Here is a 56,655-nt window from a genome sequence, read left to right as displayed (position 1 = left end):
CCCCGCCCGCACACCGCCGCGCCCACGCCGGCCGGCGCGGGTCAGGCGGGGCAGCCGGCGGCGGCGAGCGCGGCGGTCTCCGGCCCCAGCCCGAGCCGGGCCGCCGCGGCCAGGTCGTCGGCGGTGTCCACGTCGCGGCGCAGGCTCGGCCAGTCCCCGGTCAGGGCCAACGCCCCGCTTGTGGCGTGCGCGGCGGCCGAGCCGACCCCGAACCGGGGATCCAGGGGCACGCCCGGCGGCGCGGCCAGCAGCACGGTGCCGTCGCCGGGGGCGTCGGGCACGAACCGGCGTACGCCCGCCGGGCCGGCCTGCGCCGCGTGCAGCGCCGCCGCCAGCTCGGCCGGGCGCAGCGCGGGCAGGTCGGCGGTGAGCCCGGCCACCCAGCCGCCGCCGGCGGCCGACGCGCCGTGCCGGAACGCGGCGTTCAGGCCGGCGTCCGGGGCGTCCGGCAGCGCGCGGGCGCCCGCCCGGCGGGCCGCCGCGGCCACCCGGGCGTCGTCGGTGACCACCAGCACCCCGGCCACCGCGGGGCAGGCCCGCACCGCGGCGACCGTGTCGGCCGCCAGGGCCAGCGCCAGCGCCTCGTGCGGTACGGCCGGCAGCGCCCCCCGCAGCCGGCTCTTCGCGGCGGCGAGGCGCTTCACCGGCACCACGACGGTCCACCTCGGCTGACTCACACCCGCCATCCTGCCAGCCGGACGGCGGTACCCTCTCTGGCCGGACCCGGGGCGAGCAGGCATGATTTCCGCTGCGGGCGTCACCGGGTGCGGACCGGTGCGGGTCGGGGCGGCACGAGGAGGCGCAGTGACACGGCGGAGGCTGGGATTCTGGCAATGGTTCGCCGTGGTGCTGGTCAAGCCGGTCATGACGGTCTGGACCCGGCGCACCTGGCGCGGCATGGAGCACCTCCGCCGCGACGGTGGCGTGATCATCGTGCCGAACCACATCTCGCACGCCGACCCCCTGGTCGCGGCGCACTTCGTCTACGATTCCGGCCGCTGGCCGCGCTTCCTCGGCAAGGCCAGCGTGTTCCGGGTCCCGGTGGTCGGCTGGATCCTGCACCGGTGCCGGCAGATCCCGGTCGAGCGGGGCACCGTGGACGCGGTGAAGTCGCTGGACGCCCTGGTCGCCGCGCTCGACGAGGGCGGCGCCGTGGTGATCTACCCGGAGGGCACCACCACCCGCGAACCCGACCTGTGGCCGATGAAGGGCAAGACCGGCGCGGCCCGGCTCGCGCTCGCCACCGGCGCGCCGGTGATCCCGGTCGCCATGTGGGGCCCGGAGCGGATCTTCGACCCGCGCAGGGCCCGGCTCAACCCGCGGCCCCGGATCCCGGTGACCGTGGTCGCCGGCCCGCCGGTCGACCTGAGCCGGTGGAGCGAAGCCACCCCGACGAAGGCTGTCCTCGAGGAGATGACCGACACCATCATGCTGCGGCTGCGTGACATGCTCGCGGAGGTTCGGGGCGGCACGCCGCCGCCCCTGTGGGAACGACCGGGCCGCCCCGGTGGCGAGCGTCGGCCGGGAGCGGCGGCATGAGCGAGCGGAGCGAGCGAACCATCAGGCCCAGCAGCGTGGCGCCTCGCGCCGCCGCCGAGCGGAGCGAGGTGGCGGCGTGAGCGGGCACGTCGCGGTGCTGGGGGCCGGCTCGTGGGGGACGGCCTTCGCCAAGATCCTCGCCGACGCCGGCCGGGACGTCACCATCTGGGCGCGCCGCCGGCCGGTCGCCGACACGATCCGCGCCGAGCGGCGCAACCCGGAGTACCTGCCGGACGTGCTCCTGCCGTCCCGGGTCACGGCGACCGGGGACGCCGCCGAGGCGATCACCGGGGCCGAGCTGGTGGTGCTGGCCGTGCCGTCGCAGACGCTGCGCGGCAACCTCGCCGAGTGGAGCGGGCACCTGCACCCGGACGCCACCCTGGTCTCGCTGATGAAGGGCATCGAGCTCGGCACCACCAGGCGGATGAGCGAGGTGATCGTGGAGACCGCCGGGGTGGCGGCGGACCGGGTGGTGGTGGTCTCCGGGCCCAACCTGGCCCCCGAGATCGCCGCCGAGCAGCCGGCCGCCACCGTGGTCGCCTGCACCGACCCGGACCGGGCCACGCTGGTGCAGCGGTCGATCACCACCTCCTACTTCCGCCCGTACACGAACGACGACGTGATCGGCTGTGAGCTGGGCGGCGCGGTGAAGAACGTGATCGCGCTGGCGTACGGCATCGCCGTCGCGATGGGCTTCGGCGACAACACCCGGGCCATGCTGGTCACCCGGGGGCTGGCCGAGACCGCCCGGCTCGGGGTGGCCCTGGGCGCCGACCCGCTCACCTTCGCCGGCCTGGCCGGGATGGGTGACCTGGTCGCCTCCTGCTCCTCGCCGATGGCCCGCAACCGCACGTTCGGCGAGCACCTGGGCCGGGGCGCGACCCTGGAGGAGGCCCGCGTCGCCACCCGGCAGACCGCCGAGGGGGTCAAGAGCGCCCTCGCCATCCGCGACCTGGCCCGGGCGCACGCCGTGGAGATGCCGATCACCGAGCAGGTGGAGCTGGTCTGCCACGAGGGTGTCGACCCGCGCCTCGCCGTCGACGCCCTGATGAGCCGGACGACGAAACCGGAGTGAGCCCTTGACCGCACCGCACGACGGCACCCGATGCGTCCGCGCCGGCCTGCCCGAGCCGGCCCCCGGCCAGCCGTTCCTGCCGGGGCCGGTCTTCGCCGCGCCGTACCACCTGGACCCGTGGGCGGGGCCGGCGGCGGCGCCGAACGGCTACGGCCGGCCGGACAACCCCACCCGCCGGCTGCTGGAGGCGGCCATCGGGGAGCTGGAGGGGGGCGACTGCCGGGTCTTCGCCAGCGGGCAGGCCGCGATCACCGGGCTGCTGCTGACGGTGCTGAGGCCGGGGGACACCGTGGTGCTCCCGTCGGACGGCTACTTCGCCGTCCGGGCCTTCGCCCGGGACACGCTGGAGGGGATCGGGGTGCGGGTGCTCCTCACCCCGACCGCCGGCCCCCACCCGGACTTCGACGGCGTACGCCTGGTGCTGCTGGAGACGCCGGCGAACCCCGGCCTGGACGTCGCCGACGTGCCGGCGCTGGCCGCCCGCGCGCACGCGGCCGGCGCCCTGGTCGCGGTCGACAACACCACCGCCACGCCGCTCGGGCAGCGTCCGCTCGACCTGGGCGCCGACCTCGTGGTGGCCTCCGGCACCAAGGCGCTCACCGGGCACTCGGACCTGCTGCTCGGCTACGTCGCGACCCGCTCGACCGAACTGCTGGACGCGGTGACCTCCTGGCGGAACGTCACCGGTGCGGTGCCCGGCGCGTTCGACGCCTGGCTCGCGCACCGGTCGCTGGCCACCCTCGACCTGCGGCTGGCCCGCCAGACCGCGAACGCCGAGGCGCTCGCCGGGCTGCTCGTCGGGCGGTCGGACGTGACCGGGCTGCGCTGGCCCGGGCTGCCCGGCGACCCGGCCCACCCGGTGGCGTCGGTCCAGCTGCGACGGATCCCCGGCGTGCTCGCCTTCGACCTCGGCGACGCCGCGCGGGTGGCGCGGTTCCTCGACGCGGCCCGGCTGGTCGCCGCGGCGACCTCCTTCGGCGGCCTGCACACCACCGCCGACCGGCGGGCCCAGTGGGGCGACGACACCCCGCCCGGCTTCGTCCGGCTCTCCTGCGGCGTGGAGGACGCCGTCGACCTGGTCGCCGACGTGGCCGCCGCGCTCGACGCCAGCCGTTGAGCGCCCGGGGCACCGGCCGTTGAGCGCTCGGCGCGGGCCGTTGAGCGCCCGGTGCGTTGTGTGCCGGCCGTTGGGCTATCGTGACCGTGGCCCCGAGCGGGGCCGTCCGCGGCCCGCGCCGGGCCCGACCGGAGGAGGTGAGTCCGATCCACCCGACAGGCAGGACCGACGCTCCCCTCCGACGCCACGCCGGCTGACCCGGCGGCCGGGAGCGTCGACGAGCGCTCCCGGAGGTCCACCATGACCGTTTCCTTCCGCCCCGACCGACCCGCCCTCGTGCACCGGCTGCGCGCCGCCGGCTGCGTCTACGCCGAGGACGAGGCGGACCTGCTGATCGCCGCCGCCGACTCGCCGCAGGCGCTGTCCGACCTGGCCGACCGCCGGGTGGCCGGGCTCCCGCTGGAGCACCTGCTCGGCTGGGCCGAGTTCTGCGGCGAGCGGATCGCCGTCGACCCCGGCGTGTTCGTGCCGCGCGCGCGTACCGCCCTGCTGGTCGACGCCGCCGTCGCGGTGACCGGCCCGGCCGCGGCCGTGGTGGACCTGTGCTGCGGCTCCGGCGCCACCACCGTCGCGCTGGCCCGCCGGCTCGCGCCGCGCTGGCTGGCCGCCGCCGACGTCGACCCCGCCGCCGTGGCCTGCGCCCGGCGCAACCTGGCGCCGCTGGGGGTGCCGGTCTTCCACGGCGACCTGTACGAGCCGCTGCCGGCTCGTTGGCGGGGGAGCCTGGACCTGGTCGTGGCCAACGCCCCGTACGTGCCGACGGCGGCGGTGGCGCTGATGCCGCCGGAGGCCCGGCTGCACGAGGCGCCGGTGGCCCTGGACGGCGGGTCGGACGGGCTGGCGGTGCTGCGCCGGGTCGGCGTGGGCGCGGCGCGTTGGCTGGCCCCGGGCGGGCACCTGGTGGTGGAGACGAGCGAGGCGCAGGCGGACGCGCTCTGCGCGGCGCTGACCGCCGCCGGCCTGCACCCCACGGTGACCCGCGACGACGACCGGGACGCCACCGCCGTCACCGCCCGCCGCCCCGCCTGACCGGGGCTGCGCGTCTCGGCGCGGGCCGCCCGCTCGCGCCGCGCGACAGGTGGCGGCGCCGCGCGGCAGCCCCCGCCGTGACCCGCCCGTCGACGGCCCCACCGCCTCCCAACGGCGGGACCGTCGACGGCGCGGGGGCGCCGGCGTCGCGTGCGGGCAAGCGACGCCCCGGCGCCGAGGGTGGGGTCAGCGGCGCGGCGGCGCCCCGGCGAAGGCGGCCCAGGCGGCGGGCGGGAAGAGCAGCGCCGGGCCGGACGGGTCCTTGGAGTCGCGGACGGCGACGGTTTCCGGGAGCACCGCCATCTCCACGCACGCCCCCTCGTCGCCGCTGTGGCTGCTCTTGCGCCACCGGGCCGCGGCGAGCGTCGCGCTGGTCGTCGGTGTCATGGTCCTACCGTCCCTTCAGGAGTTGGCGGAGCTGGTCTCGGCTGGCCGACGGGCTGAGCGCGACCGTCCGCAGGTGCTCCATGATCTTGGTGCAGGTACGCAGGTCGCCCGGCCGGTCCAGGACCATCTGCCCGGCCACGGTCTCCACCGAGGCGATGATCGGGTCCTCCGGGTCGGCGAACTCCAGGATGTGCAGCGAGCCCCGGGTGCCCCGGTGGTAGCCGGCGGCGAGGGGGATCACCTGCACCGTGATGTTGGGCAGTTCGCCCATCCGCAGCAGGTGGTGCAGTTGGCTCTCCATCACCGACCGGTCGCCGACCGGCCGCAGCAGCGCGCCCTCGTCGATGATGGCGTCCAGGATCGGGGGCTTGTCGCCGGTGAGCCGCTGCTGCCGGTCGAGCCGGACCTGGACCCGCTGCTCGACCTCGTCGTCGCCGAGGGTGTGTGGGCCACCCCGCATGACGCCCCGGATGTAGTCGGCGGTCTGCAACAGCCCCGGCACCACGGACGGCTCGAAGTTGGCGATCCCGGTCGCCTCGGCCTCCAGCGCGATGAAGTCGATGGTGCGCCGGTCCAGCAGGTACGAGTACGACACCCACCAGCCGGGCTTGCGCGCGTCCTTGGCCAGCTGGACGGCCGCCGCCACCTCGTCCGCGCCGACCCCGTAGAGGGTGAGCAGGGCGCGTACGGTGGCCGGGCTGACCAGCGTCTGCGCGTTCTCGTAGCGGGACAGGGTGCTGCGGGTGCTGCTGATCTCGTCCGCCGCCGCCTCCAGCGTGAGGCCGGCGGCTTCCCGGTGGGTGCGCAGCGCGATGCCCAGGCGTCGGGCGCGGGCGGTCTTGGGAGCCATGCATCGATCGTCGCACATCTTTCCGGGAAGGTGTAGATGAGAGAACGTCGATGAGAGTTGCATTCATGGCTGTAGAGGTGTCAATCTGTCATCGCGTCCTCACCGCCGGTTGTCGTGGCGACGGTGGTGGTGAGTGACCGGAGGGGATGGGGCGCGCGGCGATCGGGTTTCTCCCCCGAGCCCGATCGCCGCGTGCCACGCCCCGTGGCCCCGCCAGTCGGAAGGGATTCGACGTGCGTACTGGTCAGCAGGCCCGCGCCGACCGCGCCGGCGGCCTCCGATGACACGGTTCCTCGTGGTGCTCACCGACGTCCGCCCCGTCGACGGCGCCGGCCGCGACGAGCGGACCTGCCCCGAGCGGCGCCGCCAGGTGGTCGGCGCGACCAGCCGCGAGGCGGCCGACCGGATCGCCGGCGCGTTCATGGCGCTGGGCATGGTGCGGGCCGGCCGGCAGCGCGTCAAGGTGATCGCCATCGGCCGGCGGCACGCGCGCGGCTGACGCCGCCACGGGCGGCGCGGTCGGGAGGCGGCCCCGCCGGGCGGACGGCCCGCCCGGCCGGCGGCCCGGCCCGGCGGAGAGGCGCGGCCCGGCGCCCCGCCGGGCCGTCCGGCGTCACAGCATCCGGCGCCGCTTCAGGTACGCCACCAGGTCGTCGTAGACGCCCCCCTCGTTGGCGAACATCGCCACGTTGCGGGCGGTGGCCATCCACGGCTTCGTCGAGGGCCGGACCTCCTTCGCCGCCCGCTCCAGGTCCCGCTGCTCGATCATCCGCACCTCGCCGGTGCGCACGGAGTCGGCCATCGCGTACTCGGCGGCGGTCTCGCAGAGGTGGGCCAGGTCGGCGCCGGAGTAGTCCTCGGTGGCCGCCACGATCCTCCGCAGGTCGATCCCGGCGATCGGCCGCTCCCGCAGGTGGTACTCCAGGATGGACGCGCGCGCCTCCGCGTCCGGCGGCAGCACCAGCACCACCCGGTCGAGCCGGCCCGGGCGGCGCAGCGCCGGGTCGACGTCCCACGGGGTGTTGGTGGCGGCCAGCACGAAGACGCCCTCGTTGCTGCCCTCCATCCCGTCCAGCTCGGCCAGCAGCTGGTTGCCCAGCGTCCGCATGGAGCTGGAGCCGACCTGCGAGCGCTTGTGCCCGAGGGCGTCGACCTCGTCGAGGAAGAGCACGCAGGGGGCGTTGCGGCGGGCCGCCTGGAACAGCTCGTGCAGGTTGCGTTCCGAGTTGCCCATCCACATGTCCAGCACGTCCACGATCGACAGCGAGATGAACTTGGCGCCCATCTCCCCGGCGACCGCGCGGGCCAGGAAGGTCTTGCCGCAGCCGGGCGGGCCGTAGAGCATCAGGCCGCCGCGCAGGCTCTTGCCGTACATCTTGCGCAGTTGCGGGTTGCGCAGCGGGCCGAGGAAGGCCAGCTCCAGCCGCTCCTTGACCGCCGACATGCCGCCCACGTCGGCCAGCCGGATGCCGGAGGTCTCCACGTCGTACACCCGGTCGGAGTCGCCGGTCACCGGCTCCGGCTCGTCGCCCGCGCGGGCGAAGCGCGGCGGCACGACGTCGGCCAGCTCCTGCTCGTAGGCCGCCAGCGGGTCGTGGCCGGCGGTCGCGGCGGGGCCGCCGGGCCCGGCCGGCGCCGGGCGCTGTGCCGGCGGTCGCGGGGCCGCCGGGGCCGGCGCCGACGGCGGGGGTACGGAGCCGCCGCCCAGCGCGCGCTGCATCAGGGCCTGTGCCTGGTCGTTGCCCGGATCCCGGGCGAGCGCCTGACCGACCTGCGCGATCGCCTCCCCGGCCCGGCCGGCGTCCAGCAGCAGCGAGGCGAGGTGGAGTCGCAGCGGCAGGTCGTCGGGGCGGGCGTCCAGGGCCGCCGTCAGGGACTCGATGAGGGGATCAGCGCTCATAGGACGAGCAGCGTAGTGGGCGTCCGGTGCCGTCACCGCCCCGGATCTCCGCCCGGGCGATTACGCAACGTATATCCTTTGTTGACCGATTGCCGTGTCCCGTCGCCCGTCCCCCGGGTATCGGCAGCCGAGGCCCGCCACGCACAGTAAGGTCAACCGGGTGAGCGCCACCACCGGCGCAGCAGTCGCGTACGAAGAGGTGACCGGAGTGACCACCCCAGGCAGGACCCGCGTGGCGATCGTCTTCGGCGGCCGCAGCCCGGAACACGGCATCTCCTGCGTCAGCGCCGGCAGCGTGCTCGGCGCCCTCGACCCGGACGAGTTCGACGTGGTGCCGGTGGGCATCACCCGGGCCGGTCAGTGGGTGCTGACCAGCGGCGACCCGGCCCAGTTGGCGATCAACGCGCGCCGGCTGCCGGAGATCACCGCCGAGTCCGGCGCCGACATCGTGCTGCGCGCCGACCCGACCGGCAACGGTCTGATGGTGCTCGACCCGACCGAGGGTCCCCGGGCGCTCGCCGACGTCGACGTGGTCTTTCCGGTGCTGCACGGCGCGTACGGGGAGGACGGCACCATCCAGGGCATGCTGGAGATGGCCGGCATCCCGTACGTCGGGGCGAACGTGTTCGCCTCCGCCGCCGCCATGGACAAGGAGTTCACCAAGAAGCTCTGCGCCGCCGAGGGCATCCCGGTGGGCCCGTACGCGGTGCTGCGCAACGGGATGACACTGAGCGAGGCGGACAAGGAGCGGCTCGGCCTGCCCGTGTTCGTCAAGCCCTCCCGGGCCGGTTCGTCGTTCGGCATCACCAAGGTCACCGACTGGGCGGACCTGGACGCCGCCGTCGCCACCGCCCGTCAGATCGATCCGAAGGTGCTGGTCGAGGGGGCGGTCGTCGGCCGCGAGATCGAGTGCGGCGTGCTGGAGGGCGAGGCCGGCGGCGCGCCGGAGGCGTCGGTGCTCGCCGAGGTGCGGGTGGTCGGCGAGTACGACTTCTACGACTTCGAGGCGAAGTACATCGACTCCGAGGAGGCCTGCGAGTACGACATCCCCGCCGGCCTGCCCGAGCGGGTGACCCGGCAGGTCCAGGAGTACGCCGTCCGCGCCTTCACCGCGTTGGACTGCGCCGGCCTGGCCCGGGTCGACTTCTTCGTCACCCCGGAGCTGGACGTCTACCTCAACGAGATCAACACGATGCCGGGCTTCACCTCGACGTCGATGTTCCCGCGGATGTGGGCGGCGTCCGGGCTGGAGTACCCGAAGCTGGTCAACCGCCTTATCCGCACCGCCCTGCACCGGGGCGTCGGCCTGCACTGAGCCGCGGTCCGCCCGTACGTGAAAGAGTGGCCTCCCGATGGGGAGGCCACTCTTTTCGGCTCGGTGGTGGGCCGTCAGCCCCGGCAGCCCCGCGGCATGTCGCCGCCGGAGGGCACGGAGGCCACGATCGTCTCCGAGATGGGGGAGACCCACTGCAACGCCTGCCCGTACGACCGCGGCACGCGGACCGTCACGGCGGTCTCCCGGTCCAGCGTGGTGAGCACGGTGGCGTCCGTCTCCTCCTGGGCGTACCAGCAGACCTTGTTGACCGTCCACACGTCGTCCGTGTCGCCGACGGTCGGCTCGGCGCCGCCGCAGGCCAGCGTGAGCGCCGGGTCGCCGTACGCGGCGTTCTGCTCCGGGCCGGCGGTGACCGGACGCTGGGCGAGGTCGTTGACCGTCGGCGGCAACTGGGAGAGCAGCGCCCGGCAGACCGTGGCGGGCCGTTCGGCCAGCGCCGGGGCGGCCATCTCGATCGGAGCGGTGGACTGGGCGCGGGGAGCACTCGCCGTCGGGCTCGGCGCGGCGGCCGGCTCGGCCGGCTCGTCCGGGGACAGCTGGACGAAGGCGAGCACACCGACCAGCGCGGTGATCGGCAGCGCGACCAGCGTGGCGATCAGCGCGGCGCTCCGGGTCGTCCGGTCCCGGGTCGGGCGGTCGGCGGCGGCCTCGTCCGCCTGGGCGGAATCGGTCACGGGAGAGTCAGTGATCTTGTCCACTTACAGGCGCACCACCGAACACGTGAGGGTGCGGGTGATGCCGGGCACCATCTGCACCTTGCTGACGATGAGTTTGCCGAGCTCGTCGACGGTGTTCGCCTCGGTGAGCACGACCACGTCGTACGGCCCGGTGACGGCGTCGACCCGCACCACGCCGGCGAGGTCCGCGATGAGACCGGCCACGTCGCGCGCGCGACCGACCTCGGTCTGGATGAGGATGTACGCCTGTACCACGACTCGACCTCCGTCCGTCGCCGCCTGCGGGGCGGCCCGAAGGGAGAAAGTACCTTACGGACCAGGTCTGATCCCTATCGGTGGTCAAGGAGAAGCGGTGAGCGAGCACGGCGGAGGGCCGGCATGAGTGTCGCGGGGGTCGGCGAGTTCGGCCTGATCGACCGGGTGACCGCCCGGTTGTCGTACGGATCGACCGTTCTGCTCGGTCCCGGGGACGACGCGGCGGTGGTGGCCGCGCCGGACGCCCGGGTCGCGGCCTCGACCGACGTGCTGGTGGAGGGGCGGCACTTCCGGCGGGACTGGTCCGCCGCGCGTGACGTCGGCCACCGGGCGGCGGCGGCCAACCTGGCCGACATCGCGGCGATGGGGGCGGAGCCGACCGCGCTGCTGGTCGCGCTCTGCATGCCGCCGGAGCTGGAGACCGGGTGGGCCGAGGAACTCGCCGACGGGCTCGGCGCCGAGGCGGCGAAGGTCGGCGCGAGCGTGGTGGGCGGGGACATGTCCGCCAGCCCCACGCTGACGATCGCGGTCACCGCCCTCGGTGACCTCGGCGGCCGGCGGCCGGTGACGCGCTCCGGGGCGCGGCCCGGGGACGTGCTGGCCCTGGCCGGCCGGACCGGGTACGCGGCGGCCGGGCTGACGGTGCTCTCCCGGGGCTTCCGCACCCCGCGGCTGCTGGTGGAGGCGTACCGGCGGCCGGAGGTGCCGTACGGGGCCGGACCGCACGCGGCCCGGCTCGGCGCCACCTCGATGATCGACGTGTCGGACGGGCTGCTCGCCGACCTCGGGCACGTGGCCAAGGCCAGCGGGGTGGCCCTCGACGTGCGTCGGGACGCCTTCGAGGTGCCCCGGCAGATGCGCGACGCCGCCCAGGCCCTGGGCGTCGACCCGTACTCCTGGCTCCTCACCGGGGGCGACGACCACGCGCTGGCCGCGACCTTCCCGCCGGCGGTGGCGCTGCCGCCCGACTGGCGCCCGATCGGGCGGGTGACGGCGGGCACCGGTGTCACGGTCGACGGTGCCCCGTACGACGGACCCGCCGGCTGGGACCACTTCCGGTAAGGGCCAGCGCTGGTCGTACCCTTTACGCCGTGAGTGAGATCGAGATCCGCGCCGAGCGCTTCGACTCGCCGGTCGCGCAGCGGCTGATCCGCGCCGCGCTGGCCGACCTCGGCGCCCGGTACGGCGGCAGCGGCGACGACACCCCGGTGGACCCGGGCGAGTTCGTGCCGCCGGCCGGCGCCTTCCTCGTCGCCCACCTCGGCGGCGAGCCGGTCGGCTGCGGCGGCTGGCGCAGCCACGGCGACGACGGCGACACGGCCGAGCTGAAGCGGATGTACACCGACCCGGCGGCCCGGGGCCGGGGCGTGGCCCGGGCGGTCCTGGCCGCCGTGGAGCGCTCGGCCCGCGAGCACGGGCGCAAGCGGATCGTCCTGGAGTGCGGCGACAAGCAGCCCGAGGCCATCGCCATGTACACCGCGGCCGGCTACGAGCGGATCCCGAACTTCGGCTTCTACAAGGACGCCCCGGGCTGCCTCTCGTTCGGCCGCACCCTCTGAGCCACCGGCCCGAGGGCTCCCGGCCCGGCCGGGGAACCCGCCGGGCCGGCTACGGCACGATCAGGCGGTGGTGAACTGGATCTGCTCGGCGGCCTTGCCGGCCGCGTCGGTCGCCTCGGCCGGGTCGGCGCCCCAGGCCAGCAGGTGACCGCTGCGCCGCAGCGAGGACGTCACCTCCGTCACGGTGTCGCCGACCGCCACGTCGAGCTGCACCTCCAGCACGCCGGGCACCCGGCGGGCCGCGCGCAGCCCGTCGACGGCGGTGACGGTGCCGGGCGCGGCCAGCAGGAACTCGACCGCCGCCGCGCCGGTCGGCCGCGCCGGCAGGGCCGGCCGCTCCCCGCACAGCGTCCGCAGGTACGCCTCGATGAACCCGCACTCGTACGCGATCGACACCAGTGCGGTGATCATGTCGCCGGGCAGCCGGGCGGCGCACTCGACCAGCGTCGGTACCCCGTCGGCGACGATCCACTCGCTGTGCAGCGTGCCGGTGCGGAAGCCGGCGGCGGCGGCCAGCCGGGTCGCCACCTCGACCAGCTCCCGGCGGGTGGGGTCGGGCAGCGCGGTCGGCACCGTGTGGCCGGTCTCCACCGGGGAGCGACCCGGGAGCACCCGCTTGTCCGTGACGTTGGCGAAGATCACCTCGCCGTCGGCGACGAGCAGCTCGACGCTGTGCTCGCGCCCGTCGACGACCTGCTCGACGAGCACGCCCGTGGGCAGCCCCCGGCCGGTCGCCTCCGGCGGGTCCTCGGGCGAGGCGGTGCCCGCCCACGCCCCGGCGACCTCCGCCGGGTCGGCGATGATCTGCACGCCCAGGCTGCCCGAGCGTCGGGTGGGCTTCAGCACGCACCGGCCGCCGTGCCGTCGGGCGAACTCGGTCGCCCCGGCGGCGGAGTCGACCAGCGCGAAGGCCGGGTTGGCCAGGCCGGCCTCGGCGGCGAGCAGCCGCATGCGGTGCTTGTCGGAGAAGACGTCGGCTGCCGCCGGACCGGCGCCGGGCAGGCCGAGCGCCTCGGCGAGCCGGGCGGTGGCCCCGACGGCGTACTCGAGGCCGGGCATGACCAGCCGGGCGGCGGCCAGCCCCGGTTCCCGGGCGACCAGCGCGGCGGCGTCGAAGCCGATCTGGTACTCGGCGGGCACCACGCGGGAGATGAAGGGCATCTCGCGGGCGAACCGCTCCAGCCCCCGGCGCTCGATGACGTCGGGTTCCTCGACGAGGACGACGCTGTCCGCGGGCAGTTCCTCGCTGAACCAGCGCAGCATCCCGAGGGAGGCACCGACGATGACCATCTCGTCCCGGCCTAGATCAAGCTGCACCAGTCGTCCCTCCGCGCTCCGTTGCTCCCCGCGTCGGCCCGATCCGGACTCGCGGCGCACGCAGACCCTAACCGGGCCCGCGCCGCGGGTCGAAGGGCGGTCGCGTACCCGTCAGCCGACCCGCCCGGAACCGACACGAACCGGGCCGGGGTCGCCGGGACCCGGCACGAGGCGGGGGTGCCGGGACGAGGCGGGGTGCCGGGACCGGCACGAGGCCGGCGATCCCGGACACGACAGAGCCGGCGGGCCCACGAGGGCCCGCCGGCAATGACGAGTGTGAAGCTGGGGACTACCGCGTCAGGCGCGGGTGACCTTGCCAGCCTTGATGCACGAGGTGCAGACCTGCATCTTCTTGGTGTTCCCGCCACCGGCCGGGGTACGCACCGACTGGATGTTCGGGTTCCAGCGGCGGTTGGTCCGCCGGTGCGAGTGGGACACGTTGTGGCCGAAGCCCGGTCCCTTGCCACAGACGTCGCACACGCTAGCCACGGGATACTCCTGGGTTTGAAACGTTCATGAGGTCGCCGCCAGGCGCTGCCCGGGCAACCTGGCCAGGTTACCCGATGACCCGCGCACCCGACCAACCGGCCCCGGGGCGGGGCCGGCACGGCGCGACGCGGTCGCCCGGTCGGCGCCGTCCCTTCCGGCAGCCACCGTACGAAGGGACGCGACCACGAGGGTAGTTCCGGCCGGGACCACCGGAGCCGGCGGCCCCCGACCGACGGGCCGGGGTCGCGCCGGCTCGCCGGGGTGCCGACGTGACGGGCGGCCGGGGAGCGCCGGGCCGGACACGCCGCCGGACGACCGACGACCCCGGCGCGCCGTCGGTGCCCGCCAGTAGGCTTCTCGCCGTGCTGGACACCCTCGACGCCGCCGCGGTCCGCCGCTGGTGCGCGGGCGGGCTGGCCGCGCTCAGGCGGCACCAGGGCGAGATCGACGACCTGAACGTCTACCCGGTGCCCGACGGCGACACCGGCACCAACCTCGTGCTCACCCTCACCTCCGCGCAGCAGGCGCTGGCGATGGACCTCGGCACCCTCCCGGAGGACGGGCCCACCCCGCACGGGCACGCGCTGCGGCTGATGGCCCGGGGCGCGCTGCTCGGCGCCCGGGGCAACTCCGGGGTGATCCTGTCGCAGATCCTGCGCGGCTTCGCCGACGCGGTCGCCGCTGTGCCCGCGGTGCGCGGGCGGGAGCTGGCCGCCGCGTTGCGCGACGCGACCACGGCCGCCTACGCCGCGGTCGCCCGCCCCGTCGAGGGCACGCTGCTCACCGTCGTCGCCGCCGCGGCCCGCGCCGCCGAGCGGGCGGACAGCGACGACCTGCGGGCGGTCGCCCGGGCGGCGGCGGGCGAGGCGGCGCGGGCGCTGGCGCGCACGCCGGAGCAGCTCCCCGCGCTGGCCCGGGCCGGCGTGGTCGACGCCGGCGGCCGGGGCCTCTGCCTGCTGCTCGACGCCCTGGTCGAGGTCGTCACGGGGGAGAGCCCGGAGCATCCCGTGCCCGCGCCGCGTGCGGCCCGCCCGCCGGCCACCGCCGTCCGCGAGACCGGTTCCGAGGAGTACGCCTACGAGGTGCAGTTCCTGCTCGACGCCGCGCCCGAGGCGGTGGGCCGGCTGCGCGCCGAGCTGGCCGCACTGGGCGACTCGCTCGTGGTCGTCGGCGACGGGAGCGCCGGTACGGGCACCTGGAACGTGCACGTGCACGTCAACGACGTGGGCGCGGCGATCGAGGCGGGCGTGGTAGCCGGCCGGCCGCACCGCATCTCGGTGACCCGCTTCGCCGACCAGGCGGCTCTCGCCCCGCCGATGGCGCGCGACGGCCGCGCGGCGGTGGTGGTGGCCGCCGGCGCGGGCATCGCCGAGCTCGTCGCCGGCGAGGGCGCCACGGTGGTGCCCGGCAACCCGTCCACGGGCGAGCTGCTGGACGCGATCCGCGCGACCGGCGCCGCCCGGGTGGTGGTGCTGCCCAACGACCCCAACACGCAGGCGGTGGCGAGCGCCGCCGCCAAGGAGGCGCACCGGCTGGGCATCAAGGTCAGCGTGGTGCCCACCCGGTCCCCGGTGCAGGCGCTGGCCGCCCTCGCGGTGCGCGACCCGGCCCGCCGCTTCGAGGACGACGTGATCGCGATGGCGGAGGCGGCCGGCGCCTGCCGCTACGCCGAGGTCTGCTACGCCAGCCGCGAGGCGCTGACCGTCGCCGGCCCCTGCCGCCCCGGCGACGTGCTGGCGCTGGTCGAGGGCGAGGTGCACCTGATCGGGGCGGACCTGGCCGACACCTGCGCCGCCGTGGTCGACCGGATGCTGGGCGGCGGCGGCGAGCTGGTCACCCTGCTCTCCGGGGCGGACGCCCCGGCCGGGCTGGCCGAGGCGGTCCGCGAGCACGTCGCCCGGCGCTGGCCGTTCGTCGAGGTGCAGGCGTACCCGGGCGGGCAGCCGTACTATCCGCTCCTGGTGGGGGTCGAATGACGTCCGAGCCGTGCACGGTGGACACGCCGCTGAAGAAGCTGGTCGGGGAGAAGACCGCGAAGGCCCTCGCGAGCCACCTCGACCTGCACACCGCGGGTGACCTGGTCTACCACTTCCCGCGCCGCTACGACGAGCGCGGCGAGCACACCGACATCCGGTCGCTCGACGTCGGCGAGCAGGTCACCGTGCTGGCCCAGGTGCAGCGCACCGCCGTACGCCCGATGCGCCAGCGCCGGGGCAACCTGCTGGAGGTGACGGTCGGCGACGGCTCGGGCGGCACCCTGACCCTCACCTTCTTCGGCAACCAGGCGTGGCGGGAGCGGGAGCTGCGCCCCGGCCGGTGGGGGCTGTTCGCCGGCAAGGTCACCGAGTTCCGGGGCAAGCGGCAGCTCAACGGCCCGGAGTACGTCCTGCTCGGCGAGGGCGGCGACGGCGAGGCGGCGGCCAGCGAGGAGATCGAGGAGTTCGCCGGCGCGCTGATCCCGGTCTATCCGGCCGCTGCGGCGGTGCCCACCTGGGTGATCGCGCGCTGCGTCCGGGTGGTGCTGGACACCTTCACCCCGCCGGAGGACCCGCTGCCCACCGCCGTGCGGGCGAGCCGCAAGCTGGCCGGCATCGACGTCGCGCTGCGCGAGATCCACCGGCCGTCCAGCAAGGAGGCGCTCTACCGGGCCCGCCGACGGCTCAAGTGGGACGAGGCGTTCGCCGTGCAGCTCACCCTGGTGCAGCGCAAGCACCGGGCCGCCGCGTGGCCGGCCCGGCCCCGTCCGGCGAAGCCCGGTGGCCTGCTCGACGCGTTCGACGCCCGGCTGCCGTACGAGCTGACCCCCGGCCAGCGGGACGTGGGGGTGGAGATCGCCGCGGACCTGGCCACCGCCCACCCGATGCACCGGCTGCTCCAGGGCGAGGTCGGCTCCGGCAAGACGGTGGTCGCGCTGCGCGCGATGCTCCAGGTGGTCGACGCCGGCGGGCAGGCCGCGCTGCTGGCCCCGACCGAGGTGCTCGCCGCGCAGCACCACCGGGGCATCCTCGACCTGCTCGGGCCGCTCGGCCGGGCCGGCGAGCTGGGCGCGGCCGACGACGCCACCCGGGTCGAGCTGGTCACCGGCTCGCTGGGCGCGGCGGCCCGCCGGCGCGCCCTGGCCGAGGTGGCCAGCGGGGCGGCCGGCATCGTGCTCGGCACCCACGCCCTGCTCTACGAGGGCGTCGACTTCGCCGACCTGGGCCTGGTGGTGGTGGACGAGCAGCACCGGTTCGGCGTCGAGCAGCGCGACGCCCTGCGCGCCAAGGCCGACCAGCCGCCGCACGTGCTGGTGATGACGGCCACCCCGATCCCGCGCACGGTGGCGATGACGGTCTACGGCGACCTGGAGACCTCGACTCTCTCCCAGTTGCCGCAGGGCCGCTCGCCGATCGCCTCGCACGTCGTCCCGGCCGCCGAGAAGCCGGCCTTCCTGGACCGGGCCTGGCGGCGGCTGCGCGAGGAGGTGGCCGCCGGCCACCAGGCGTACGTGGTCTGCCCGCGCATCGGGGAGGGCCCGGCCAGTGAGGAGGAGCCGCCGCCGGTCGACGACAACGGGCGGCGGCCGCCGATGGCGGTCACCGAGGTGGCGCCGCTGCTCGCCGAGGGGCCGCTGCACGGCCTGCGGATCGGCGTGCTGCACGGCCGGCTGCCGGCCGACGAGAAGGACGCGGTGATGCGCTCCTTCGCCGCCGGCGACGTCGACGTGCTGGTCGCCACGACCGTGGTCGAGGTGGGCGTCAACGTGCCGAACGCCACCGTGATGATCGTGCTCGACGCCGACCGGTTCGGCGTCTCCCAGCTGCACCAGCTTCGCGGCCGGGTCGGCCGGGGCTCGGCGCCCGGGCTCTGCCTGCTGGTCACCGAGGCGCTGGAGGGCGCGTCCGCGCGGGAGCGACTCGACGCGGTCGCCTCCACGACGGACGGGTTCAAGCTCGCCGAGCTGGATCTGGAGCAGCGGCGCGAGGGCGACGTGCTGGGGGCCACCCAGTCGGGGCGGCGGTCGCACCTGCGGCTGCTGTCGCTGCTGCGCGACGCCGACCTGATCCGGGACGCCCGGGCCGAGGCGATCGCCCTGGTCGAGGAGGATCCGGAGCTGGCGCGGCACCCGGCGCTGGCCGCGTCGGTGGCGGCGCTGGTCGACGAGGAACGCGCGGAATACCTGGAGAAGGGCTGACCCCCTGCCGCGCCGGCGCCGGCAGGCGCAGGCCGCGGCCGATGGCGTGCCCGGGCGGGCGTCGGCCGACGGCGCGTCGCGTAGCGTCGTGCGCATGAGCAGGAGGAGACCGTGACCCGGATCGTGGCCGGGACGCTCGGCGGGCGCCGGATCGCCGCCCCGCCCGGGGCGGGCACCCGGCCCACCTCGGACCGGGTCCGCGAGGCGCTGTTCAGCGCGGTCCAGGCCGAGGTGGACCTGGCGGGCGCCCGCTTCGCCGACCTCTACGCGGGGTCCGGCGCGGTCGGCCTGGAGGCACTCTCCCGGGGCGCCGCGCACGTGCTGCTGGTGGAGGCCGACCCGCGCGCGGCCCGGGTGATCCGGGAGAACGTCGCGGCGCTGCGCGCCGCCCCGGCCGCCCGGCTGGTCACCGGCAAGGTGGCCACGGTGCTGGCGGCCGGCCCGGACGGCGACCCGTACGACGTGGTCTTCGCCGACCCGCCCTACGCGGTGTCGGACGTGGAGGTCACCGCGATGCTCGCCGCGCTGGTCGACGGTGGCTGGCTGGCCCCCGACGCCCTGGTCGTGGTGGAGCGGTCCAGCCGCACCGGGCCGGTCGGGTGGGTGGAGGGTGTCACCGGGGAGCGCAGCCGCCGGTACGGCGAGACCACCCTTTGGTACGGTCGCCGATCATGAGACGTGCGGTGTGTCCCGGCTCGTTCGATCCGGTCACCAACGGACACCTCGACATCATCGGTCGGGCGAGTCGCCTGTTCGACGAGGTGATCGTGGGCGTGCTGGTGAACCAGTCGAAGAGCGGCCTGTTCACCGTCGAGGAGCGCATCGACATGCTCCGCGAGGTGACCGCCTCCTACGACAACGTCCGGGTCGAGTCGTTCCGTGGCCTGTTGGTCGACTTCTGCCGGGCGCAGCAGGCGAGCGTGCTGATCAAGGGCCTGCGGGCGGTCAGCGACTTCGACTACGAGCTGCAGATGGCGCAGATGAACATCGGCCTGGCCGGCGTCGAGACGTTGTTCATGCCGACCAACCCGCTCTACTCGTTCCTCTCCTCCAGCCTGATCAAGGACGTGGCGAAGTGGGGCGGCGACATCTCCGCCCACGTGCCCGACCGGGTCCGGGAGGAGTTGCGGGCCCGCCTCGCGCCGCCGGCCCGCGACTGACCTCCGCCGCGCCACCGGCGGTCGGGCGCACGGCCCCGACCGTCCGCCGGCTCCTGCCCACCGCCCGCCCCGCCGGGGCCGGCGGGACGGGCGGCGCGACGCGCCGGGCCGGGGTGAGAGGCGCGCTGTGGCCGTGGCGCGACATGATGTGTGGAGCGGGAACCCGGCCGCAGCCCGCATCATGTAGGTCGGCCCGACGAACGACAGGAGTGAGCTACCGGTGGACTCGCTCGATCGCATCGACGAACTGATCGCCATGGTGGAGCAGGCGCGTTCTGTCCCGATGTCGCGTAACAACTGCATGGTCGACCGGGGCGAGTTCATCGCGGCCCTCGACGAGCTGCGCGCCGAACTCCCGGTGGAGGTGCGCAAGGCCGTCGCGCTGCTGGAGGAGCGGGACAAGATCATGGAGGCCGGCAAGCGGGAGGCCGACCGGATCATCAGCGAGGGTGAGGCGGAACACGCCCGCCTGGTCTCGGTGAACGAGATCACCGTCTCCGCCGAGCACGAGGGCGCCCGGATCATCGCCGAGGCGCGGGCCGAGGCGCAGCGCCTGCGCGAGGAGGTCGACGACTACGTCGACACCGCGTTGGCCAACTTCGAGCAGTTCCTCACCCGGGCGCTGGCCTCGATAGAGCGCGGCCGGGACAAGATGCACGCGCTGCGGGAGATCGGCACCTTCGCTGGGGACGAGGCGGAACGCCCGCTACCCTTCTGAGCGGCACCTCACCAGCCGACGGACGGGGCGGGCGTCGCCCCCGGTTCGACGGTGCGGCGGTCGCCAGGTAACCTTTTTTGTCGGCCTCTCACCGGCCGGAGTCTGACTATGCCCAAGCACACGCCTTCACCACTCAACCCCAGGTCGCCGCTGGTCCTCGACACGAGGGAGCTGCCGCGCCGACCTGGTGCGTTGCGTACGGTCGAGCGGGTGGCGCCGGCACCGGCGGACCTCGGCGTGGAGTTGATCGGCGTGCCGGAGGGCGCTGACCTCGACCTCGACCTGAGGCTGGAGTCGGTGTCCGAGGGCGTGCTCGTCTCGGGGACCGTCACCGGTCCCGTGCGGGGCGAGTGCGGCCGCTGCCTGCGCGAGATCAACGACTCGGTGGCCGTGCGGATCCAGGAGCTGTACGCGTACGAGAACAGCACCACGGACTCCACGACCGACGAGGACGAGGTGGGCCGGATGCAGGGAGACCTGATCGACCTGGAGCCGGCGCTGCGGGATGCGGTGGTGCTCGCACTGCCGACCAACCCGCTCTGCCGGGAGGACTGCCCAGGCCTGTGCCCCGACTGCGGGGTGCACTGGGACGATCTGCCGGCCGACCACAGTCACCAGCAGATCGACCCGCGATGGGCGGGCCTGTCGCAACTGACCCGTAAAGAGGAGTAGGAACCGTGGCCGTCCCCAAGCGCAAGATGTCGCGCAGCAACACCCGCGCCCGCCGGGCGAACTGGAAGGCTGCCGTGGTCGCGACCGTGGCCTGCCCGCAGTGCAAGTCCGCCAAGCTGCCGCACGCCGCCTGCTCCGTCTGCGGCACCTACAACGGCCGCCAGGTCCTCGAGGTCTGACCTGGACGCCGAGTGACGCCCCCGACCGCAGGTCGGGCGGCGCGCGCACCCTGGCGAACGCCCGGTGCTCCGGCTCCCACCGACGCCGGCCGGCCTGGTCCGGCCGGCGTCGCGGCGGAGCCGGGCACCGCGCGGATCGCCGTTGACCTCCTCGGCGGGGACGACGCTCCCGACGTCGTGGTTGACGGCGCTCTGCGGGCCGTGCGCGCCGATCCCCACCTGCACCTGCTGCTCGTCGGCCCGGCCGAGGCCGCCGGCGAGGTGGTCCACGCCCTCGACCCGGCGCAGCGCGCGCGGGTCGCCGTCCGGCCGGTCCGCACCGCCGTGAGCATGGCCGACCACCCCGTGGCCGCCCGCTCCGACAGCACCGTCCGCGCCACCGTGCATGCCGTGCGCGACGGCGCCGCGGACGCCCTCGTCTCCGCCGGCTCGACCGGCGCCACCGTCACCGCCGTCGCCCTCGGCCTCGGCCGCTGGCCGGACGTACGCCGTCCCGCGCTGGTCGCCACCCTGCCGGCCGTCTCCGGCCCGGTGGTCCTGCTCGACGTCGGCGGCTCGCTCGAGCCGAGCCCGGCCACCCTCGCCCGGCACGCCGTCCTCGGCGCGGCCTACGCCGCGGTGGCGCACGCCGTCGCGACCCCGCGCGTCGGGCTGCTCTCGGTCGGCGCCGAGGCCGGCAAGGGTGACCGTGCCCGCCGGCTCGCCGATCCCGTCCTCGCCGCCGCGTCGCTGCCCTGCGGTGGTCGCTACGTCGGCCTCGTCGAGGGGTACGACGTCTCCCTCGGCGCGCGCGCGGATGTGGTGGTGACCGACGGCTTCACCGGTAACGTGCTGCTCAAGGCGATCGAGGGCGCGTACGCGATGGCCGGCGGGCCCCCGCCCGGCGGTGGCGCCCCCCGGGCGGCCGCCCTGCTCGGGGTGGCCGGCACGGTGGTCGTCTGCCACGGCGCGGCCCGCCCCGAGGACGTCGCCTCCGGCATCGCCCTGGCCGCCCATCTCTGGCGGCGGCGCGCCGCCGACCAGGTCCGCGCGCTGCTCGACGGCGCCGAGGCGGGCGACCGCGAGGAATGCACCGACCGCACCACCGACACCGAGGTACCCACATCATGAGCAACGACAAGCGGCGGCGGGCGTCCGTCGGTCACCTGGAAGCCGCGTTCGGCGTCAGCCTGGATCCGGAACTGCTGGAGCGCGCGCTGACCCACCGCTCGTACGCGTACGAGAACGGCGGCCTGCCCACCAACGAGCGGCTGGAGTTCCTCGGCGACTCGGTGCTCGGCGTGGTGATCACCACCGCGCTGTTCCACAACCACCCCGACCTGCCCGAGGGGCAGCTGGCCAAACTCCGGGCCAGCGTGGTCAACATGCGCGCCCTCGCCGACGTGGCGCGCGGCCTGGGCCCGGACGGCCTCGGCGCCTACCTGCTGCTCGGCAAGGGGGAGGAGACCACCGGCGGCCGGGACAAGGCGAGCATCCTCGCCGACACCCTGGAGGCGCTGCTCGGCGCGATCTACCTCCAGTACGGGCTGGACACCGCGGCGATCGTCATCCACCGGCTGTTCGACCCGCTGATGGCCGAGTCGGCCGGGCGGGGCGCCGCCCTGGACTGGAAGACCAGCCTCCAGGAGCTGACCGCGGCGCTGGGGCTCGGTGTGCCCGAGTACCGCATCGAGGGCACCGGGCCGGACCACCTCAAGACCTTCACCGCCTGGGTGGTGGTCGCCGGCAACCGCTACGGCGGGGCCGACGGGCGGAGCAAGAAGGAGGCCGAGCAGCGGGCCGCCGAGGCGGCCTGGCGCACGCTCACCGAGCAGGCCGAGCAGGCCGAGCAGGCCGAGCGGGCCGAACGGGAGCGGGCCGAGGCGGCCGGCGGGGCGGCGGGCGCCGAGGTTGAGGCGGGCCTGGGCCGTGCCTGAGCTGCCGGAGGTCGAGACGGTCCGGCAGGGGCTGGCCCGGTGGGTCACCGGCCGACGGATCGCCACCGTCGAGGTGCACCACCCCCGCGCGGTGCGCCGGCACGCGCCCGGCGGCGGGCACTTCGCCGACGTGCTGGCCGGCCGGACGGTGCGCGACGTGCGCCGGCGGGGCAAGTACCTGTGGCTGCCGCTGGACAGCGGGGACGCCGTCGTCGGACACCTGGGCATGTCGGGCCAGCTGCTGGTGCAGCCGGCCGACGCGCCCGACGAGACGCACCTGCGCGTCCGGTTCCGCTTCGCCGACGACGGGCCGGAGCTGCGCTTCGTCGACCAGCGCACGTTCGGCGGGCTGTCGGTCTCCGCGGGCGGCGCGGAGCTGCCGGCGGAGATCGCGCACATCGCCCGCGACCCGATGGACCCGGAGTTCTCCGACGCGGCGTTCGCCGCCGCGCTGCGTCGGCGGCGTACGGAGGTCAAGCGCGCCCTGCTGGACCAGACGCTGATCTCCGGGGTGGGCAACATCTACGCCGACGAGGCGCTGTGGCGGGCGAGGCTGCACGGCGCCCGCCCCACCGACGCGCTGACCGGCCCGGCCGCGCTGCGGCTGCTGGGCCATGTCCGGGACGTCCTGGCCGAGGCGATCAAGTCCGGCGGCACCAGCTTCGACGCCCTCTACGTCAACGTCAACGGGGAGAGCGGCTACTTCGACCGGTCGCTGAACGTCTACGGCCGGGAGGGCCTGCCGTGCCACCGCTGCGGCGCGCCCGTGCGTCGGGAGGCGTTCATGAACCGTTCGTCGTACAGTTGCCCGCGCTGTCAGCCCCGCCCCCGGGGCGCCCTTCGGGGATGACCCCGAGGCGTTTTCCGGGTCGCCGTCGGCGCGTCGACCCCGGCCGGTCGGGGATCACCCTCCCGACGCGCCGGTTTCGGCCCGGCTCGCCCGGCCGGACCGCCGTTCAGGCCGCGTACAGGTTCCGGGGAAGGGCCGGGGCCGTTCCCTGATGTCCCGGGCCCCGTTCCGTCCATAGCGTCGACCCGTTGACAGGGGTGACGTGACAGGGGGACCCGGAATGGGGGCAAGACCGGTGACGGTGCGGCTGGCGCGGTGGAGCGCGGAGCATCCGTGGCGGGCCATCGCGCTGTGGGTCGTGTTCGTGGCGGTGTGCTTCGTCGGCGGGAACGCCGTGGGACTCAAGGAGGCGACCGGCGCCGACCAGGCCGTCGGCGAGTCGGGCCGGGCGGGGCTGATCGTGGACGCCGGCGACTTCGCCGACCCGGCGGTGGAGAACGTCCTGATCACGGCGCGCGGCGGCACCCTGGACGCCGTCGCCGCGAAGGCCGCCGCCGCCGACGCGGCGACCGAGCTGCGCTCGGTGACCGGAGTCGCCTCGGTGGGGGAGCCGGTGATGGCGCGGGACGGCTCCGCGCTGCTGGTGCCGATCACGATGTCGGGTGACGCGGAGACCGCGTCCGACCGGGTGCAGCCGCTGCGGGACGCCACCGCCCGGGTGCAGGAGGGGCATCCGCAGCTGCGTGTCGAGCAGGTCGGCGGCCCGTCGATCAGCAAGGCGCTGAACGACACGCTCGGCGAGGACTTCAAGCGGGCCGAACTGCTGAGCCTGCCGGTGACCCTGGCCATCCTGATCATCGCGTTCGGGGCACTGATCGCCGCCGGCGTGCCGGTGCTGCTGGCGCTCTCCTCGGTCGCCGCGGCGATGGGGCTCTCCACCCTCGCCTCGCACCTGGTGCCGGCGACCGACACGACGGCCAGCGTCATCCTGCTGATCGGCATGGCGGTCGGGGTCGACTACTCGCTGTTCTACGTGCGGCGCGAGCGGGAGGAGCGGGCCAAGGGGCGCTCCGGCCTCGACGCGGTGGAGATCGCCGCGGAGACCTCCGGTCACGCCGTCGTGGTCTCCGGCTTCGCCGTGATGATCTCGATGGGCGGGCTGCTGCTCGCCAACGACGCCATCTTCTCCTCCCTCGCGGTGGGCTCGATGCTGGTGGTCGCGGTCGCGGTGATCGGCTCGCTGACCGTGCTGCCGGCCCTGCTGGCCAAGCTCGGCCGCTGGGTCGACCGGCCCCGGGTGCCGCTGCTGTGGCGGCTCACCGCCCCGCGTACCGGGCGGCACGGCGAGGCGAAGCCGAGGTTCTGGCCGGCCGTGCTGAAGCCCGCGCTGCGGGCGCCGGTGGCCACCCTGGTGATCTCGGTCGGGCTGCTGCTCGCCCTGGCCACGCCCGCGCTGGGGATGAAGATGAAGTTCCCCGGCATGGAGGACCTGCCGCGCAGCACGCCGGCCATGCAGGCGTACGACCGGCTCACCGCGGCGTTCCCGAGCAACGGCACCAGCCACACGGTCGCGGTGCGGGCGCCGGCGGCCGAGGCGGACCGGGTCGCGGCGGCGCTGACCGCGCTGGCCGGCGCGGCGTCGGCCGACCCGCTCTTCGCGCCGACCGAGGCGGACGGCCCGAAGATCGAGGTGTCGGCGGACCGGCGGGTGTCGGTGCTGGAGGTCGCCACCCCGCACGCCAGCCGCACCGACGAGGCGGCCCGCTCCCTGGAGCGGCTGCGCGCCGACCTCGTCCCGGCCGCGCTCGGCGGGGTGCCCGGCGTGGAGTACGCGGTCGGCGGGGACATCGCCGACAGCGAGGACTACTCGCAGCACATCCGCGACAAGCTGCCGGTCGTCATCGGCTTCGTGCTGGTGCTGACCTTCGTGGTGATGGTGCTGACGTTCCGCTCGGTGGTGATCGCGCTCAGCTCGATCCTGCTCAACCTGCTCTCCGCCGGCGCCGCGTACGGGCTGCTGGTGCTGGTCTTCCAGGGCGACTGGGCCGAGGGCCTGCTCGGCTTCACCTCGATGGGCGCGATCGTCACCTGGCTGCCGCTGTTCCTCTTCGTGGTGCTGTTCGGGCTCTCGATGGACTACCACGTCTTCGTGGTCAGCCGGATCCGCGAGGGCGTCCGGGCCGGCATGTCGAACCGGGACGCGGTGGCGTACGGCATCACCTCGTCGGCCGGCGTGGTGACCAGCGCGGCGATCGTGATGGTCGGGGTCTTCTCGATCTTCGCCACGCTGAGCACGATCGACATGAAGCAGCTCGGCATCGGCCTGGCGGCGGCGATCCTGCTGGACGCCACGATCATCCGCGCGGTGGTGCTGCCGGCGCTGATGACCATGCTCGGCGACGCGAACTGGTGGGCCCCGAAGTTCCTGCGGGAACGCCCCGCGAACGCCCCCACGGACCCGCCGGCCCCGACCCCGGAACTGGTCGGCGCCCGCTGACCCACGCCGCACCAGGGGCCGGACCGCACCCGCGGTCCGGCCCCTGCCGTCCGTCCGTCGGTACGCGCGGTGGGTCCTGCCGTCGGGCCGGCTTCCACGCGGGGCGGCCTGCCCGGCACGTGGTGTGCGGGGCGGCGGCATGGCCCGGGTGGGTGACGGTCGGCGTCAGAACACCGGGCAGGAGGCCCGCCAGGCGCCCAACTCCCGGTCCTTGCGGATCGACGAGAAGCCGTAGCCCACCGTGGTGACGCAGAAGTCCGTGGTCGAGCCGGTGTACTCGGCGTGGAACACCGGCTTGCCCGCCTCGACGAACGGCAGCAGCTTGGCGCACAGGCCCAGCCGCACGCACTCCTCGTTGACGGCGAAGTCGAAGTCCGGCGCCAGGGCGGCCACCTGGGGCACGTCGTTGACCAGGCCGGGGGAGAGGTCCAGGGACCGGGCCAGCTCGGCCAGCCGGCGGTTGAACAGCAACTGGTCGTCGAAGTCGAGCGGGAAGCCGGCGCGGTGGGCGTACCCGTCGGCGTCGGCGAGCGCGACCGCGCCGAAGCCCTTGCCCCGGCAGAGCCGGAGCCGGTCCGCCAGCACCGGCCGCAGCGCGTCCCACTGCCGTACGTCGAGCCAGCGGCTCTGCGGGCGACGGGACGCGGCGCCCCACACGACGGCCGGGAAGCGGCTCGCGTCCGGATCCGTCGGCAGGACCGACCCGACGTGCACCTGGCAGACCAGCCGACGGTCGCGGGACCGCAGCTCGGCGGTCTGCGCGGCGGTGGTGGCGACCGGGTCGAGCAGGAAGACGTCGGCGTCGACGGTCGGGTCGAGCACGCCGCTGAGCTGCCACTGCCACCGCCACCGGCCGGCCGACTCCGTCGGCCAGGTGGTCGGGGCGCCGGGCGGGGTGAGCGCGACCCGGCAACCGCCGACCGCGGCCAGCAGCGCGAGGACGACGCAGGCGGACAGGACGCGGCGCGGGCCCCGCCCGACGGCGCGCGTACGCGGCCGGATCCGCATCGGCAAGCTCCCGGGTACCGGGGCGGCGGGAGTGCCGCCCGGAGCGGGTACGCCGGTGCGGCGTACCTCACCCGGTCAAACGAGCGCGGACCCGGCCACGACTCGCGTTCAGCGCGGCGCGGCGAAGACCTGCGTCCAGTATGGCCCGTTGCTGCTCGCCACGCCGACGCCGATCTCCGTGAAGGCGCAGTTCAGGATGTTGGCCCGGTGACCGGAGCTGTTCATCCAGGCGTCCATCACCGCGGCCGGCGTCTTCTGGTTCCAGGCGACGTTCTCGCCGTACGTGCGCCAGGCGTAGCCGACCCGGTCCAGCCGGTCGCCGGCGTCGCTGCCGTCGCTGCCGGTGTGCGACATGTCCCGGTGGTCCGCCTGGTCCTGGCTGTGCCGCTGGGCAGCGGTCATCAGCTTGTCGTCGATGCTCAGCGCCCCGCAGCCGGCCTTGGCGCGCTCGGCGTTGACCAGGTTCACCACCTCGCGGGCCTGGGCGCTGACCCCGCTGCTCACGGGGGCCTTCGTACCGCCGCCGGACGGCGCGCTGCTCCGCTCGGTGCGCCGCGAGGGCGCGGTGGAGCGCGAGGGCGCCGGCGTGGGCCTGGTGGCCTTCGTGGGCGACGGGGCGGGCTTGGTGGTGGTCGGCGCGGTGCTGGGGGTGGGGGCGGCCAGCGCGTCACCGGGCGTGACCGGCAGCGCCGGGGCGGCGGCGATCGTGTCGTCGGCGGCGGTCGGGTCGGTCTCCGGGCCGTCGCCGCCCAGCGCGACCGCGCCGACGCCGAGGCTCACCACCAGCGTGGCGGCTGCGGCGGCGCCACCGATCAGCACGGGGCGGGGGAAGCGGCGGTGGCGGCGGTGCCGACCCTCGGCGGGTGTCGTCCCGGCGTCGGTGTCCTGGTGCGTCCCGAGGTCGATCGGGGCGGTCGGGGCGTCGACCGGCCAGCCGCCGGCCGCCCGCCCGTCGGCCGGGGACGCGTCCGTCCCGTACGGCCCGCCGTCCCGCAGGTCGGCGTCGGCGTGCCAGCGGACGCCCGGCTCGGCGTGCCAGGTGGCAACCGGCTCGGCCTGCCAGGTGGCGGCCGGCGCGGCGGACCCGGCCGGCCAGGTCCCGGTCGGCTCGTCCCGCCAGCGCTCGGTGGGCTCGGCGTCGTCGGCGGGTCCAGCCTGCCAGCGCGCGGCGGGCTCGGCCTGCCGGTGTGCGGCCGGCTCGGTGGGCTCGGCCTGCCGGTGTGCGGCCGGCTCGGCGGGCTCGGCCTGCCAGCGGGCGGTCGGCTGGTCGCGGTGCCATTCGTCGGCGGGTCGGTCCGGGTCGTCCCCGAACAGGTAGGCCGACCTCGGCTCCGGACGGTCGGTCAGCCAGGCCGGCTCCTCGCTGCGCGGCTGCTCGGGGTGCCGGGCGCCGCCGTCCGGGTCGTTCGGGTCGGTCCAGCGGTACACGCCTCTGCCTCCAGGGAGTCGGGTGCGGGCGGAGTGACGCTACGTGGGGGGCCTGAACAGCGGCAACGTGGCTAAGGAAGAGTTAAGGGGAAGTCGGACGGCCGGGTAGGGACTTCCCGGGATCCGGGGCGTAGAGTCAGGGTGTCCGGACAGAGAGTGTCCGCGCCTTGTGGCAGCCCCCCGACAAGTGGACAGGTCGACGTGGAAATGATCTACGGCCTGCGAGAACTTGACGAAGGAGGGGGTATCGGCTCAATATATAGGTGTCGCCAGTCGCGCCCGGTCATGCCCAGAATCGCCTGGAATGACAGCCGCGTGCACATTGGGCGCGCGTTGGCCGGCCTTTCCGGCAGCGCATATCAAGGAGTCATCATGGCGAAGGCCCTGTACGGCCACGTAGGTGCGGCGCCCGATCGGCGTCTGCTCGACGAGGTCACCCGACTGCGTGCCACGGTTCGGGCACTGGAGTTCGAGATCACGCGGTTGCGTGCCGAGAACGATCGGCTCGCGGCGGCTGCGGCGGAGGCGGACGATCTGCTCCGTCTGGCCGAGCCCGCGCTGACCTGAGCTCCGGGATCGAAAAACTGAATCGCACCACGCAAAAAAGCGCGCCGACACTTCTGTGCCGGCGCGCAGTTCTGTCCGCGCCTCTTTTCGCCGGCACACCAATTCGCGATCTTGCGCGGATCTGTCGGGGACCGGCGGAAATGGTCCTCCCGACGTCGCCCGGCGTACCCCGGTGGGCCCGCCGCGCGGCGCGGCCGGGCGCCCCGGCAGGCGGGTCGCGTGCCGGGCGGCCGTCGGTCCCGGGTTAGTCTGCGGGTTCACCCAGGTCCGCGCAGCCGGCGACGGTACGGCGGCCACCGGACGAGGATCGAGAAGGTGTATCTCAAGAGCCTGACGGTGAAGGGCTTCAAGTCCTTCGCCTCCGCGACGACGCTGAAGCTGGAGCCCGGGATCACCTGTGTGGTCGGCCCGAACGGCTCCGGCAAGTCCAACGTCGTCGACGCCATCGCCTGGGTGCTCGGCGAGCAGGGCGCCAAGGCGCTGCGCGGCGGCAAGATGGAGGACGTCATCTTCGCCGGCACCGCCGGCCGGGCCCCGCTGGGCCGGGCCGAGGTGACCCTGACGATCGACAACACCGACGGCGCGCTGCCGATCGAGTACACCGAGGTGTCGATCACCCGCCGGATGTTCCGCTCCGGCGAGAGCGAGTACGAGATCAACGGCGACTCCTGCCGGCTGCTCGACATCCAGGAACTGCTGTCGGATTCCGGCATCGGCCGGGAGATGCACATCATCGTCGGGCAGGGCCGGCTCGACGGCATGCTGCACGCCAAGCCGGAGGACCGGCGGGCGTTCATCGAGGAGGCGGCCGGCGTCCTCAAGCACCGCAAGCGCAAGGAGAAGGCGCTGCGGAAGCTCGACGCGATGCAGACCAACCTCAACCGGCTCACCGACCTCACCGCCGAGCTGCGCCGCCAGCTCAAGCCGCTGGGCCGGCAGGCCGAGGTGGCCCGGCGCGCCGCCGCCATCCAGGCCAACCTGCGCGACGCCCGGCTGCGGCTGCTCGCCGACGACCTGGCCACCCTGCGCGCCACCCTCGACCGGGAGATCGCCGACGAGACGGCGGTGCGCGAGCGGCGCGAGCAGGTCGAGGCCGAGCACACCGAGGTGCAGTCCCGCCTCGCCGAGCTGGAGGCCGCCCTCGCCGAGGACGCGCCGCTGCTGGCCGCCGCGCAGGACACCTGGTACAAGCTCTCCGCCCTCTCCGAGCGGTTCCGCTCCATCGAGCAGCTCGCCCGGGAGCGGCTGCGGCACCTCAGCGCCACCCCGGACGACGAGCGCCCCGGCCGCGACCCGGACCAGTTGGAGGCCGAGGCCGAGCGGGTCCGCGAGCAGGAGGAGGAGCTGCGCGCCGCGCTCACCGACGACCAGATCCGGCTCGCCGAGGCGGTGGAGCACCGCCAGGAGTTGGAACGGCAGCTCGCCGCCGCCGAACGCGAGCTGGTCGCCGCCGCGAAGGCGATCGCCGACCGGCGGGAGGGGCTGGCCCGGCTGACCGGTCAGGTCAACTCCGCTAGGGCCCGGACCACCAGCGCGGGCGAGGAGATCGAACGGCTCGCCGCCGCGCACGCCGACGCGCTCGCCCGCGCGGAGCAGGCGCAGGCCGAGCTCGACGCGGTGGCCGAACAGTCCACCGAGGCGGACCGGGACAACGCCGACCTCGACGCCCGGCACGCCGAGGCCGCCGCCGCCCTCGAGCGGGCGCAGGCCACCGTGCGGTCGCTGACCGACGCCGAGCGGTCGGCGGAGAAGGACGCCGCCACCTGGAAGGCCCGGGAGGAGGCGCTCGCCCTAGGCCTGCGTCGCAAGGACGGGGCGGGGGCGCTGCTGGCCCGCGCCGACGAGGTCCCGGGCCTGCTGGGCAGCCTGGCCGGGCTGCTCACCGTCGCCCCCGGGCAGGAGGCCGCGCTCGCCGCCGCGCTCGGCGGGCTCGCCGACGCGGTCGCGGTCAGCGGCGTCGACGAGGCCGTCGAGGCGATGCGGCTGCTGAAGATCTCCGACGCCGGCCGGGCCGGCCTGCTGGTCGGCAGCCCCGCCGGCCCGGGCATGGACGCCCACCCCGACGCGCTGCGGCCGAAGCTGCCCGACGGCGCCCGCTGGGCGCCCGACCTGGTGGAGTGCGCCCCGCAGCTTCGACCGGCGGTGCACCGGGCGCTGCGCGACGTGGTGCTGGTCGACGACCTCGCCGCCGCGGCCGAGGTGGTCGCCGGTAATCCCGAGTTGCGCGCGGTCACCCCCGACGGCGACGTGGTGGGCGCGTACGCGGCGGCCGGCGGGTCGGCCAAGGCGCCCAGCTTCATCGAGGTGCAGGCGGCGGTCGAGGAGGCCCGGTCGAACCGGCTCGCGGCCGAGCGGACCGGCGCGGAGCTGCGCGAACAGCTCGTCGACGCCCGCGCCGAGGTGGCCGCCGCGAAGGAGACCGTGCAGCACGCCGCCGCCGCCAAGCGGGAGGCGGAGAGCCACCGCAACGCCGCCGCCCGGCGGCTGGCGGAGCTGGGCGCGGCCGCCCGCTCCGCGAGGGCCGAGAGCGACCGGCTCGGCGAGTCCCGGGCCCGTGCCGAAGCGGCCCGGGAACGGGACCTGCTCACCCTGGCCGAGCTGGAGGAACGGCTGCGGCTGGCAGAGGAGACCCCGGTCGACGCGGAACCCTCCACCGAGGAACGCGACCAGCTCGCCGCGATGGTGCCGCAGGCGCGACAGAACGAGATGGAGGTCCGGCTGGCGGTGCGTACGGCCGAGGAGCGGGTCTCCTCGATCGCCGGTCGCGCCGACTCGCTGCGCCGGCAGGCCACCGCCGAGCGGGCCGCGCGGGAACGCGCGGCGGCGCGGCGGGCGGCGCGCACCCGCGGCGCGGGGATCGCCCGGGCCGTGGCGGGCGGCGCCCGCGAGGCCCTCACCCGGCTGACCACCTCCATCGCCGCGGCCGAGGAGCACCGCGACGCCGTGGCGCGCGAGCGCGCCTCCCGCGAGGCCGAGCTGCAGGAGGTACGCGGCGCGGCCAAGCGGCTCGCCGCCGAGCTGGAGCGGCTGACCAGCCAGGTGCACCGGGACGAGGTGGCCCGCGCCGAGCAGCGGCTGCGCATCGAGCAGCTGGAGGCGAAGGCCGCGGAGGACTTCGGGCTGGACGTGGAGACCCTGGTCGCCGAGTACGGTCCGCACCAGCCCGTCCCGCCCACCCAGGCCGACGTGGCGGCGGCCGAGCGGGACGGCCTGCCGGTGCCCGAGCCGGTGCGCTACGAGCGGCCGGTGCAGGAGAAGCGGGCCGCCAAGGCGGAACGGGAACTGACCCTGCTCGGCAAGGTCAACCCGCTCGCGCTGGAGGAGTTCGCCGCGCTGGAGGAGCGCTACAAGTTCCTCTCGGAGCAACTGGAGGACCTCAAGGCCACCCGCCGCGACCTGCTCACCGTGGTCAAGGACGTCGACGACCGGATCCTGGAGGTCTTCGCCAGCGCGTTCGAGGACACGGCCCGGGAGTTCCAGCAGGTCTTCACCGTGCTCTTCCCCGGCGGCGAGGGCCGGCTCGTGCTCACCGACCCGGAGGACCTGCTCACCACCGGCGTCGAGGTGGAGGCCCGCCCGCCGGGTAAGAAGATCAAGCGGTTGTCGCTGCTCTCCGGCGGCGAGCGGTCGCTGACCGCGGTGGCGATGCTGGTGGCGATCTTCCGCGCCCGGCCCAGCCCTTTCTACATCATGGACGAGGTGGAGGCGGCGCTCGACGACGTCAACCTGGGCCGGCTGATCACGCTGCTGGCCCAGTTGCGGGAGAAGAGCCAGCTCATCGTCATCACGCACCAGAAGCGGACGATGGAGGTCGCCGACGCCCTGTACGGCGTGACCATGCGCAACGGGGTGACCCAGGTGATCAGCCAACGGCTCAACCGGGCCGACGGGGACGACGAGCGGCGCGGCCGCGGCGAGGAGAACGAGTAGTGGGTCGGGAACGCGCCACGGCGCTCCTGGTGGACTTCGACGGCGTCCTGCGACGCTGGGACCCGGCGGTGGCCGCCGGCGTGGAGCGGGAGTACGGCCTGTCCGAGGGCGTACTCACCGAGATCGCCATGCAGTGGGGGCGGCTCCAGCCGGTGCTCACCGGCAAGGTCAGCCACGCCGACTGGATGACCAGCGTGGCCGACGCGCTGGCCGGGCCGGCCGGCGGGCCGGAGCGCGCCCGGGCCGCGGTCGAGCAGTGGCAGCGCTACCGGGGCGAGGTGGACACCGAGGTGCTCGACTTCGTCCGCGGGGTACGCGCCGGCGGCCTCCCGGTCGGCCTCGCCACCAACGCCACCGACCTGCTCGACGACGACCTGGCCGCGCTCGGCCTGGTCGGCGAGTTCGACGCGGTGGTCAACTCGTACCGGCTCGGGGTGAACAAGCCGGCCAAGGAGTACTTCCAGGCCGCCTGCCGGGCGGTGGCCACCCCGCCGGACCGGGTGCTCTTCGTCGACGACGAGGACTGGTCGGTGCGCGGCGCCCGGGTCGCCGGGCTGTCGGCGCTCCGCTGGACCGGCCGCCCCGAGGACCTGCGCTACCTGCGGGCGGCGCTGGCGTACTGAGGCGCTGCCCGGGCTCGTCCGCTCGGGCCGTCGTGCGGGGCTGCCGGGCCGGCGGCGCAGGGCTCCCCGGGTGCCGGTGGGCGGCGCTGTGGCGCGGCGCCGCCCCGGGCGGTCAGTCGCCGGTGACGCCGTCGATGCGTTCGCGGATCAGGTCGGCGTGGCCGTTGTGCCGGGCGTACTCCTCGATCATGTGCACGTAGACCCAGCGCAGGTTGAACGTCCGGCGCTTCGGGCCGACCTCCGTGAAGGTGTCGTCGAGCGAGCGGCCCGCCGCGGCGGCCCGGGCCAGCTCCACCTCCCGGTGGAACGTGGCGAGGTCGGCCTCGGCGTCGGCGGTGCTGACGTCGTGGTCGGCGTCCGGGTTGTCGGGGGTGAAGTAGGGGTAGTCGACGCGCTCGCCGGCGAAGTTCTCCCGGAACCACCAGGCCTCCACCTCGGCCAGGTGCCGGACCAGCCCGAGCAGGGTCAGCCCGGAGGGCTCGACGCTCGGCGTCCGCAACTGCTCGGCGGTCAGCCCGGCGCACTTGAGCAGCAGCGTCTGCCGGTGGTAGTCCAGCCAGCCTTCCAGGATGGTGCGCTCGTCGCCGACGTACGGCTCGGGGGTCCGGGTGATCTCCGGTGCTCTCCAGGTCATGCCGGCCATCCTCGCCGGCCCGCCCGACAACCCGCGACCGCATATCCGCCGCGACCCGTCCCGGCGTCAGGGCGTGTCCGGGATCCGGGGCGCGCCGCCGCGCCGCGACGTGTCAGGGCACCACGACGACCGGCCAGCGGCCGGCCCGGACGAGGCGGGTGGCGACCGAGCCGACCAGCCGGTGCCCGGCCTGCTCGGAGGAGCCGACGACCACCAGGTCCGCCCGGAACTCGTCGGCCGCCGCACGCAGTTCGGCGTACGCGTCCCCGCGCCGGCGCAGGAAGGTGACCGGCAGGCCGAGTTCCTCGGCGCCGCGCCGGCACTCCCGGCGCAGCTCGGCCGTCAGCTCGTCGTGGCAGCGCTGCACCTCCCCGGCGTCGAGGCCCGGCACGAGCGTGGTCAGCCCGGGTGCGGGGCTGACGTGGACCACCACCAGGGCGGAGCCCTGCCGGCGGGCCAGCCCGGCCGCGTACCAGCCGGCGCGCTCCGAGGTGCGGGTGCCGTCCACGCCGACCAGCACGACCCTCGGCCCGTCCGTGCCGCGCTCGTAGGGCCCCGGCCGGGTGCGCGGGCCGTACTCCTCCCGTTCCGGCGCGTCCGTGCTCATGCCAGCTCCGTCCTCTCCGGTTGCCCTAGGCAACAACAGGGCCGGGCACAGCCCTATTCCGGCCGGCCTAGAAGTACTCCTCGTTGAAGCGGCGCAGCAGCCGGGCGAAGTCCCCGACGTCCGCCGCCGACCAGGTGCCCAGGGTCTGCCGGAAGCGTTCGAGCCGACCGCCCTGCGCCGCGTCGAACCGGCGCTGCCCCTCCTCGGTCAGGCTGAGCCGCGCGGCGCGCCGGTCGGCCGGGTCCGGGTCGCGCCGGACCAGGCCCAGGCCCTCCAGCCCGTGGATCTGCCGGCTCAGCGTCCCCTTGCCGACGCCGAGCCGGGCGGCCAGGTCGGTGAGCCGGACCGAGCCGCACCGGCGCAGCCACAGCAGCAGCCCGTACGCGTCGGGCTCCAGGCCGGGGTGCACCTCCCGGGCGAGTTCCGAGGAGACGGCCCGCCCCCGGCGCAGCAGGGCGGTCAGCTCGTGCTCCACCGCCCGCATCGCCTCCGGCAGGTGCTCGTCCACGTGGTCAGGGTACGGCGGACGGTCTCAGGCGCCTGGAGCCAGCCGCTGCCGCATCACCTCGCGCAGGTGACCGTCGCTGGTGGTGCCCTCGATGGTCACCTCGGCCGCCCGCCCGGTGTGCACCAGCGTGGCGACCGCGTTGCCGAAGTAGGGGCCGGCCAGCCGCTTCCAGCGGAACGGCGGGCGGCGTACCCCGGCGGAGCGGGCGAGCGCCCGGGCGGCTCCGGCCGGCCCGGACGACCAGCCCAGCCGCATCAGCGGGCGCATCCCGGCGGGCACCTGGTTGTGGATGGGCGAGCAGGTGAGCTGGTGCACCGGGGTGACCACGCTCCGGTCGTCGAACCGGGCCCGCGCCACGTACGAGTGGTGCACGTCACCGGAGAGCACGCTGATCGACGCCGGCGGCGCGTACGCCGGCCCGGCCCCGACCCGGTCGCCGGGCTCGCCGGGGGTGCCGCTGCCGATCCGGGCGAACAGCGCGCCGAGCGCGTCGAACGAGCGGCGGAACGCGGCCCAGTGCTCCAGGTCCAGCCCCCGGCGCAGTTGCTCCGACAGGCGCCCGACCCAGCGCCGCCGCGAGTCGGCGAGCTTCTCGTTCCACGCCTCCACGTGGTGGATGCCCGGCGGCAGCAGCCAGGGCAGCGAGGCGCCCACCACGAGGTGGTCGTAGACGCCGTGGGCCCGGTCGAGGAACCACGACCACTCGCCCGGGGGCAGCATCGCCCGCTGGCCGGGCTCCAGCACCCGGCTGCACCGGTTGTCCAGCATCACCAGCCGGGTCCGGCCCAGGTCCAGCGCGTAGCTCCACTGGTACTGCACGGCCCGCCACCGCTCGGTGTCGTGGGCGAGGTCGGCCTCGGTGTCGACCCGCTGGCCGAACTCGCGCAGCACGCCGGTGGCGTCCTCCGCCGCGCTGACCTTCGCGAAGACCGGGTCGGCGGCGATCTCGTCGGGGGAGAGGTTGCCCAGGTGCTGGTAGACCCAGTAGGAGGCGAGGCCACTGGCGATCCGCTCCGCCCACCAGGGCTGGTCGCGCATGTCCGCCCGCCAGGCGGCCGAGGTGTTCCAGTCGTCGATGATCTCGTGGTCGTCGAAGATCATCACGCTCGGCACGGTGGAGAGCAGCCAGCGGATCTCCGGGTCGCGCCAGGACTCCAGGTAGAGCTTGGTGTACTCGTCGAAGCTGACCACCTGGTCGCTGGGCGCGCCCCTGGGCCGCCGGCGGCGCCGCTTCAGCAGCCGCCGCACCGTGGGGGAGGTCACGTCCGCGTAGACCTGGTCACCGAGGAGCACCAGCAGGTCGGGCAGGCCGGCCGGGTCGGGGTCGGCCACCAGCCGCCGGGCGTACGCGTCGAGCGCGTCCGGGGGCAGCCGGCGGGTGGTGGCGTGCTGGGTGGTCTCCCGGCACGATCCGAAGATCAACCGGACCGGCTGGTCGAGGTCGTCGGCCGCCCGGGTGCGGATGACGCTGGGCGGGAACCCGCTCGTCGGCACCGGCCAGGCGACCTCGTCGTCGATCAGCACCTCGTAGGTGGTGGCGCTGTTGGGCGTGAGCCCCTCCACCACGACGAGCGCGTAGTGGTGGTCGTACGCGGAGAAGGTGGGCGCGGTGCCGCGGGCGCCGTCGGCCGTGCGGACGGTGACCACGGCGGGCGCGCTGGTCTCGACCCAGACGGTGGCCCGCGTGTCGACCACCCGCCGCAGCAACGGGCCGATGAGCAGGTGTGCCGCGGGCATGGTCGACCTCCAGGTAAGCGGACTTCACTTTTACTACCCGGCCGGCGGTCGCACCACTGCTGGCTGTGACCGAGCCTACCGTCGGTTCCCGGACGGGCCCGCCGGGAGCGGTGGCTGGGACAGCTTCGCCGGCATCTGACAGGATTCCGGCATGACCGAATACCTCCTCATCGCACTCGCCCTGCTCGGCGTGCTGATCCTCGGCGGCATCGGGCTGGTCGTGCCGCGGCTGCGCCGGCGCCCGGAGCCGCCGCTGCCCGAGACGGAGGTCGAGACCCGGGCCGAGGAGGGTCTCGCCGGCCCGCCGGTGGCGGCCCCGGAGGCCGAAATCTCCACCGGGATCCTGGTGGAACCGCCGGTCGTGGAGGCCCCGGCCCCGGTGCTGGAGGTGCCCGAGCCGACCGCCGGGCGGCTGGTCCGGCTGCGCTCCCGGCTGTCCCGCTCGCAGAACGTCTTCGGCAAGAGCCTGCTCGGCCTGCTCAGCCGCGACCACCTCGACGAGGACACCTGGGAGGAGATCGAGGACAGCCTGATCACCGCCGACGTCGGCATCGACGCCACCCGGGAGATCGTCGACCGGCTGCGCGAGCGCACCCGGGTGCTCGGCACCCGCTCCGGCACGGAACTGCGCGCCCTGCTCGCCGCCGAGCTGGTCAACGCCCTCGACCCGACGCTGGACCGCTCGCTGCGCACCGCGCCCAAGGACGGCGTGCCGGCGGTGCTGATGGTGGTCGGCGTCAACGGCGCCGGCAAGACCACGACCTGCGGCAAGATCGCCCGGGTGCTGGTCGCCGACGGCCGGAGCGTGATCCTCGGCGCGGCCGACACCTTCCGCGCCGCCGCCGCCGACCAGCTGGAGACCTGGGCCGGTCGCGTCGGGGCCGAGACCGTGCGTGGTCCGGAGGGGGCCGACCCGGCCAGCGTCGCCTTCGACGCGGTCAAGCGCGGCATCGACACCGGCGTGGACACGGTGCTGATCGACACGGCCGGCCGGTTGCAGAACAAGGTCGGCCTGATGGACGAGCTGGGCAAGGTCAAGCGGGTGGTGGAGAAGCACGGCCCGATCGACGAGACGATCCTGATCCTGGACGCCACCACCGGGCAGAACGGGCTGGAGCAGGCCCGGGTCTTCACCGAGGTGGTCAACGTGACCGGCGTGGTGCTCACCAAGCTCGACGGCACCGCCAAGGGCGGCATCGTGATCGCCGTGCAGCGCAAGCTGGGCATCCCGGTGAAGCTGGTCGGGCTCGGCGAGGGCAAGGACGACCTCGCCCCGTTCGACCCCGCGCAGTTCGTCGACGCGCTGCTCGGTACCGAGCCGCTCGCCCGGGACGCGTAACCTCGCAGTGACGAGCAACGATCGCGCGTACGCCGGGTGGCGCGACCCCAGCCACCCGTCGCAGCGCCTCGGGAGACCGTACGTGACTTCGCAGGAGATCCCGCTGCACGGCGGGAACGTCAGCACCGTGGTGCGCGTCGGCGACACGGTCCGGCGCAACGCCGGGCCGTGGACGCCCTCGGTGCACGCCCTGCTGCGCCACCTGGAGTACGTCGGGTTCACCGGCGCCCCCCGCGCGCTCGGCATGGACGAGCGCAACCGGGAGGTCCTGTCGTACCTGGAGGGGGAGTGCGGGGAGTACCCGCTGGCCCCGCACTGGGTCACCGACGAGGCCCTGGTGACCGTCGCCACCATGCTGCGGATGTTCCACGACGCCCAGTACGGCTTCGTGCCGCCGCCGGGGGCGGTGTGGCGCTCGTTCGGCCCGCCGCCGCCGGACACCGAGGTGATCTGCCACCACGACGCCGCCCCGCACAACGTCATCTGGCGGCCCGACGGCACCCTCGGGCTGATCGACTTCGACCTCGCCTCGCCCGGCGCCCGGATCTACGACGTGGCGTACGCGGCCTGGACGTGGGTGCCGATCTTCTCCGACCGGGACTCGATCACGCTCGGCTGGAAGCACCCCGACCGGCCGCGCCGGCTGCGCCTCTTCGCCGACGCGTACGGGCTGATCCCGCGGGACCGGCACCGGCTGATCCGGACCATCCGCAAGCGGATCGTGGACCACGTCGAGGGCATCCGCCGGATGGCCGCCGCCGGTGAGCCGGCCTTCGTCCGGATCGTGCACAAGGGGCACCTGCGCCGGCCGATGCGGGACCTGCGGCTGCTCGACTACGAGCGCAACGCCCTCGAGTACGCGCTGCGCTGACCGGTCCGTGCCGCCGAGGGCCGTTCCTGCCGGCGGTGAGGTTGTCTTCACACGTCCGAAACAAGGCGTCACCGTCCGGAAATCGACGGGTGACGCTGGGGGAAACAGGGAGCGAGCAGGCTTCCGCGCATCCGGCGTACGGGCGACGCTGCCCCGGAAGCCGGGAAGGAGGGACTTCACCTTTAGGAGGCCGGCGTGCCTGACGCACCCACGATCGATTCCGGCAACACCGTCTGGTTGCTGGTGTCGACGGCGCTCGTGCTGCTCATGACGCCCGGACTGGCGCTGTTCTACGGCGGCCTGAACCGGGCCAAGGGTGTACTGAACATGATGATGATGAGCTTCTCCGCGATCGGGCTCATCTCCGTTCTGTGGTGGTTCTACGGTTTCAGCATCGCGTTCGGCAGCGATGTCAACGGCTTGTGGGGCGACCCGGGCGCCTACCTCGGCACCAGGACCTTCCTCGCCGAGACCGACCTCTGGGGCGCGACGGCGGAGAACCCGAGCGGCATCGGCGTCCCGCTCTACGTGTTCATGGCCTTCCAGATGGTCTTCGCCGTGATCACCGTCGCGCTGATCAGCGGCGCGATCTCCGACCGGGCGAGGTTCGCCGGCTGGCTGCTGTTCGCGTTCGGCTGGGCGACGCTGGTCTACTTCCCGGTCGCGCACTGGGTGTGGGGCGGCGGCATCATCGGCGGCGACATCCACGCGCTCGACTTCGCCGGCGGCACCGCCGTGCACATCAACGCCGGCGCGGCGGCCCTGGCCCTGGCCCTGGTGCTCGGCAGGCGGCTCGGCTGGCCCCGGGAGGGCATGAAGCCGCACAACATCCCGCTCGTCGCGCTCGGCGCCGGGCTGCTCTGGTTCGGCTGGTTCGGCTTCAACGCCGGTTCCGAGCTCACCGTCGACTCGGTCGCCGGCCTGGCCTTCATCAACACCCAGCTCGCCACCGCCGCCGCGGTGCTCGGCTGGATCGCCGTCGAGTGGATCAAGGACAGGAAGCCGACCCTGGTCGGCGCCTCGTCCGGGGCGGTCGCCGGCCTGGTCGCCATCACCCCGGCCTGCGGCTTCGTCGCGCCCTGGGCGGCGGTGCTGCTCGGCGTCGTCGCGGGGGCGGTCTGCGCGCTGGCGATCAGCCTCAAGTACAAGCTCGGCTACGACGACTCGCTCGACGTGGTCGGCGTGCACTTCGTCGGCGGCTGGATCGGGTCGCTCTGGCTCGGCCTGTTCGCCACCAACTCGGTCAACGGCGCGATCACCGACGTGGTCGGCGCCTCGGACGGCCTGTTCTACGGTGGTGGGGTGACCCAGCTCGGCCGGCAGGCCCTGGCCGGCCTGATCGTCACCGTCTGGTCCTTCGCGGTGGCCTGGGTGCTCGCCGTCGCGATCGAGAAGACCATCGGCTTCCGGCTCCGCGCCGAGGACGAGGTCGGCGGCATCGACATCGCCGAGCACGCCGAGAGCGGCTACGACCTGTCGCCGACCACGGGCGGCGGCAGCGCCTTCGCCATGGCCGGGCTGACCGGCGCCAAGCAGACGTCGGCACCGGCCGCGTCCGCCGCGTCCCCCGCCGGGCCGGTCGACGAGCCGGTCGACGAGAAGATCGCCGGTTAACGTTCCTGTGATGGAGGGGTTGGACATGAAGCTGGTGACCGCGGTCATCAAGCCGTACCAACTGGACGCGGTGAAGGAGGCCCTGCACGCCCTCGGCGTGGCCGGCCTGACCGTCAGCGAGGTCCAGGGCTACGGCCGGCAGAAGGGGCACACCGAGGTCTACCGGGGTGCCGAGTACACGGTCGAGTTCCTGCCCAAGATCCGGGTGGAGGTGCTCACCGACGAGATCGACCTGGAGAAGATCGTCGACGCCGTCGTCGCCGCCGCCCGGACCGGCAAGATCGGCGACGGGAAGGTCTGGGTGACCTCGGTCGACGAGGTCGTCCGGGTCCGCACCGGCGAGCGCGGCCTCGACGCGCTCTGACCGGGCCACGACCGACATGACCTCGTCGACCGGGAGGAACGCGTCGGGCCACGCCGGCATCGGCGGCCCGGCCCTCCCGGTCGACGGGTTCGTCGGCGCGGACGCGGGCGTGGGGGAGGCGGCCCGGGCCGCGCGCGCCGACGCCCACGACCGGTGGCTGCGCGCGCTGCTGCCGGACCGGCCCGGTGTGGCGCTCGTCGCCGTCGGCGGGCTGGGACGGCGGCAGTGCGCCCCGCACGGCGACCTCGACCTCGTGCTGCTGCACGCCGGGGTGCCCGGCGTGGACGAGCTCGCCTCGATGATCTGGTATCCCGTCTGGGACGCCGGGCTGCGGCTCGACCACTCCGTCCGCACCGTCGCCGAGGCGCTGTCGGTCGCGCGGGACGACGTGAAGGTCGCCCTCGGGCTGCTCGACGCGCGGCTGGTCGCCGGGGACGCCGGCCTCGCCGACACGCTCGTCCGGTCCGCCGTCGACCACTGGCGGCGCACCGCCGTACGGCAGCTTCCCGGGCTGCGGGAGGTCACCGCCGCCCGCTGGGAGGCCCACGGCGAGCTGGCCTTCCTGCTCGAGGGCGATCTGAAGGAGGCCGCCGGCGGGCTGCGCGACGTGGGGATCCTGCGGGCGATCGCCACCGCCGGGATCACCGACGCGCTGCGCCCCGCCGTCCGCGCCGCGCACCGGCGGCTGCTGGACACCCGGGACGCGCTGCACGTGCGGGTCGGCCGTCGGGTCGACCGGCTGGTCGCCCAGGAACGCGACGGCGTCGCCGCGCTGCTCGGGCTGCGCCAGCCCGCACCCGGCGGACCCGACGCCCGGCTGCGCCAACCCTCGCCCGGCGCGCCCCACGCCGGGCTGCGGGCCGGAGCGGGCGCCGCGGACGGCGACGCGCTGCTGCGCCGGGTGGCCGGGGACGCCCGGACCGTCAGCCACGCCCTCGACGACGCCTTCCGCGCCGCCGACCGGCTCCGCTCCGGCCGCCGCCGGGGGGCCGACGGGCGCCCGGTGCGCCGGCCCGTGGCCCGGGACGTCGTGGAGCACGACGGCGAACTGGTGCTGGCCCGCACCGCGATCGGCGCGCGACCCGACCCGAGCCTGTCGCTGCGGGTCGCCGCCGCCGCGGCCACCACCCGGCTGCCGATCGCCCGGGCCACCTGCGAGTGGCTGGCCGGGTACTGTCCGCCGCTGCCGGCGCCGTGGCCGGCCGAGGCCCGGGCCGCGCTCGTCACCCTGCTCGGCGCCGGTCCCGGCCTGGTGCCGGCCTGGGAGACCTGCGACCGGTACGGGCTGATCGAGGGCTGGCTGCCCGAGTGGACCCGGCTGCGCAGCCTCCCCCAGCACAACCCGGTGCACCGGTTCACCCTCGACCGGCACCTCGTGCAGACCGCGTACGAGGCCAGCCGGCACACCCGCGAGGTGGACCGTCCCGACCTGCTGCTGCTCGGCGCGCTCCTGCACGACGTCGGCAAGGGCCTGCCGGGGGACCACAGCACGGTCGGGGCTCCGCTGGCCGAGGCGGTGGCCGCCCGGATCGGCCGGCCCGAGCCCGAGGTGGCGCTGATCGGCACGCTGGTCCGGCTGCACCTGCTCCTGCCCGACGTCGCCACCCGGCGGGACCTCGCCGACCCGGTCACCATCTCCGGGGTGGCCGAGCGGGTCGGCGACACCACCACCCTGGACCTGCTGCACGTCCTGGTCCGCGCCGACGCCGCGGCCACCGGGCCGGCCGCCTGGTCGGACTGGAAGGGCCGGCTGGTCGCCGAGCTGGTCGCCCGGGTCCGCACGGCGCTGGACACCGGCGCGCTGCCCGCCCCGCCCGCCCCGGACCCGGCGCTGCTGGCGGGGCCCCTGCCGGTCGTACACCTGACCGGGGACCGGGTGGCGGTGGCCGCGGCGGACCGGCGCGGCCTGCTCGCGACGGTGGCCGGGTGCCTGGCCCTGCACCGGCTGGAGGTGATCTCCGCCGACGCCGCCACGGTCGACGGCCGGGCCCTGGTCGAGTGCCGGGTGCAGCCCCGCTACGGCCTGGCCCCCGACCCGATCGCCCTCGGCGCCGACCTGCGCCGCGCGGTGAGCGGCGACGTCTCGGTCACCCAGCGGCTGCGCGGCCGGGCCCTGGCGGCGCGGGCCGAGGGGGCCGCGCCGCGGGTGGTCTGGCACCGGGAAGCGGCCACCGACGCCGTGTTGCTGGAGCTGCGCGCCGCCGACGCGGCGGGCCTGCTCTACCGGGTCGCCCGCGCCCTCGACGAGGCCGGCGCCCAGGTGCGCGCGGCGCGCATCTCCACCCTCGGCGGGGACGTGGTGGACGCGTTCTACCTCGTCGGCGGCTGGCCGGACGACGCCACGCGCGCCGGCCTGGAGGCCGCCGTCCTCGGCGCTGTCTGAGCGCGGACGCCCGGGCCGCACCACGTCGAGCCGCGTGTGCGGGGAGCCACCCGCCCGCCGCGGCCGGCGACCGCGCGTACCCACCTGGGGCGGGCGATGGTGCAGGTGGGCACCCGGGGGCCGGGACCCGCTGGTCGTCTCCGCGGACCGGTCGGGGCTGGTCGCGGGGTGACGGCACCGGGCGGGCCGGGGTGGTCGGGCCGCCCGGAAGCAATGGCGAGGTGGGACGGTTACCCTTGCGGGTGGCCGGCCTTGTGCGTGCCGGCCGACCTGTGCCCGCCGAAACACTGACAAACGGGATGTTCGCGTGTTTGACACCTTGAGTGACCGCCTGTCCGGGATCTTCACCAAGCTCCGCGGCAAGGGTCGGCTCACCGACGCCGACATCGACGCCACCGCGCGCGAGATCCGCCTCGCGCTGCTGGAGGCGGACGTCGCGCTGCCGGTGGTCAAGGGCTTCATCGCGAACGTCAAGGAGCGGGCGCGCGGCGCCGAGGTCTCCCAGGCGCTCAACCCCGCCCAGCAGATCATCAAGATCGTCAACGACGAGCTGGTCAACGTGCTCGGTGGCGAGGGGCGTCGGCTCCAGTTCGCCAAGCAGCCGCCGACCGTGATCATGCTGGCCGGTCTCCAGGGTTCCGGCAAGACCACCCTCGCCGGCAAGCTGGCCCGCTGGCTGAAGGCCCAGGGGCACCAGCCGCTGCTGGTCGCCGCCGACCTCCAGCGCCCCAACGCCGTCGGGCAGCTCCAGGTGCTCGGTGGCCGCGCCGGCGTCGAGGTGTACGCCCCCGAGCCCGGCAACGGCGTCGGCGACCCGGTGCAGGTCGCCCGCGCCTCGGTCGAGCACGCGAAGCGGGCGGCCCGGGACATCGTCATCGTCGACACCGCCGGCCGGCTGGGCATCGACGCCGAGATGATGCAGCAGGCCGCCGACATCCGCGACGCGGTCGACCCCGAAGAGGTCATCTTCGTCATCGACGCCATGGTCGGTCAGGACGCCGTGCGCACCGCCGAGGCATTCCGCGACGGCGTCGGCATCACCGGCGTGGTCCTCTCCAAGCTCGACGGCGACGCCCGCGGCGGCGCCGCGCTGTCGGTCCGAGAGGTCACCGGGCAGCCGATCCTGTTCGCCTCCACCGGCGAGAAGCTGGAGGACTTCGACGTCTTCCACCCCGACCGGATGGCCAGCCGGATCCTGGGCATGGGCGACGTCCTCACTCTGATCGAGCAGGCCGAGCAGGCCTTCGACGCCGATCAGAAGGAGAAGATGACCGCCAAGCTGATGGGCGGCGAGCAGTTCACCCTGGAGGACTTCCTCGACCAGCTCATCGCGGTCCGCCGGATGGGCCCGATCGCCAACGTGCTGGCCATGATGCCGGGCATGGGGCAGATGAAGGACCAGCTCGCGGAGCTGGACGACAAGCACTTCGACCGGGTCACCGCGATCATCCGGTCGATGACGCCGGGCGAGCGCACCAACCCGAAGATCATCAACGGCTCCCGCCGGGCCCGCATCGCCAACGGCTCCGGCGTCACCGTGATGGACGTCAACCAGCTGCTCAACCGCTTCGCCGACGCGCAGAAGATGATGAAGCAGATGGGCGGCATGATGGGCCTGCCCGGCGGTCGGCGCAAGGCGACCAAGTCGCCGAAGAACAAGCGCAAGGGCACCAAGGGCGGCGGTCGGCCGCGCGCCGGGGCGGGCGCCGGGCTGCCGGGCGGCTTCCCGGGCGGCATGCCGCAGCTCCCGCCGGGGATGGACCCGAACGACCTGGCCGCCGGCCAGGGCCTGCCCCCGGGCTTCAAGCTGCCGAAGATCGACTTCAACAAGCTCGGCAAGGGCGGCGACGGCCGGCCCCGCTGAGGCGTGTCGTTGGCGGCGGGTGACGTCATCCTTGCCTAGGGTGATGTCGCCCCTGGAGGAGGAGTCATGACCGTGGCACCCATCCTGCCCGAGCGGTCGGAATGGACGGTTGACGACCTCGGTGACCTGCCGAAGGACCTTCCGTACGAGTTGGTCAACGGAAGGTTGATCCTGCCGTCCCCCACAGCCGTGCACCAGGACCTCTGTGTCGAGCTGCTGCTCGCACTCCGGGTCAACTGCCCCGCCGACTACCTGGTCAGCATCGACCTGTCGATGCGGATCGACCGCCGCAACGAACCCCGCCCCGACGTGGTCGCGATCCGCCGCGAACACGCCGACCGGTCGCCCGTCCCCGTCGAGGACGCCCTGCTGGCCGTCGAGGTCCTCTCGCCGACCTCCACGTTCCGCGACCTCTACGACAAGGCGAAGGTCTACGCGCACGCCGGGGTGCGGACGTACTGGGTGGTCGACCCGCTGCACGAGCGGATGACCCTGACGGAATACACGCTCGGCCCCACCGGCGAGTACGAGGTGGTGACCCACACCGAGGACCTCTTCGTCACCGAGCGGCCCTGGAAGGTCTCCGTCGACCTGCCCGCGCTGACGACGCGGCGGGCGGGGCTGCTCGCGCGCGACGGCGGCTGACCGCACCGGTCCACCCGGGCGGGGCCCGGCCGTGACCGGCCGGGCCCCGCTTTCCGTGCGACCGGTCAGGACACCAGGTCCGGCCGGTCGGTGACCCGCAGCGCGTTGACGATCGGCGCGCCGAAGCCCTTGTGCGTCACGAACCGCACGTTGAGCTGGCCGTCGGTCACCCGCACCGTGTACGTCCGGCTCAGCGCGGCGAAGCTGCCCACCTCACCCGCCACGTCCAGGGACGGCAGGACCTCCTGGCCCTCGAGCAGCACGTCGAAGACCCGCTTGTCCGGCGACTGCCGGCGGACTTCGGCGAAGTCCAGCTCCACCGTGTAGTAGCCGTCCGCGAGCCCGTCGACGCGGTACTCGTACATCCCCTCCCGCAGGTCCGCGAAGCGGGCCGGGTCGTTGGTGCCGGTGATCGGGGTGCCGGTCGACTGCCGGCTGGAGTTGCCGAGGTGGCCCGCCCCGCCGGCGGCCCAGGCCCGGTCCGGCGACCAGGTCTGACCCTCCACGTCCGCCCGCGCCGCGCCCGCCCCGGCGTCGATCGCCAGGACGTGGCTCGGTACCACCAGGGTGACCGGGACGACCAGGACCGGCTGGCGGCCGCTGGCCGAGGTGATCCGCAGCTTCGCCCGGTGGTGGGTGCCGGGGGTCAGGCCCGCGGTGCTGACCGCCACGCCGACGGTGTGCCGGCCACCGCTGGCCAGGGTGCCGGTGGCGCCGGAGAGCGCCAGCCAGGCGATGTCCTGCGGCGCGCCGTCGGCGTTCAGCTCGGTGACCGTGACGTCGGTGCCCAGCGCGCCCGTGTTGCTGAGGGCGATCTGCCGGCCCCGGGTCTGGTCGGCCGCCGCGACGACGGTCAGCTCGGTCGTCGGGGTGGCCACCCGGGCGGTGCGCAGCGCCGGCGAGCGGACCTCGGCCCCGCCGGCCGACACCGCCACCGTGCCGGCGGCCGGCTCGTAGTGCTCCTTCTCGACACCGAACTCGACCGCGCCGGTCGGGGCCTGGATCAGGTACGAGCCGTCGGCCTCGGTCGTCTCCGTGGTCGTCGCGTCGCCCGTCCGGGCGGTCACCGTGGCCCCGGCGACCGGGTGCCCGTCGTTGGCGTCGGTGACCACGCCGGAGAGCACCCCGGTGCGGGTGGTGCGGAACGCGATCGCGGTGCCGTCGGCGATCGCCTGGGCGTTGTACGAGTACTCGAAGCCCACGGTGCCGTCGACGTTCTCCAGGCCGATCGTCGCGCCGGTGCCGGTCTCCACGCCGGTGCCGTCGACGTCGGCGTACCGGTAGGTGATCGAGCCGTCCTCGCCGATGGCGGCGCTGAAGGTCAGCCGCGTCGACCGGTCGGCGAAGACCGACACGTTGCGCCACTCCACCACGAAGGTGCGGTTCGGCCTGGCGCCGGTGACGGCGGTGTAGATCCCCGAGTCGGCCTCCACGTAGAGGTCGTCCCAGAACGGGAAGAGCGCGAGGTCGGGGTTGGCGGTGTTCGGCAGGGCGGTGTTGGCGCGGCTGGTCGACGCGGTGCCGAAGCCGAGCACGCCGTTGGTGCTCACCCAGGCCTGCCGGTAGGACTTGCCGTACAGCGGCACCCGGAAGGGCAGCGTGACGGGCGCGGTCCGGTCGTCCCCGGTCAGCGGCATCAGCTCCGTGCCGCTCACGAAGGACCCCCCGGCCGCGCCGCAGGCGTACCCGAAGGCGTCGACCCGGTCGGGCAGGGTGACGTCCAGGACGGTGTCCGCGCCGACCTGCGCCGGCCGGGTCACCACGTCCGAGCAGCGGTACGCATGCGCGAAGCGGACGTCGTACGCGCCCTGCGGCACGGTCACCTGGTAGCGGCCCTGCTCGTCGGCGGTGGTGGCGAGCGGGGTGCCGAGGACGGTGACGCTGGCGCCGCCGGCCGGGCCCGCCGAGGTGCGCACGGTGCCGCTGAGCGTGGCCGAGGGGGCCTGCTCGACGGTGACGTCCGCGTCGACCGTCTGGTTCTCGGTGACCGTCACCGAGGTGGTCGCCGTCAGGTAGCCGAACTTGCTCACCGAGACGGTGTACGCGCCGACCATCAGCCGGTCGAACGCGTAGGAGCCGTCGGCGGCGGTGGTGGTGGCGCGGCCCATCGGGCCGGTGACCGTCACGCTGGCCCCGGCCAGCGGTGCGCCGCCCGAGGTGACCTGGCCGCCCAGCGCGCCGAGGGCGCCCCGGGGGGTGGCGTTGACCGCCGCGTACGCGTCGAGCCGGCCCTCGCCGAAGACGTTGTTGTCGTCGACCGTGCCACCGCAGGTGAGCGCGTTGACGTCGATCGCGGTGTCGTCCAGGATGCGCCGGGTCTCGGCGATGTCACCCTGGATGGCCGGCGAGGCCGACCACATCAGCGCCACGGTCGCCGCCGTGTGCGGCGAGGCCATCGAGGTGCCGCTGAAGGACGCGTAGCCGCCCGGCACCGAGGAGCGTACGTTGGCGCCCGGCGCGGCGATGTTCGGCTTGATGTCGCTGTTCTCGCCGGTGCCCCGGCTGGAGAAGCTGGCGATCGCGTTGTTCACGTCGAACGCGCCGGAGCTGTAGCTGATCGTGTACGACCCGGGGCTGCCGGAGGTGTTGCAGCTCGGGCCGCTGTTGCCGTTGGAGAAGGCCGGGAAGATGCCGGCGGCCACCCACGACGAGACGGTCTCGGTGTACCACGGGTCGTAGGCGCTGGAGCCCCAGGAGTTGTTCACGATGTCGGGGGCGAGGTCGGGGCGCGGGTTCGCGCCGTTGAGGTCGGTGGGCGCGACGATCCACTGGCCGGAGGCGAGCAGCGACGCCCGCGAACAGCTGCTGGTCTCGCAGCCCTTGGCGGCGATCCACCGGGCGCCCGGGGCCACGCCGATCACGTTGGCGCCGTCCGAGCCGACCATCGTGCCCATGGTGTGCGTGCCGTGGTCGTTGTTGTCGCACGGGGCGGCGGTGGGGCAGACGTCGGCCGGGTCGAACCAGTTGTAGTTGTGGTCGAGCGTGCCGTCGCCGTTGCGGCCCCGGTAGCTGGCGGCCACGGCGGGGTGGGTGACGTCGACCCCGCTGTCGATGTTGGCGACCACGACGCCCTCGCCGCGTACGCCCAGCTCGTTCCAGACCCGGGGAGCCCCGACCCGGTCGATGTTCCACTCCGCCGCGTCGGTGGCGGGAACGGTCTCGCCGGGCAGCGGCTTCGGGATGTCGACCGGGTCGTCGGCGAGGATCTCGGCCACGTCGGAGCGGACGGCCAGGTCGCCGAGCAGGTCGGCGTCGCCGGTCACCCTGATCGCGTTGACCAGCCAGAACGGGGTGAACTCGGCGCCCTCGGCGGCCAGCGCGGCACGCAGGCCCGCCTGGCTGCGCGCGGCGTGCGCGGTCTTGGTGCGGTGGACGTACGCGGCCTTGTCCGCCTTACGCCGGAGTTTGGCCGCGCCGGACAGGTCGGCCTTGCTGTCCAGGAAGACCCAGAAGCTGGCCTTGGTCCGGCCGGCGAGCCGGGCGGTGAGCTTCTTGTCGACCTTCTCGGCCACGGCCCGGGCCTCGGCCCGGGCGGGGTCGGGTCCGGCGGCGGCGGGTCCGCCGGCGCCGATCGGGAGGGTGAGGCCGACCGCCAGGCCGACCACTGCCATTCGCCATCGTCGTGGTGCCACTGTCCCGACGCTCCTTTGGTGAGGCGAAACCGGGTGTGCCCCCAGGTTCGGGCACTTTGGGTGCATCCTGACGACGGAAGATCCCTTCAGCAAGACATGTATACATAAAGGAATATGTCAATCAACTGTTCGTGCCTCTCCGTGACGAGGCAACGACGGATTGGGACCGTCGGCGTCCGGGCCGCCCCGCCGGCCCGCCGCCCGCCGAGGTGGCCCGGCGGGACCCGGCCCGCGCCGGCCGGGGAGAATGGCCGCGGACCGCCCTTTCGCTCGCAGACGGAGGACGCATGGCCTGGCACGTACGCGGCGTGGTGCTGCCCGACGACGAGGTCCGTGACCTGTGGCTGGTCGGGGACCGGGTGACCTTCACCCCGGTGCCGGACGCGGAGACCATCGCCGACGGCGGCTTCGTGCTGCCCGGCCTGATCGACGCGCACTGCCACATCGGCATCGCCCGGGGCGGCGCCCCGATCACCTCGCTCGACCAGGCCCGCGAGCTGGCCCGCACCGACCGGGACGCCGGCGTCCTCGCGATCCGCGACGCCGGGTCGCCGTACCCGTACCCCGAACTGGACGACGCCGAGGACCTGCCGCGGCTGGCCCGCGCCGGCCGGCACGTCGCGCCGCCGAAGCGCTACCTGCGCGACATCGGCGTGGAGGTCGGCGCGGCGGAGGTGGCGGCGACCGTGGCCGCGCAGGCGCGCGCCGGCAACGGCTGGGTCAAGCTGGTGGGCGACTGGATCGACCGGGGCGTCGGCGACCTGGCCCCGGCCTGGGACGCCGACACGATGACCGCCGCCGTCGAGGCCGCGCACGCCGCCGGCGTCCGGGCCGCCGTGCACACCTTCTCCGAGTCGGCCGTCGAGATCATGGTGCGGGCCGGGGTGGACTCGGTGGAGCACGGCACCGGGCTGAGCCTCGACCTGATCGACGAGATGGCCCGGCGGGGCACCGCCCTGGTCCCCACGATGATCAACATTCAGACCTTCGGCGGCATCGCCGACCAGGCGCGCGCCAAGTTCCCCGGCTACGCCGACCACATGGTCGCCCTGCGCGACCGCTTCCCCGAGGTGGTGCGGGCCGCGTACGAGGCGGGGGTGCCGATCTACGTGGGCACGGACGCGGGCGGCGGCATCGACCACGGCCTCGCGGCGGAGGAGATGCTGCTGCTGCACGAGCGGGCCGGCATGTCCACGACCGACGTGCTCGCCGCCGCCTCCTGGCGGGCCCGCGAGTGGCTCGGCTTCCCCGGCCTGGTCGAGGGCGGCCTCGCGGACCTGGTCGTCTACGCCGACGACCCGCGCGCCGACCTGCGCGCCGTGCGCAGCCCCGCCCGCATCGTGCTGCGCGGTCGCGTCGTCCGCTGACCTGCCGTGCCCGCCCGCCGGCGGCGGCTCGTCGGTCTTGCGCCGGGTCCCGGGTGACCGAGCCGGCGTGTGGGTGCTCCCGCCCGGTGCCGCGCCGGTCAGCCGGTGTGGGCGCCCTGGGTGACCGCGTGCAGGAGCAGGTACACCGCCAGGTCGGCGAGGGCGGCGGCGGTCTGTGCGACCGGGGCGCCGGGCAGGACGATGTGGCTGATCACCAACCGGATGACCGAGTCCGTGGCGAAGGCGACCGCGGCCCGGTCGGCGTCCGGCAGCACGCCGTCGGCCCACTCCAGGAGCACCTCGGTGGCCTCGGTCAGGACCAGCTCCGACCGGGTGGTCAGGTAGGGCAGCAGCTCGTCGGAGCCGCCCCCGGTGCTGGTCAGGACGGCCTTGATCAACGGGTCGCCGGCCGCCTGCGTGAGGGTGTGCGAGATGGTGGCGTGCGCGGCCGCCCGGACGTCGTCGCCGTGTGCCCGCAGGAGGGCGCGCACGTCGCCGACGAACCGGTCGACCTCCCGCCGGGCGAGCGCCTCGGCCAGCCCCGCCTTGCTGCCGAACTCGTTGTAGACCGTCTGCCGGCTGACCCCCGCCGCCCGCGCGACGGCCCCCATCCGGACGGCGTCCCAACCGCCCGCGACCGTCAGCGCCCGGGCGGCATCGACGATCGCGTCCCTGGACCGGCTGCCGTTGTTCACGCTGCCATCGTGGCGTACGCCCCCGGCCCGCCGCACCCGGCCGTCCCGGCAGCTGACGACGACACCGCGCCCGATCGCGCCGTCCGGACGGCCGACGCATAGGATGTGCGGTCATGGCACGCGTGCTCACTCCCCGTGCGGAGGACTTTCCCCGCTGGTACCAGGACCTGATCGCCAAGGCGAAGCTGGCCGACAACGGCCCGGTCCGGGGGACCATGGTCATCCGGCCGGCCGGCTACGCCATCTGGGAGCGGATGCAGGCCGAGATGGACGCCCGGATCAAGGCGGCGGGCGCGGAGAACGCGTACTTCCCGCTCTTCATCCCCGAGAGCTACCTCAAGCGGGAGGCCGAGCACGTCGAGGGCTTCTCGCCGGAGCTCGCCGTGGTCACCCACGGCGGCGGCAAGCAGCTCGCCGAGCCGGTCGTGGTGCGCCCCACCAGCGAGACCGTCATCGGCGAGTTCATGGCCAAGTGGATCGACTCCTACCGGGACCTGCCGCTGCTGCTCAACCAGTGGGCCAACGTGGTCCGCTGGGAGCTGCGCCCCCGGGTCTTCCTGCGCACCAGCGAGTTCCTGTGGCAGGAGGGGCACACCGCGCACGCCACCCGCTCCGACGCGCGGGCCTACGCCCGCAGGATCCTGCACGAGGCGTACGAGGACCTGATGGTCAACGTGCTCGGCATCCCGGTGGTCGTCGGCCTGAAGACGGCCCGCGAGCGCTTCGCCGGCGCGACCGCCACCTACACCTGCGAAGGCATGATGGGTGACGGCAAGGCCCTCCAGCTCGGCACCAGCCACGAGCTGGGGCAGAACTTCGCCAAGGCGTTCGACATCAGCTACTCGTCGGCCGAGGGTGGCCGGGAGCACGCCTGGACGACCTCCTGGGGCACCTCGACCCGGATGCTCGGCGGCCTGATCATGTGCCACGGCGACGACAACGGCCTGCGGGTGCCGCCGAAGCTGGCGCCGGTGCAGGCGTACGTCATGGTGGTCAAGGACGGCGAGGGCGTCGGAGAGGCGGCGACCAAGTTGCGCGACGCGCTGCGCGACGCCGGCGTCCGGGTCGCGCTCGACGACCGCACCGACACCCCGTTCGGCCGCCGGGCCGTCGACGCCGAGCTGCGCGGCTATCCGGTACGCGTCGAGGTCGGCCCCCGCGACCTGGCCGCCGGCAACGCCGTCGTGGTCCGGCGCACCGACGGCTCGAAGTCCCCGACGGCCGTGGCCGACGTGGTCACCACCGTGCTGGCCGCCCTCGACGCCGACCAGCGGGCGCTGCACGACCAGGCCCTGGCGCACCGCCAGTCCCGCACCGTCGAGGTGTCGACCCTGGCCGAGGCGATCGAGGCGGCCGCCACCGGCTGGGCCCGGGTGCCGTGGTCGGCGGTCGGCGTCCAGGGCGAGGCGGAGGCCAACGGGCAGGGCGTCACCGTGCGCTGCCTGGTGCGCGCCGACGGCTCCGTGCCCGACACCGAGGACGAGCCGGACCTCGTCGCCATCCTGGCCCGCGCCTACTGAGGTGTGCGGAAGGGCCCTTTCCGGCGACTTCGTTGCGGGGAAGGGCCCTTCCGCACACGCTGAGCGGGTTGCCGGCGGCCGGTGTCGGTGCCGGTAGGGTCGGGGCGTGAGATTCGAACCGGGCGGCTGATCGTGCACCGCAACGTGCGGCGGGGCCGGATCGGCTGGGTGCGTACCGCACGGGTGGTCAGCGACGACGACCGGGGCCTGGTGCTCTGGGTGGCCCGGAACTCCCCGGTGGCGAGCGAGGTCACCGAGGCCGGGCTGGGCATGCGGGCGGTGCCGTTCGCCGAGTGGATCTCCTCGTCCTACCGCCTGGCCGCCGGCCGGTGGAACGGCCCGCCCGTGCTGAAGTTCCTGCCCGCCGGGGCGAGCCACTCGGTGTGGTGGTTCCGCGACGCGCACGACCGCTTCGCCGCCTGGTACGTCAACCTGGAGGAGCCCGGGGTGCGCTGGGACGACGGCGCGCTCGCCGGGGTCGACATGGTGGACCAGGACCTCGACGTGGTCGTCCGGCCGGACCTGGGCTGGGAGTGGAAGGACGAGGACGAGTTCGTCGAGCGGCTCGCCTTCCCCACGCACTACTGGGTCGCCGACCCCGACGCCGTCCGGGCCGAGGGCAAGCGGGTGATCGCGCTGGCCGAGGCGGGGGAGTTCCCCTTCGACGGCACCTGGTGCGACTTCGCCCCGCCGCCGGAGTGGACCACTCCCGACGAGCTTCCGCCCGGCTGGGACCGCGCCCCCGTGCGCTGACCCGGCAGGGTGTGTTTTCGGTCACTTCCGTCGGTGTGCGGGTGACCCCGGGCGGTCCGGTGTGAGAGATCCGGGCCCGATCTGGCAGAATGGCTGGCTGGTATCCGGCGTGTGTCCGGCGCCCTCTAACCCGGGCACCGCGCCAGTCCACCGAGCAGTCTCCGGCCCAAACCCCACTGTGCCGGTCGGCGCTCACCCGTGCACCGCCCTCGTCAGGGCTGGTGAGATCGCAACAGGAGCGAAACAACTGTGGCCGTAAAGATCCGGCTCCTGCGGATGGGCAAGATCCGCAACCCGCAGTACCGCATCGTCGTCGCCGACTCGCGCACCAAGCGCGACGGCCGGGCGATCGAGTTCGTCGGGGTCTACCAGCCGAAGGAAGACCCTTCGGTGATCGAGGTCAAGTCGGAGCGGGTCCAGTACTGGCTGTCCGTCGGCGCCCAGCCGAGCGAGGCGGTGCAGCGGCTGCTGGAGCTGACCGGTGACTGGCAGAAGTTCAAGGGCCTGCCGGCCCCGCCGCCGCTGAAGGTCGCCGCGGAGCGGGTCGACCGCACCGCCGCGTACGAGGCCGAGGCGAAGGCCGCCGCCGGGCTGGCCGAGACCCCGGCCAAGCCGGCCAAGAAGGCCGCCAAGGCCGAGGCTCCGGCCGCCGAGGAGGCGCCGAAGACCGAGGAGCAGGCCGGTGCGGACTCCGGCGAGCAGGCCTGACATGGCACTGCGTCCGGCGTTGGAGCACCTGGTCAAGGGCATCGTCGACCACCCCGATGACGTGCGCGTCCGGCTGGTCGACTCCCGTCGGGGCAAGCGGCTCGAAGTCCGCGTGCACCCGGAGGACCTCGGCACGGTGATCGGGCGGTCCGGCCGGACCGCCAAGGCGCTGCGCCAGGTGATCGGCTCCATCGGCGGGCGCGGCGTACGCGTCGACATCGTCGACTCGTACTGATGCTGCTCATCGTCGGCAGGATCGGCAAGCCGCACGGGATCCGCGGTGAGGTCACCGTGGAGGTGCGGACCGACGAGCCCGAAGCGCGCTTCGCTCCCGGTTCGGTTTTGCGTACCGAACCGGGAGCGGCGCCGCCGCAGCAGGCCGCGCCCGAGCACGGGGAGCCGTTCCGGGTTCCCGCCGAGCTGACCGTGGAAGCCGCCCGCTGGCACCAGGGACGGCTGCTGGTGGCGTTCGAGGGCGTGCTGGACCGGGACGTCGCCGAGGCGCTGCGCGGCACGCTCGTCGCGGTCGACAGCGCCGACGTCGCCCCGCCCGAGGACCCGGAGGAGTTCCACGACCACCAGCTCGTCGGGCTGGCCGTGGTCACCCCGGGCGGCGAGCGGCTGGGCGAGGTGGCCCGGATCGACCACGCCCCCGCCTCCGACCTGCTGGTGCTGCGCCGCCCCGAGGGCCGCACCGCGCTCATCCCGTTCGTCAAGGCGATCGTCCCCGAGGTTGACCTCGCCGGCGGTCGTGTCGTCGTCGACCCGCCGGCCGGTCTGCTCGACCTGTAGAGCTGCTGGAGCACCCCCGCATGCGCGTCGACATCGTGTCGATCTTCCCGGAATACTTCGCCCCGCTGGACCTGTCGCTGATCGGCAGGGCGCGGGCGAACGGCACGCTGCGGCTGGCCGTACACGACCTGCGGAGCTGGACCCACGACGTGCACCGCACGGTCGACGACACGCCGTACGGCGGCGGGCCCGGCATGGTGATGCGGCCGGAGCCGTGGGGCGAGGCGCTCGACGCCCTCGCCCCGGCGGAGGTGGCCCCGCCCCGGCTGGTGGTGCCCGCGCCGACGGGTGCCCCCTTCACCCAGGCGATGGCGCACGAGCTGGCGGCCGAGCCGCACCTGCTCTTCGCCTGCGGCCGGTACGAGGGCATCGACCAGCGGGTGCTCGACCACGCCGCCACCCGGATGCCGGTGACCGAGGTCTCCCTCGGCGACTACGTCCTCTTCGGCGGGGAGGTGGCCGTCCTGGTGATCCTGGAGGCGGTCACCCGGCTGCTGCCCGGGGTGCTCGGCAACGCGGGCTCGCTGGACGAGGAGTCGCACGCCCACGGGCTGCTGGAGGCCCCCATGTACACCAAGCCGGCGACCTGGCGCGGGCTGGAGGTGCCGGAGGTGCTCCGCTCCGGCGACCACGGGCGGATCGCCCGCTGGCGGCGGGACCAGGCGCTGACCCGCACCGCCCGGCGCCGCCCGGACATGCTCGCCGCGCTCGACCCGGAGCGCCTGGACAAGCGGGACATCGCCGCGCTGGACGGGGCCGGATTTCAGGTGCCCCCGGGGGATGTGGCAAAGTAGGGGGGTTGCCGCAACCGGCCGCGCCGCGGACGGCTGCGAGGATCCTCGACCGAGGTCGGGCCACCGACCACACCCGGGGATCAGAATCACCCACCCGCGCACCGATTGACGGTGCGCCGTGAGCCCCACGAGGACGCAGCGATGAACATCCTGGACGCCCTTGACGCCCAGTCGAAGCGGACCGACCTCCCCGACTTCCGTGCCGGTGACACCGTCAAGGTGCACGCCCGGGTCGTCGAGGGCAACCGGTCCCGTGTCCAGATCTTCCAGGGCGTCGTCATCCGCCGCCAGGGTGACGGTCTGCGCGAGACCTTCTCGGTGCGCAAGATCAGCTTCGGTGTCGGTGTCGAGCGCACCTACCCGATCAACAGCCCGGCGATCGACCGGATCGAGGTCGTGACCCGCGGTGACGTGCGTCGCGCCAAGCTCTACTACCTGCGCGAGCTGCGGGGCAAGAAGGCCAAGATCAAGGAGAAGCGCGAGAAGCAGCCGAGCTGACCTCACGCTCGCCACGCCGCCCGAGCTGCGCGCGTGTCGTACCGACCGGACCGCACTACCCTGGTCGGTACGGGCGCAGCCGGGCCACGCCCCGCCACGGGGGCGGGGAGACGTCCACTACCGCCCGGGGGGCCTCGA

At 74.7% G+C, this 56,655-nt stretch carries 53 protein-coding genes; 37 read left to right on the top strand and 16 right to left on the bottom strand.

Annotated features, from left to right (window positions below):
- Positions 1–41 precede the first annotated feature (41 nt).
- The gene (gene cofC / locus AB0L34_RS08505) at positions 42–677 is read right to left on the bottom strand and encodes a 2-phospho-L-lactate guanylyltransferase (RefSeq protein WP_357453482.1); all 636 of its coding nucleotides are present in this window, start codon (positions 675–677) and stop codon (positions 42–44) included.
- Positions 678–804: 127 nt separating this feature from the next.
- Here cofC and AB0L34_RS08500 point away from each other — a divergent pair, with 127 nt between their 5' ends.
- The 4 genes from AB0L34_RS08500 (at position 805) to AB0L34_RS08485 (ending at position 4,760) form a co-directional block, all read left to right on the top strand.
- Positions 805–1,539: a lysophospholipid acyltransferase family protein gene (locus AB0L34_RS08500; RefSeq protein WP_363703057.1), complete on the top strand. Its 735-nt coding sequence runs from the start codon at positions 805–807 to the stop codon at positions 1,537–1,539.
- A gap of 76 nt (positions 1,540–1,615) precedes the next feature.
- Positions 1,616–2,614: an NAD(P)H-dependent glycerol-3-phosphate dehydrogenase gene (locus tag AB0L34_RS08495; RefSeq protein WP_350704791.1), complete on the top strand. Its 999-nt coding sequence runs from the start codon at positions 1,616–1,618 to the stop codon at positions 2,612–2,614.
- A 4-nt stretch (positions 2,615–2,618) separates the two neighbouring features.
- Positions 2,619–3,731 (top strand): cystathionine gamma-lyase, encoded by a 1,113-nt coding sequence (locus tag AB0L34_RS08490; RefSeq protein WP_363703055.1) that lies wholly within the window; start codon positions 2,619–2,621, stop codon positions 3,729–3,731.
- A 240-nt stretch (positions 3,732–3,971) separates the two neighbouring features.
- Positions 3,972–4,760, top strand: coding sequence for a putative protein N(5)-glutamine methyltransferase (locus AB0L34_RS08485; protein ID WP_363703053.1), 789 nt, complete (start codon positions 3,972–3,974; stop codon positions 4,758–4,760).
- Positions 4,761–4,946: 186 nt separating this feature from the next.
- Here the strand turns inward: AB0L34_RS08485 and AB0L34_RS08480 are convergent, their stop codons facing one another.
- The gene (locus tag AB0L34_RS08480; protein WP_363703051.1) at positions 4,947–5,147 is read right to left on the bottom strand and encodes a DUF397 domain-containing protein; all 201 of its coding nucleotides are present in this window, start codon (positions 5,145–5,147) and stop codon (positions 4,947–4,949) included.
- A 4-nt stretch (positions 5,148–5,151) separates the two neighbouring features.
- A complete protein-coding gene (locus tag AB0L34_RS08475; RefSeq protein WP_357453469.1) occupies positions 5,152–5,997 on the bottom strand; it encodes a helix-turn-helix transcriptional regulator in 846 nt (281 codons plus the stop codon).
- Positions 5,998–6,277: 280 nt separating this feature from the next.
- On the opposite strand from AB0L34_RS08475, the gene AB0L34_RS08470 reads away from it, so the two are divergent.
- On the top strand, positions 6,278–6,496 hold the full coding sequence (locus tag AB0L34_RS08470) for a hypothetical protein (protein ID WP_350704800.1): 219 nt from the start codon (positions 6,278–6,280) through the stop codon (positions 6,494–6,496).
- A gap of 114 nt (positions 6,497–6,610) precedes the next feature.
- On the opposite strand, the gene AB0L34_RS08465 is transcribed toward AB0L34_RS08470, so the two are convergent.
- Positions 6,611–7,897 (bottom strand): ATP-binding protein, encoded by a 1,287-nt coding sequence (locus AB0L34_RS08465; protein ID WP_363703049.1) that lies wholly within the window; start codon positions 7,895–7,897, stop codon positions 6,611–6,613.
- 208 nt (positions 7,898–8,105) lie between these two features.
- Here AB0L34_RS08465 and AB0L34_RS08460 point away from each other — a divergent pair, with 208 nt between their 5' ends.
- The gene (locus AB0L34_RS08460) at positions 8,106–9,212 is read left to right on the top strand and encodes a D-alanine--D-alanine ligase family protein (RefSeq protein WP_363703074.1); all 1,107 of its coding nucleotides are present in this window, start codon (positions 8,106–8,108) and stop codon (positions 9,210–9,212) included.
- A gap of 74 nt (positions 9,213–9,286) precedes the next feature.
- On the opposite strand, the gene AB0L34_RS08455 is transcribed toward AB0L34_RS08460, so the two are convergent.
- On the bottom strand, positions 9,287–9,931 hold the full coding sequence (locus tag AB0L34_RS08455; RefSeq protein ID WP_363703047.1) for a DUF3515 family protein: 645 nt from the start codon (positions 9,929–9,931) through the stop codon (positions 9,287–9,289).
- Positions 9,932–10,165 (bottom strand): Lrp/AsnC ligand binding domain-containing protein, encoded by a 234-nt coding sequence (locus tag AB0L34_RS08450; RefSeq protein ID WP_013284547.1) that lies wholly within the window; start codon positions 10,163–10,165, stop codon positions 9,932–9,934.
- A 123-nt stretch (positions 10,166–10,288) separates the two neighbouring features.
- Here AB0L34_RS08450 and AB0L34_RS08445 point away from each other — a divergent pair, with 123 nt between their 5' ends.
- Positions 10,289–11,227, top strand: a complete 939-nt coding sequence (locus tag AB0L34_RS08445) for a thiamine-phosphate kinase (RefSeq protein WP_363703045.1) — start codon at positions 10,289–10,291, stop codon at positions 11,225–11,227.
- 29 nt (positions 11,228–11,256) lie between these two features.
- Positions 11,257–11,724 carry a GNAT family N-acetyltransferase gene (locus tag AB0L34_RS08440; RefSeq protein ID WP_357453453.1) on the top strand — a complete coding sequence of 156 codons (468 nt, stop codon included), beginning with the start codon at positions 11,257–11,259 and terminating at the stop codon, positions 11,722–11,724.
- A 60-nt stretch (positions 11,725–11,784) separates the two neighbouring features.
- Here AB0L34_RS08440 and AB0L34_RS08435 read toward each other — a convergent pair whose 3' ends face one another.
- Together AB0L34_RS08435 and rpmB are read right to left on the bottom strand one after the other, a co-directional pair.
- Positions 11,785–13,041, bottom strand: a complete 1,257-nt coding sequence (locus AB0L34_RS08435) for an ATP-grasp domain-containing protein (RefSeq protein WP_363703042.1) — start codon at positions 13,039–13,041, stop codon at positions 11,785–11,787.
- Between the two features lie 297 nt (positions 13,042–13,338).
- A complete protein-coding gene (gene rpmB, locus AB0L34_RS08430; protein ID WP_088963534.1) occupies positions 13,339–13,530 on the bottom strand; it encodes a 50S ribosomal protein L28 in 192 nt (63 codons plus the stop codon).
- 362 nt (positions 13,531–13,892) lie between these two features.
- On the opposite strand from rpmB, the gene AB0L34_RS08425 reads away from it, so the two are divergent.
- From AB0L34_RS08425 to AB0L34_RS08375, 11 genes are all read left to right on the top strand, one after another.
- Positions 13,893–15,506, top strand: a complete 1,614-nt coding sequence (locus AB0L34_RS08425) for a DAK2 domain-containing protein (protein WP_363703040.1) — start codon at positions 13,893–13,895, stop codon at positions 15,504–15,506.
- Complete coding sequence (gene recG, locus AB0L34_RS08420) at positions 15,503–17,704, top strand: ATP-dependent DNA helicase RecG (protein WP_357453445.1); 2,202 nt, start codon at positions 15,503–15,505, stop codon at positions 17,702–17,704. The genes AB0L34_RS08425 and recG overlap by 4 nt, the downstream gene beginning before the upstream one ends.
- Positions 17,705–17,815: 111 nt before the next feature.
- Positions 17,816–18,379 (top strand): 16S rRNA (guanine(966)-N(2))-methyltransferase RsmD, encoded by a 564-nt coding sequence (gene rsmD, locus AB0L34_RS08415; protein WP_363703038.1) that lies wholly within the window; start codon positions 17,816–17,818, stop codon positions 18,377–18,379.
- Positions 18,376–18,864 carry a pantetheine-phosphate adenylyltransferase gene (coaD, locus tag AB0L34_RS08410; RefSeq protein ID WP_357453439.1) on the top strand — a complete coding sequence of 163 codons (489 nt, stop codon included), beginning with the start codon at positions 18,376–18,378 and terminating at the stop codon, positions 18,862–18,864. Before rsmD ends, coaD begins: the two co-directional genes overlap by 4 nt.
- Positions 18,865–19,084: 220 nt before the next feature.
- The gene (locus AB0L34_RS08405) at positions 19,085–19,582 is read left to right on the top strand and encodes a hypothetical protein (RefSeq protein WP_350680447.1); all 498 of its coding nucleotides are present in this window, start codon (positions 19,085–19,087) and stop codon (positions 19,580–19,582) included.
- A 108-nt stretch (positions 19,583–19,690) separates the two neighbouring features.
- Positions 19,691–20,254 (top strand): YceD family protein, encoded by a 564-nt coding sequence (locus AB0L34_RS08400; RefSeq protein ID WP_363703035.1) that lies wholly within the window; start codon positions 19,691–19,693, stop codon positions 20,252–20,254.
- Between the two features lie 5 nt (positions 20,255–20,259).
- Complete coding sequence (gene rpmF / locus AB0L34_RS08395) at positions 20,260–20,433, top strand: 50S ribosomal protein L32 (RefSeq protein WP_091096818.1); 174 nt, start codon at positions 20,260–20,262, stop codon at positions 20,431–20,433.
- A gap of 135 nt (positions 20,434–20,568) precedes the next feature.
- A complete protein-coding gene (locus AB0L34_RS08390; protein ID WP_363703072.1) occupies positions 20,569–21,543 on the top strand; it encodes a phosphate acyltransferase PlsX in 975 nt (324 codons plus the stop codon).
- Positions 21,540–22,349 (top strand): ribonuclease III, encoded by an 810-nt coding sequence (rnc, locus tag AB0L34_RS08385; protein ID WP_363703033.1) that lies wholly within the window; start codon positions 21,540–21,542, stop codon positions 22,347–22,349. The genes AB0L34_RS08390 and rnc overlap by 4 nt, the downstream gene beginning before the upstream one ends.
- Positions 22,342–23,199, top strand: a complete 858-nt coding sequence (gene mutM, locus AB0L34_RS08380) for a bifunctional DNA-formamidopyrimidine glycosylase/DNA-(apurinic or apyrimidinic site) lyase (protein WP_363703031.1) — start codon at positions 22,342–22,344, stop codon at positions 23,197–23,199. The genes rnc and mutM overlap by 8 nt, the downstream gene beginning before the upstream one ends.
- 220 nt (positions 23,200–23,419) lie before the next feature.
- Entirely contained in the window at positions 23,420–25,636 is a 2,217-nt protein-coding gene (locus AB0L34_RS08375; protein WP_363703029.1) for an MMPL family transporter, read from the top strand.
- A gap of 165 nt (positions 25,637–25,801) precedes the next feature.
- Here AB0L34_RS08375 and AB0L34_RS08370 read toward each other — a convergent pair whose 3' ends face one another.
- Positions 25,802–26,644: an endo alpha-1,4 polygalactosaminidase gene (locus AB0L34_RS08370; protein ID WP_363703027.1), complete on the bottom strand. Its 843-nt coding sequence runs from the start codon at positions 26,642–26,644 to the stop codon at positions 25,802–25,804.
- A 108-nt stretch (positions 26,645–26,752) separates the two neighbouring features.
- Complete coding sequence (locus AB0L34_RS08365; RefSeq protein ID WP_363703025.1) at positions 26,753–28,072, bottom strand: CAP domain-containing protein; 1,320 nt, start codon at positions 28,070–28,072, stop codon at positions 26,753–26,755.
- Between the two features lie 372 nt (positions 28,073–28,444).
- On the opposite strand from AB0L34_RS08365, the gene AB0L34_RS08360 reads away from it, so the two are divergent.
- From AB0L34_RS08360 to AB0L34_RS08350, 3 genes are all read left to right on the top strand, one after another.
- On the top strand, positions 28,445–28,639 hold the full coding sequence (locus AB0L34_RS08360; protein ID WP_091096806.1) for a hypothetical protein: 195 nt from the start codon (positions 28,445–28,447) through the stop codon (positions 28,637–28,639).
- Positions 28,640–28,954: 315 nt separating this feature from the next.
- Positions 28,955–32,569, top strand: coding sequence for a chromosome segregation protein SMC (gene smc, locus AB0L34_RS08355; RefSeq protein ID WP_363703023.1), 3,615 nt, complete (start codon positions 28,955–28,957; stop codon positions 32,567–32,569).
- Positions 32,569–33,192, top strand: a complete 624-nt coding sequence (locus AB0L34_RS08350; protein ID WP_363703021.1) for an HAD-IA family hydrolase — start codon at positions 32,569–32,571, stop codon at positions 33,190–33,192. Before smc ends, AB0L34_RS08350 begins: the two co-directional genes overlap by 1 nt.
- Before the next feature lie 112 nt (positions 33,193–33,304).
- On the opposite strand, the gene AB0L34_RS08345 is transcribed toward AB0L34_RS08350, so the two are convergent.
- The 4 genes from AB0L34_RS08345 to AB0L34_RS08330 form a co-directional block, all read right to left on the bottom strand.
- On the bottom strand, positions 33,305–33,826 hold the full coding sequence (locus tag AB0L34_RS08345) for a DinB family protein (RefSeq protein WP_363703019.1): 522 nt from the start codon (positions 33,824–33,826) through the stop codon (positions 33,305–33,307).
- Positions 33,827–33,938: 112 nt separating this feature from the next.
- Positions 33,939–34,433, bottom strand: coding sequence for a universal stress protein (locus tag AB0L34_RS08340; RefSeq protein WP_350704838.1), 495 nt, complete (start codon positions 34,431–34,433; stop codon positions 33,939–33,941).
- A 67-nt stretch (positions 34,434–34,500) separates the two neighbouring features.
- Positions 34,501–34,941 (bottom strand): MarR family transcriptional regulator, encoded by a 441-nt coding sequence (locus AB0L34_RS08335; RefSeq protein WP_363703017.1) that lies wholly within the window; start codon positions 34,939–34,941, stop codon positions 34,501–34,503.
- A gap of 24 nt (positions 34,942–34,965) precedes the next feature.
- Entirely contained in the window at positions 34,966–36,678 is a 1,713-nt protein-coding gene (locus AB0L34_RS08330; RefSeq protein WP_363703015.1) for an alkaline phosphatase D family protein, read from the bottom strand.
- A gap of 151 nt (positions 36,679–36,829) precedes the next feature.
- Here AB0L34_RS08330 and ftsY point away from each other — a divergent pair, with 151 nt between their 5' ends.
- From ftsY to AB0L34_RS08295, 7 genes are all read left to right on the top strand, one after another.
- Complete coding sequence (ftsY, locus tag AB0L34_RS08325; RefSeq protein WP_357453399.1) at positions 36,830–38,017, top strand: signal recognition particle-docking protein FtsY; 1,188 nt, start codon at positions 36,830–36,832, stop codon at positions 38,015–38,017.
- Positions 38,018–38,024: 7 nt separating this feature from the next.
- Positions 38,025–38,888, top strand: a complete 864-nt coding sequence (locus AB0L34_RS08320) for an aminoglycoside phosphotransferase family protein (protein WP_357453396.1) — start codon at positions 38,025–38,027, stop codon at positions 38,886–38,888.
- A gap of 195 nt (positions 38,889–39,083) precedes the next feature.
- Positions 39,084–40,502 carry an ammonium transporter gene (locus tag AB0L34_RS08315; protein ID WP_363703013.1) on the top strand — a complete coding sequence of 473 codons (1,419 nt, stop codon included), beginning with the start codon at positions 39,084–39,086 and terminating at the stop codon, positions 40,500–40,502.
- A gap of 25 nt (positions 40,503–40,527) precedes the next feature.
- A complete protein-coding gene (locus tag AB0L34_RS08310; protein ID WP_357453746.1) occupies positions 40,528–40,866 on the top strand; it encodes a P-II family nitrogen regulator in 339 nt (112 codons plus the stop codon).
- A gap of 16 nt (positions 40,867–40,882) precedes the next feature.
- Positions 40,883–43,249 carry a [protein-PII] uridylyltransferase gene (locus AB0L34_RS08305; protein ID WP_363703011.1) on the top strand — a complete coding sequence of 789 codons (2,367 nt, stop codon included), beginning with the start codon at positions 40,883–40,885 and terminating at the stop codon, positions 43,247–43,249.
- 307 nt (positions 43,250–43,556) lie between these two features.
- Entirely contained in the window at positions 43,557–45,113 is a 1,557-nt protein-coding gene (gene ffh / locus AB0L34_RS08300) for a signal recognition particle protein (protein ID WP_357453389.1), read from the top strand.
- 66 nt (positions 45,114–45,179) lie between these two features.
- Positions 45,180–45,758 (top strand): Uma2 family endonuclease, encoded by a 579-nt coding sequence (locus AB0L34_RS08295; RefSeq protein ID WP_363703009.1) that lies wholly within the window; start codon positions 45,180–45,182, stop codon positions 45,756–45,758.
- Positions 45,759–45,823: 65 nt separating this feature from the next.
- Here the strand turns inward: AB0L34_RS08295 and AB0L34_RS08290 are convergent, their stop codons facing one another.
- A complete protein-coding gene (locus AB0L34_RS08290; protein WP_363703007.1) occupies positions 45,824–49,369 on the bottom strand; it encodes a S8 family serine peptidase in 3,546 nt (1,181 codons plus the stop codon).
- 308 nt (positions 49,370–49,677) lie between these two features.
- Here AB0L34_RS08290 and AB0L34_RS08285 point away from each other — a divergent pair, with 308 nt between their 5' ends.
- Entirely contained in the window at positions 49,678–50,757 is a 1,080-nt protein-coding gene (locus tag AB0L34_RS08285) for an amidohydrolase family protein (RefSeq protein ID WP_363703005.1), read from the top strand.
- Positions 50,758–50,855: 98 nt separating this feature from the next.
- Here the strand turns inward: AB0L34_RS08285 and AB0L34_RS08280 are convergent, their stop codons facing one another.
- Complete coding sequence (locus tag AB0L34_RS08280; protein ID WP_363703003.1) at positions 50,856–51,452, bottom strand: TetR family transcriptional regulator; 597 nt, start codon at positions 51,450–51,452, stop codon at positions 50,856–50,858.
- 113 nt (positions 51,453–51,565) lie between these two features.
- On the opposite strand from AB0L34_RS08280, the gene proS reads away from it, so the two are divergent.
- The 7 genes from proS to rplS all read left to right on the top strand — a co-directional run bounded on the left by proS (position 51,566) and on the right by rplS (position 56,517).
- The gene (gene proS, locus AB0L34_RS08275; protein ID WP_363703001.1) at positions 51,566–52,972 is read left to right on the top strand and encodes a proline--tRNA ligase; all 1,407 of its coding nucleotides are present in this window, start codon (positions 51,566–51,568) and stop codon (positions 52,970–52,972) included.
- 111 nt (positions 52,973–53,083) lie between these two features.
- Positions 53,084–53,725, top strand: coding sequence for a DUF402 domain-containing protein (locus AB0L34_RS08270; RefSeq protein WP_363703070.1), 642 nt, complete (start codon positions 53,084–53,086; stop codon positions 53,723–53,725).
- Positions 53,726–53,974: 249 nt separating this feature from the next.
- Positions 53,975–54,433, top strand: a complete 459-nt coding sequence (gene rpsP, locus AB0L34_RS08265) for a 30S ribosomal protein S16 (protein WP_350704864.1) — start codon at positions 53,975–53,977, stop codon at positions 54,431–54,433.
- Positions 54,408–54,668: an RNA-binding protein gene (locus AB0L34_RS08260; RefSeq protein ID WP_350680397.1), complete on the top strand. Its 261-nt coding sequence runs from the start codon at positions 54,408–54,410 to the stop codon at positions 54,666–54,668. The genes rpsP and AB0L34_RS08260 overlap by 26 nt, the downstream gene beginning before the upstream one ends.
- A gap of 2 nt (positions 54,669–54,670) precedes the next feature.
- Positions 54,671–55,225: a ribosome maturation factor RimM gene (rimM, locus tag AB0L34_RS08255; protein WP_357453743.1), complete on the top strand. Its 555-nt coding sequence runs from the start codon at positions 54,671–54,673 to the stop codon at positions 55,223–55,225.
- A gap of 20 nt (positions 55,226–55,245) precedes the next feature.
- Positions 55,246–56,019: a tRNA (guanosine(37)-N1)-methyltransferase TrmD gene (trmD, locus tag AB0L34_RS08250; protein WP_357453369.1), complete on the top strand. Its 774-nt coding sequence runs from the start codon at positions 55,246–55,248 to the stop codon at positions 56,017–56,019.
- 141 nt (positions 56,020–56,160) lie between these two features.
- On the top strand, positions 56,161–56,517 hold the full coding sequence (gene rplS, locus AB0L34_RS08245; RefSeq protein ID WP_089001547.1) for a 50S ribosomal protein L19: 357 nt from the start codon (positions 56,161–56,163) through the stop codon (positions 56,515–56,517).
- The last annotated feature ends 138 nt before the right edge of the window (positions 56,518–56,655 follow it).

It is taken from the genome of Micromonospora sp. NPDC052213, from assembly GCF_040679695.1.
In the GTDB taxonomy this organism is placed as follows: Bacteria; Actinomycetota; Actinomycetes; order Mycobacteriales; family Micromonosporaceae; genus Micromonospora.
This window is presented reverse-complemented; position numbering and strand designations above follow the sequence as displayed.

What these genes read in the sequence shown, in the direction of transcription:
- AB0L34_RS08485 (WP_363703053.1), top strand. Translation starts at nt 3,972, where the DNA reads ATGACCGTTTCCTTCCGCCCCGACCGACCCGCCCTCGTGCACCGGCTG.
- AB0L34_RS08480 (WP_363703051.1), bottom strand. Translation starts at nt 5,147, where the DNA reads ATGACACCGACGACCAGCGCGACGCTCGCCGCGGCCCGGTGGCGCAAG.
- AB0L34_RS08475 (WP_357453469.1), bottom strand. Translation starts at nt 5,997, where the DNA reads ATGGCTCCCAAGACCGCCCGCGCCCGACGCCTGGGCATCGCGCTGCGC.
- AB0L34_RS08470 (WP_350704800.1), top strand. Translation starts at nt 6,278, where the DNA reads ATGACACGGTTCCTCGTGGTGCTCACCGACGTCCGCCCCGTCGACGGC.
- AB0L34_RS08465 (WP_363703049.1), bottom strand. Translation starts at nt 7,897, where the DNA reads ATGAGCGCTGATCCCCTCATCGAGTCCCTGACGGCGGCCCTGGACGCC.
- AB0L34_RS08445 (WP_363703045.1), top strand. Translation starts at nt 10,289, where the DNA reads ATGAGTGTCGCGGGGGTCGGCGAGTTCGGCCTGATCGACCGGGTGACC.
- recG (WP_357453445.1), top strand. Translation starts at nt 15,503, where the DNA reads ATGACGTCCGAGCCGTGCACGGTGGACACGCCGCTGAAGAAGCTGGTC.
- coaD (WP_357453439.1), top strand. Translation starts at nt 18,376, where the DNA reads ATGAGACGTGCGGTGTGTCCCGGCTCGTTCGATCCGGTCACCAACGGA.
- AB0L34_RS08400 (WP_363703035.1), top strand. Translation starts at nt 19,691, where the DNA reads ATGCCCAAGCACACGCCTTCACCACTCAACCCCAGGTCGCCGCTGGTC.
- rnc (WP_363703033.1), top strand. Translation starts at nt 21,540, where the DNA reads ATGAGCAACGACAAGCGGCGGCGGGCGTCCGTCGGTCACCTGGAAGCC.
- AB0L34_RS08375 (WP_363703029.1), top strand. Translation starts at nt 23,420, where the DNA reads ATGGGGGCAAGACCGGTGACGGTGCGGCTGGCGCGGTGGAGCGCGGAG.
- AB0L34_RS08370 (WP_363703027.1), bottom strand. Translation starts at nt 26,644, where the DNA reads ATGCGGATCCGGCCGCGTACGCGCGCCGTCGGGCGGGGCCCGCGCCGC.
- AB0L34_RS08360 (WP_091096806.1), top strand. Translation starts at nt 28,445, where the DNA reads ATGGCGAAGGCCCTGTACGGCCACGTAGGTGCGGCGCCCGATCGGCGT.
- AB0L34_RS08345 (WP_363703019.1), bottom strand. Translation starts at nt 33,826, where the DNA reads ATGACCTGGAGAGCACCGGAGATCACCCGGACCCCCGAGCCGTACGTC.
- AB0L34_RS08340 (WP_350704838.1), bottom strand. Translation starts at nt 34,433, where the DNA reads ATGAGCACGGACGCGCCGGAACGGGAGGAGTACGGCCCGCGCACCCGG.
- AB0L34_RS08330 (WP_363703015.1), bottom strand. Translation starts at nt 36,678, where the DNA reads ATGCCCGCGGCACACCTGCTCATCGGCCCGTTGCTGCGGCGGGTGGTC.
- ftsY (WP_357453399.1), top strand. Translation starts at nt 36,830, where the DNA reads ATGACCGAATACCTCCTCATCGCACTCGCCCTGCTCGGCGTGCTGATC.
- AB0L34_RS08310 (WP_357453746.1), top strand. Translation starts at nt 40,528, where the DNA reads ATGAAGCTGGTGACCGCGGTCATCAAGCCGTACCAACTGGACGCGGTG.
- AB0L34_RS08305 (WP_363703011.1), top strand. Translation starts at nt 40,883, where the DNA reads ATGACCTCGTCGACCGGGAGGAACGCGTCGGGCCACGCCGGCATCGGC.
- AB0L34_RS08295 (WP_363703009.1), top strand. Translation starts at nt 45,180, where the DNA reads ATGACCGTGGCACCCATCCTGCCCGAGCGGTCGGAATGGACGGTTGAC.
- AB0L34_RS08290 (WP_363703007.1), bottom strand. Translation starts at nt 49,369, where the DNA reads ATGGCAGTGGTCGGCCTGGCGGTCGGCCTCACCCTCCCGATCGGCGCC.
- AB0L34_RS08285 (WP_363703005.1), top strand. Translation starts at nt 49,678, where the DNA reads ATGGCCTGGCACGTACGCGGCGTGGTGCTGCCCGACGACGAGGTCCGT.
- proS (WP_363703001.1), top strand. Translation starts at nt 51,566, where the DNA reads ATGGCACGCGTGCTCACTCCCCGTGCGGAGGACTTTCCCCGCTGGTAC.
- trmD (WP_357453369.1), top strand. Translation starts at nt 55,246, where the DNA reads ATGCGCGTCGACATCGTGTCGATCTTCCCGGAATACTTCGCCCCGCTG.
- rplS (WP_089001547.1), top strand. Translation starts at nt 56,161, where the DNA reads ATGAACATCCTGGACGCCCTTGACGCCCAGTCGAAGCGGACCGACCTC.